Here is a 55,889-nt window from a genome sequence, read left to right on the forward strand (position 1 = left end):
AACGGCGGCGATAGAGAGGAAACGTGCGGTGTTGTTCATGNGTGAAACTCCAGTGAAATTCAAAAAAATGGGGTGAGGTACTTGGAATACGCAGAGGGAAAAGCCGTGGATTCAGAAAGAATCAACCGCCTTCAGCGGGGCCAACCCGGCCCGTGCGCATGGCTTGTGCAGCCGCTTCGGCACGCACTGCAGCGCGGTCGGCCGTGGACTTGTAGGTCACCACGCGGGAGCCAGCAGGCTCCTGGCTGCGCATCTGGACGGAGGATGCGGCTTCGGCAACCACTTCAGCACGGGTGCGGCTGGTGTCGAACTTGGTAGCGAACTGCGAAGCATCGGCTTCGTCGGCCTGGGCACCAAAAGAGGCGAAAGCGGCCACTGCGGCCAGGGAGAGGAAACGTGCGGTCTTGTTCATGATGAAAATCCTTGAAGTTAAAAAAGCGTCTCAAAAAAACCGGAGCAAAGAACAAAAATGAAAGCTGCTTCAAACCGGGTTCGGTGAGTCGCCTTGCGGGTTCGGCTCATCGATGGGATGAACTGTACGCCGCAGGGGGGTAAAGAAAAACCAGCTGGTCGCAAACTAACTGTTCCAGTTTTGGAAACAATCCAGGCGCCTGTTTCCTGCCCGTGGCCAAAGGCCCGCAGCCGGTCGCAAGCGATCGATCCGAGGCAAGAAGGGTGGGCGTTGATTCCTTTGGAAATGCGTTGGACATGGGCTGTATCGTGCCCGGCCACTGTCCCGGCGTCGTCTCGTCGCGGTTTCGGTTCTTTTCAGTTTGTTTCGCGTCCGGCCGAATGCAACAGAGCCGAAACATATGCATCGCCATTGCCACACCCGGCCCAAAAGCGTGACAAATCGGGCTTGCGCGGGTTGCGCCCGTTGGGCTTATGGGCTGAAATCTCTCTACGCCTGTTTCAGGTATACAGAGGGAGGTTCCCATGACCATCGTCGCCAAGATTCTTCAGTCCAAACCGGACGCCATCGTCCACACCATTGCCCCCGGCGCTTCGGTGTTTGAGGCGCTCAAGCTCATGGCCGACAAGGGCATCGGCGCGTTGCTGGCGGTGGAGGGCGAGTCCATCGCCGGCATCTTTACCGAGCGCGACTACGCGCGAAAGATTGCCCTCATGGGGCGCACTTCCGCGGTCACGCAGGTCCGTGACGTGATGACCACCTCCGTGCTGTTTGTGCGGCCCGACCAGACCAGCGAGCAGTGCATGCAGATCATGAGCAACAACCGCCTGCGCCACCTGCCGGTGGTCGAGGGTGGCAAGCTCGTGGGCATGATCTCCATTGGCGATCTGGTCAAGGACATCATTTCCGAGCAGAAATTCATCATCGAGCAGCTGGAGCACTACATCACTGGAACTCACTAAGGACAACCCCCTGAGGCGCTGCGCGCCTTCCCCCGTCTCTCGCGCTGCGCGCGGGAAGGGGGGACGCCCCCAGCCCGGCGGGGCGGCACTTGCGCTGGGACACTGGCTTGGGTTGTGCGCGTTCTGCGGGCGGCTTTTTTTGGCGCAACGCTGAAAAAAGGGCTCTGACCGATCTGGTCAGAGCCCTTTTGTTTTGGGTGTCCGGGTCGCGGCCGACCCGGCCGCTCAAGCGGCTTTTTCGACGTGCCCCTGGCGGGTGTAGAGGAAGTCGATCACTGCCTTGCGGTAGTGCACGTACTGCGGGTCTTCGGCCAGTTCCACACGGCGGCGGGGGCGGGGCAGGTTGACGGCCAGCACCTCGCCAATCGTGGCAGCGGGGCCGTTGGTCATCATCACGATCTTGTCGGACAGCAGCACGGCCTCGTCCACGTCGTGCGTCACCATCACCACGGTGCTCTGGGTGCGTGCCACGATCTCCAGCAGTTCATCTTGCAGCTTGGCGCGGGTCAATGCATCCAGCGCGCCAAAGGGCTCGTCCATCAGCAACACCTGGGGTTCCATGGAGAGCGCCCGGGCGATGCCCACGCGCTGCTTCATGCCGCCCGAGATCTCGCCAGGGCGCTTTTGCCCTGCCGGCGTGAGGCCCACCAGCGCCAGCGCGGCATCGGTGCGGGCCTTGAGCTGGGTCTTGGTTTCCTTGCCGCCAAACACGCGCTCCACGGCCAGGTAGATGTTGTCGAAGCAGGTGAGCCAGGGCAGCAGCGAGTGGTTCTGGAACACCACGGCGCGCTCCGGCCCCGGGCCCTTGATCTCCTTGTTGGCGCACAGCAGTGCACCGTTGGTGGGCGTGGTCAGGCCCGCGATCAGGTTCAGCAGGGTGGACTTGCCGCAGCCCGAGTGGCCAATCAGCGCCACGAATTCGCCCTTGGCAATCGTCAGGTTGATGTCGCGCAGCGCAGGGAACAGGCCCTTTGCCGTCTTGAAGGTCTGCTCGACGCCATGGATCTCGATGAACTTGGTGGTCATGGAGGGATGTGTGGATGCTGCGGTGGGGTTCATGCTTTCACCTCTTCAAACGTAAATGCGGTGGCCAGCTTGATGAGTGCAAACTCCAGCACCAGCCCGACAATGCCGATCACGAAGATCGCGATGATGATGTTCTTGACGTTCAGGTTGTTCCACTCGTCCCACACCCAGAAGCCAATGCCCACGCCGCCAGTCAGCATTTCGGCGGCCACGATCACGAGCCACGCCGTGCCCACGGCCAGTCGCACGCCGGTCAGCATGTAGGGCAGCACGGCGGGGAACAGGATCTTGGTGGCAATCTTCCACTCCGACAGGTTGAGCACGCGGGCCACGTTCATGTAGTCCTGTGGCACACGCTGCACGCCCACGGCGGTGTTGATGATCATGGGCCAGATGGAGCAGATGAAGATCGTCCAGATGGCGGCCGGGTTGGCACCTTTGAAGACCAGCAGGCCAATGGGCAGCCAAGCCAGGGGCGACACGGGGCGCAGCAGGCTGATCAGCGGGTTGAACATGCGCGACAGGAAGTTGAAGCGCCCGATCACGAAGCCGGCCGGAATGCCCACCAGCGCCGCCATGCCAAAGCCGACGGCCACGCGTTCGAGCGACATCAGCACGTTCCAGCCCACGCCCTGGTCATTGGGGCCGTTGCGGTAGAACGGGTTGCTGAAGATTTCCAGCGCCTGCTTCCAGGTTTCCACCGGGCCGGGAATGCTGTTGCCCGTGGTGGCTGACACCACGGCCCACAGACCCACCAGCAAGCCCAGGCCACACAGCGGCGGCAGCACTGCCATCCAGAAGCTGCGCGACAGCGCCGCCCAGTCGCGGCCGGCTGGGGCCGCGGCAGCAGCCACCGCTGGTGCGGGGGGCGCCAGCGGTGCGGGTTTTAGCTGTTTTTGGCTTCTGGCGCTTGCAGGTAAAGCGCTGGTAGCTACATTATTCATAGCATTCTGTGCAACCACGGGGGCTGCATCCAACGGGGAGTGAAAGACGGCACTGACCATGGTGTTCTCCTGTGCTGGGTGGACGGGGCAGGGCGCTTACGCCTTGATCTTGAAGCTGTCGGCGTACTTGGCGGGGTCTTTGCCGTCCCACACCACACCGTCCATGAACTTGCTGCTGCGCATCTCGGTCTTGGGCAACGGCGTCTTGGAGGCCGTGGCGGCCTGCTTGTAGACGTCGATGCGGTTCACGGCCTTGGCGACACCCAGGTAGTCGGGGTGGTCCTTCATCAGGCCCCAGCGCTTGTGCTGCGTGAGGAACCACATGCCGTCCGTGAGGTACGGGAAGTTCACCGTGCCTTCGTTGAAGAACTTCATGTGGTTGGGGTCGTCCCAGGTCTTGCCCATGCCGTCCTGGTAGCGGCCCAGGATGCGCTGGTTGATCGCATCGACACCCGTGTTCACGTAGGCCTTGCCGGCAATGGTCTCGGCCATCTTGTTCTTGTTGGCCAGGCCTTCGTCGATCCACTTGCTGGCCTCCAGGATGGCGGCTGTCACGGCGCGCGCCGTGTTGGGGTACTTCTGCACGAATTCGGACGTGGTGCCCAGCACCTTTTCGGGGTGGTCCTTCCAGATGTCCTGCGTGGTGGTGGCGGTCACTCCGATGCCGTCCATGATGGCGCGGTGGTTCCAGGGCTCGCCCACGCAGAAACCGTCCATGTTGCCCACGCGCATGTTGGCCACCATCTGTGGCGGCGGCACGGTGATGACCTTGGCGTCTTTCATCGGGTCGATGCCATGGGCCGCCAGCCAGTAGTACAGCCACATGGCGTGTGTGCCGGTGGGGAAGGTCTGCGCGAAGGTGTATTCGCGCTTCTCGCTGGCCATCAGCTTGGCCAGGCCCGCGCCGTTGACGGCGCCCTTGTCGGCGAGTTTCTTGGACAGCGTGATGGCCTGGCCGTTCTGGTTCAGGTTCATCAGCACGGCCATGTCCTTCTTGGGGCCAGCCAGGCCCAGGTGCACGCCGTAGACCAGGCCGTACAACACGTGGGCAAAGTCGAGTTCGCCATTCACCAGCTTGTCGCGCACACCGGCCCACGAGGCTTCCTTGGTGGGGATGATGGTCACGCCATATTTCTTGTCGATGCCCAGCACCGAGGCCATCACCACGCTGGCACAGTCGGTCAGTGGGATGAAGCCGATCTTGACTTCCTTCTTCTCGGGGGCGTCCGAGCCCTGGGCGTGGACCAGTGCACGCAGGGCGGGGCTCACGCCCACGGCGCCAACGGTAGCGGCCTGCAGCACGGTGCGGCGGTTGAGACTGGTTTTCAACAGATCGGTCATGGGGCATTTCCTCGCGTCGTTACAAAGCAAAAAAGGCGTCCTCCCCTGGGCTGGTTGCATTTGCAAACCGGCCGCGGAGAGGGACGCCTTTGTCCATGGCAAAGCCCATTTGGGGGCTTTGAGCCAGCACCGGCCCGCCATTGGGTCAGTGCTGTCAGTGGTGGGACCGTCATTGGTCTCGCCATGGGTTATGCAAGCAGCGTGCCAGCATGGATTGCGCCATCGTGGGGCGCGAAATGCTATGGATTAAATAGCTGAATATGCTTTATGAATAAGCGCTGGCGGTCTGTTGTTCGTCAAAACTGTCGCCATGCAGGTTGGTGAACAAGTTGCACTGCCTTTGTGCGGCGCACCATCCGGACCGGGTGCAGCCGGGGTGAAACAGGAGGGCGTGAAGGCGAGCTTGGGCGCGGGGCCTTGGAGGCTGCTGGGCAGTGCCGCACGGGCGGCAATGTGTGGCAAACCGGCCTCCGGCAGTCCCGGCTAGCATCCTGCGCCCGGGGTCTTGACCCCTGCAGGGCATCCGCAGAATTCGCCATCTACCGATGGTGCACCAACGCGGTTCCTTGGGAAATCGTGAACAGGTGCTCAGCCCAGCAAGTCCATCACATCGAGCATGCGCTGGGCCACGTCCACCAGCTTGAGGCCCTTGTCCATGGCGGTCTTGCGCAGCTTTTCGTAGGCGGCCTGTTCGCTGAGGCCCTGGCGCTGCATGAGCAGGCCCTTGGCGCGGTCGATGGTCTTGCGGTCCTTGAGCTCGGTCTTGGCATCGGCCAGCTCGGCGCGCAGGGCTTGTTCATGCTGAAAGCGCGCCATGGCCACGTCCAGGATGGGGCGGATGCGCTGGGGGGCCAGGCCCGCCACGATGTAGGCCGACACGCCCGCCGCCACCGCATCCTTGACGTGCGAGGTGTCTTCATCGTTGGTGAACATCACGATGGGGCGGCGTTCATTGCGCGTGGCCATCACGACGTGTTCGAGGGCGTCGCGGGCTTCGCTTTCGGCGTCCACGATGATGAGGTCGGGCTGCAGCTGGGCGATGCGCTCGCTCAGAAAAACGTCAGCGGGCAGCGTGGCCACCAGGTTGAAATTGTTCTCCAGCAGCCCGATGCGCAGCGCCCGCGACCGATCCGCCTGCAGCACGGCATGCTCGTCGGCGGGGTCGGCGACCGCCAGATCCGGGGCAACCACCACGATGCGCAAAGACTCGTTCATACCCTGGAGCATAAGCAATTTTTACGCCATAAATTGGTGCATCGAAGCGGTGCACGCCAAGGGTTCTTCGCCCAGGGCAGGCTTTTTCACCTTGCGGGGCCTGAAACTTGCTAATAGTTTGGCGATGGGCAGGGCATACCCGATAGCACCTCCCCGGCTGCGTCGCATATACATCTGCTCACATTGACCTATTCAAGAGGATTTGCATGAACAAGCACATTGACCGGCGGCATATCTCTGCCGGCTTGGCCCTGACCACCGTGGCGGTATCCGCGCTGCTGGTGTTGACAGGTTGCAGCAAGGTGCCCGACACCATCAAGATCGGTGTGGCCCAGCCGCTGAGCGGCCCGCTGGGCGCGCTGGGGCAGGATTTGCTCAACGGGGTGAACCTGGCCGTGGCAGAGCTCAACAAGGGCGGCTACAGCGTGGACGGCAAACGCGTGACGCTGGAGGTGGTGTCGGTGGATGACAAGGCCGATGCCGCCACCGGCAAGACCGTGGCACAGCAGCTGGTGGACTCCGGCGTGGTGGCCGTGATCGGGCATCTGAATTCAGGGGTGAGCATCGAGACCGCGCCGATCTATGCGGCCAAGGACATTCCCCAGATCGCCATCTCGACCAATCCCAAGTTCACCCAGATGGGTTTTCCCACCACGTTCCGCATGGTAGCCAACGACACCCTGCAGGCACGCGCCATCGGCTCGTTTGCTGCGACGCAGCTGGGCGCCGCCCGCTACGCCGCGCTGGACGATGGCACGCCCTATGGCAAGGGCCTGGCCGACGGGGCCGCTGCGCAGCTCAAGGCCGAGAAGAAAGAGGTGGTGGTGCGCAAGTCGTTTGACGACAAGACCACGGCATTCGACGAACTCGCGGGCGAACTGAAGGCCGCCAAGGTGGAGGTGATCGTCTCCACCCTCAACGACTTCCAGGCCCTGGCACTGCTGGAGTCGCTGCGCAAGGTGGGCCACACCAAGGTCAGCCTGCTGGGCGGCGACACCATCAAGACCACCGACATGGCCAAGGGCGCTGGCATTGTCGAGGGGCTGTATGCAACGTCGCCCGTGCTCGAAGCCAAAGAGTTCACCACCGGCAAGCCCTTCCTTGAAAAGTACATCGAGGCCTACAAGAAGCCGCCCGCCTATGGTGGCCACTACAGCTACGACAGCACCTACGTGCTGACCGCCGCCATCCAGAAGGCCAAGTCTGCCGACCCCAAAGAGATCACCAAGGCCATGCACGGCATCAACGGCTATGCCCCCGTGATCGGCACCATGAGCTGGGACGAAAAGGGCGAACAGCGCTACGGCGCCGTGGGCGTGTACGAACTGCGCAGCGGCAGCTGGGAGCTGCGCATGCGTTCGGACCGCTGGTAGCCGGCCGGTTCTTCAGGCGGCATGGCTTTGAACAACCCCTGCTGGCCAGCGCCAGCAGGGGTTTTTGCATCAGGCCCTGCGCGAGGCCGGGTTTTACACTCGGGGCATGAGCTTGCTGATACTCGGTATTGAATCTTCGTGCGACGAAACGGGCGTGGCACTGGTCCGTTCGACGGGCCATGCCGTGCCCACATTGCTGGCGCATGCGCTGCACAGCCAGATCGAGATGCACCAGGCCTACGGTGGCGTGGTGCCCGAGCTGGCCAGCCGCGACCACATCCGCCGCGTGCTGCCGCTGGCCACGCAGGTGCTCACCGAGTCCGGCCAGACGCTGGCGGATGTGGATGTCGTGGCCTACACGCGTGGCCCAGGCCTGGCCGGTGCGCTCCTGGTGGGCGCAGGGGTGGCCTGCGCACTGGGGGCGGCGCTGGACAAGCCGGTGCTGGGCGTGCACCACCTGGAGGGGCATTTGCTGTCGCCCTTCCTGAGCGCGGACCCGCCCGAGTTCCCCTTCGTGGCCCTGCTGGTCTCTGGCGGGCACACCCAGTTGATGCGGGTGGATGGGGTGGGCCGCTACGAGATCCTGGGCGAAACCATCGACGATGCCGCCGGTGAAGCGTTTGACAAGTCCGCCAAGCTCATGGGCCTGGGCTACCCCGGCGGGCCAGCGCTCTCACGCCTGGCCGAGCAGGGCGACCCGGCGGCCTTCAAGCTGCCGCGCCCGCTGCTGCACAGCGGCAACCTAGATTTCTCTTTTGCCGGGCTGAAGACGGCGGTGCTGACGCAGTCCAAAAAGCTGGGTGACGAGCTGCAAGTGCGCAAGGCCGACCTGGCGGCCAGCACCGAGGCGGCGATTGTGGATGTGCTGGTGAAGAAGACGCTGACGGCGTTGAAGCAGACGGGCTTGAAGCGCGTGGTGGTGGCGGGTGGCGTGGGGGCCAATAGGCACTTGCGGGCGCAGCTGAATGCCGCCTGTGCCGCCGCCAAGGTGCGGGTGCATTACCCGGAGCTGCACCTGTGCACGGACAACGGCGCGATGATTGCCATGGCGGCGGCAATGCGGTTGCAGGCGGGGCAGCAGGAGGCCCGGGCGGACTATGCGTTTGATGTGAAGCCACGGTGGCCGTTGGATGCGATTACGGTTGCTGGGTGACTGGATTGCGATTAAAAATGGCCTCCACCGATTGATGAATAAGCGCCAGAGCCCAAAAGAACTACCAAAAAATCAGAACGGATAGTGCCGCGCCGTCGTTTGCACCGTAATCCACCGCAGCTCCGTAAACTCCCGCACCCCCGCCATCCCCCCAAACCGCCCGTACCCCGAACTCTTCACCCCCCCGAACGGCATCTGCCCTTCGTCGTGCACCGTGGGGCCGTTGATGTGGCAAATCCCCGACTCAATGCGCGCCGCCACATTCCACGCCTTCGCCACATCGCGGCTGAACACGGCGGATGACAGACCGAACTCGTTGTCGTTGGCACAGGCGATCGCCTCCTCCACGCCGTTCACACGCACCACCGGCTTGACCGGGCCGAAAGACTCCTCGCGGTAGATGTCCATGTCGGCCGTCACGTGGTCGAGGATGGTGGCGGCCATCAGCGTGTTCTCGCTCTTGCCGCCGCACACCAGCGTGGCGCCCTTGGCCAGCGCATCGTCGATGAGCGCATTGCAGCGGTGCACCGTGGCCATGTCCACCACCGACCCCAGCACCACCGGGCCCTTGCGCGGGTCGCCCAGGGGCAGTGCCTTGGCGCGCTCGCCCAGCTTGGCCACGAACTCGTCGGCCACGGCGTTGTCCACGATGATGCGTTCGGTGGACATGCAGATCTGCCCCGAGTTGGCGAACGAGCCGAACACGGTACCCGCCACGGCGGCATCCACATCCGCATCGTCCAGCACCAGCAGCGGGGCCTTGCCGCCCAGTTCCAGCACCACGGGCTTGAGGTACTTGGCACACGTCTGCGCGATGATGCGGCCCACTTTGGTGGAGCCGGTGAAGTTCACGCGGCGCACGGCCGGGTGAGCCACGATGGCCTCGACCACGGCACCGGCGTCGGCGGGCGCGTTGGTCACGAAGTTCACCACGCCCAGGGGCAGGCCGGCTTCCTGCAGGGCCTCGATGATCAGACCGTGCGTGGCGGGGCTCAGCTCCGAGCCCTTGAGGATGACCGTGTTGCCGCAGGCCAGCGGCGTGGCGATGGCGCGCACCCCCAGGATGATGGGTGCATTCCACGGCGCGATGCCCAGCACCACGCCTGCGGCCTGGCGCACGCCCATGGCCAGGCTGCCGGGCACGTCCGACGGAATCACCTCGCCGGCGATCTGCGTGGTGAGGGCCGCGGCCTCCTGCAGCAGTCCTGCTGCCAGGTGCACGTTGAAACCGGCCCACAGGCCCGACGCGCCCGTCTCGGCGGCCATGGCGGCGGCAAAGGCTTCGCCCTTGGCTTCGAGCGCGTGTGCAGCCTTGAGCAACAGCGCACGGCGCGCATTGGGGCCCAGGGCCGACCAGGCCGGGAAGGCCTTGGCGGCGGCGTCTGCGGCGGCTTTGGCATCGGCCACGGTGGCGGCGGGGGCGGTGGTGGCCACGGAGCCGTCGAGCGGGTTGCGGCGCTCGAAAGTCGCGCCGCCGGTGGCTTGCACGCGCTCGCCGTGGATCAGCATGGAAATGGCAGTCATGGGAAAAGTCTCCTGGACAACAAGAACGAAGGAAGTTCGATCAAGAAAAAAATGAGGGGAATAGGGCAGCGGCTAGGCTACGCCGAGATACGCCTGCTGCACTGCATCCGATTGCAACAAGGTCGAGGCCTCTCCGGACGCCACGATGCGCCCGCGCTCCAGCACATAGCCGCGTTGCGCCACCTGCAGCGCCTTGCGCACGTTCTGCTCCACCATGAGCACGGTGACGCCCTGCGCCGCGATGCGCTGCACGATGGCCAGCAGCTCGTCCACCATGCGCGGTGCCAGGCCCAGCGAGGGCTCGTCCAGCATCAACAGGCGCGGTCCGCTCATCATGGCGCGGGCCACGGCCACCATCTGCTGCTCGCCACCGCTCATGGTGCCAGCCAGTTGCTGCGCTCGCTCCTTGAAGCGCGGAAAGTCCTCGAAGGCCTGGGCCAGGCGCTCGGCGCGCACGCGCGAGGGCACCAGCCAGCCGCCGAGCTCCAGGTTCTCGGTCACCGTCATCTGCGGGAACAGCTGGCGGCCCTCGGCCACCAGGGCCAGGCCGCGCTGCACGCAGGCGGTCGCATTGAGGGCCGGCACGGCCTGGCCGTCGAGCTGCACCGTGCCCTGGCGCGGCAGCAGGCCGGCCAGGGCCTTGAGCAGCGTGGTCTTGCCGGCGCCGTTGGGGCCGACGATCACCGTGATGCCGGGCTGGGCTTCGAGCGACAGGTCCTGCAGCACCTGAAAGCCGTTGTAGCCCGTGACCAGCCCTTGTACCGTGAGGTGTGCGCCGCTCATGCCGTGGCTCCTTCGGGCGTTGCCTGTGTGCCCATCTCATCGCCCAGGTAGGCCTCGATCACCTCCGGGTTGCGCACCACCTCGGCGGGCGTGCCATCGGCGATCTTGCGGCCCTGGTGCAGCACCAGCACGCGCTCCACGTACTTGAGCAGCGTGGTCACCGCATGCTCGATCCACACCACCGTGAGGCCCCAGTCATCTCGCAGGCGGCGGATGCGCTGGGCCATGGCATCGACCTCGGCCTCGGTCAGGCCGGCGGCCACCTCGTCGAGCAGCAAGAGGCGTGGTCGCGTGCCCAGTGCCATGCCGATCTCCAGCAGGCGCTGCTGCGACGGTGTCACGTCGGCGGCGGGCCGGTCGGCCAGGGCTGACAGGCCCAACATGGCCAGGATCTCGTCCTCATTGCGCAGGCCCACAGGCCCCTGGCGGTGGCGGCCCGCGAACTGCATGCCGAAGCGCACGTTGTCGCGCACCGTCATGTCCGGGAATACGCGCGGCGTCTGGAAGGTGCGCGCGATGCCGTGGGCCGCATAGTGGTGCGGGCCCTTGCCGGTGAGGTTGTCGGCAGCGCAGTGCAGCGTGCCCGAGGTGGGGGGCTGCACGCCCGAGATGGCGTTGAAGAAGGTGGTCTTGCCCGCGCCGTTGGGGCCGATGATGCCGATGAGCTCGCCGGCATGCAGCGTGGCGCTCACGCCGTCCACGGCGGTCAGCCCGCCAAAGCGCACGGTCACGCTGTCGATGGTCAGCAGGGCTTCAGACATGGCCGGCCTCCGTTGCAGGCGTGGCTGCCCGCTTGCGCTGCCACAGCGTGGCCAGCCCGTTGGGCAGGTACATCACACACAGGATCAGCAGCAGGCCCAGCACCATCATGTAGCCATAGGGCAGCTGCAGGCGCAGCGTCTCGGCCAGCAGGCTGAAGACGATGGCCGCGAGCACCGGCCCGCCGATGCTGGCCGCGCCGCCGATCAGCGCGATCAGCACCGTCTGGAAGCCGATGAAGGGGCTGAACACGGCGGCCGGCTCGATGTAGGTCCAGCGCACGGCCATGGCCGCGCCCACGGCGCCCGCAAACGCGGCCGTGATGCCGAAGCCCGCGATCTTGGCCAGGCGCGTGTCCACGCCCAGGGTCTGGGCGCGCTGCTCGTCGGCACCGATGCCCGAGAGCGCCAGGCCGAAGCGGCTGCGCTGGATGGCGATGGCCGTGGCAATGGCGGCCGCCGCGATCAGCAGCACCGTGAGGTACACCGTCTCGTTGCTGGGCACCACCGTGAGCACACGGCCTACCGTGCCCGAGACCTGCTTTTCGACAAAGGTCACCGCGTGGCGGATGAGCTCCGTCGTGCCGAAGGTCAGCACCGCGAAATAGGTGCCGCGCAGGTGCAGCACGGCGGCCCCCATGACCACGGCCACCACGGCGGCGATCAGCGCGCCGGCCACGATCACCAGCGGCCAGGGCAGCACTTCCAGCAATGTGGCGCTGGCATAGGCCCCGATGCCGAAGAAGGCCGAGGTGGCCAGCGAGAGGTAGCGCGTGGTGCCGCAGAACAGCGACCAGCTGGTGGCCAGCGCGATGTACATCAGGCAGCTGAGCAGCACCGAGGCCACGAACTCGGACACCAGCCAGGGCAGGGTGCCGACCACGGCCGTGCCCACGGCCAGCGCGAGCCAGGGCTTGTTGGAATGGAGAGATTTCATTTTTTGGAGAAGAGGCCGTTGGGGCGCCAGATCAGCACGCCGATGAACACCGCATAGCTCAGCAGCATCTTGAGAGAGGGGCTGCTGAAGTGCATGCCCAGGGCCTCGACCACACCCAGCAGCAGGCCGCCGGCCAGGCTGCCCGCCAGGCTGCCGAAGCCGCCCAGCGTGATCACGATCAGCGCCGTCACGGTATAGGGCTCGCCCATCGAGGGCGAGATCTCGTAGGTCATCGACAGAAGCGCCCCCGCCACGCCCGACAGGCCCAGGCCAATGCCGAACATCATCGGGTGCAGGCGCCGGGTGTTGATGCCCACCAGCTGTGCCCCCGTGGGCGACTGCATCAGCGCCCGCACGGCCTTGCCCAGCAGCGTGAGCTTGAGCAGCGCGATCAGCGCGGCCGACAGCGCCAGCGCCACGCCGAACAGCACCAGCTTGTTCTCGGTGAAGCGCATGCCCGCGATCTGCACCGGGTCGGCCAGGTATTCGTAGCCGCGCAGGTCGCCGCCCCAGATCAAGAGCGCGGTGTTCTGCACCAGGAACATCAGGCCGAAGCCCACCATCAGGCTGCGCGCCTCGAACACGTCCACGTTCGGCGCGCGCGCCGCCAGGCGCTTGAAGCACAGCGCATGCACCGCCACGCCCAGAACGAACAGCGCGATGAAGGCGATGGGCATCAGCAGCAAGGGCGACCAGCCCCAGGCAGTGTGCGCCCACCAGGTGATGAAGGCGCCGAGCATCACAAACTCGCCATGCGAGATGTTCATGATGCGCATCAGCCCGTACTGCAGGTTCAGGCCCATGGCCACCAGCGCGTAGATGCCGCCGGTAATGAGGCCACTGGCGACCAGTTCGGCCCAGGAGGTCAGGGACATTCCGTGTTACTTCCAGGCGGGCTTGTTGGTGTTCAGCTGCGCTGTGGCGCGGTCCTTGGGCCACACCACTTCGAAGTCGCTGCCCTGCCACTGGCTCACCGTGCCCGGGATGGAGGCGTTCTCGCTGCCCGCAAAGCGGATGCCGCCCAGGATGGTCTTGAACTCATTCTTGGCGATGTGCTCGCGCAGCGCCTTGCGGTCCAGCCCCACCTTCTCCACGGCCTGCTGCAGGATCTGCAGGCCCGCCCAGGCATGGCCACTGGCCCAGCGGTCGGGCTCCTTGTTGAACTTCTTCACGTGGGCGTCGAAGTAGGCCTTGGCCTCGGGGCTGGTCTTCACGCTCCACGATCCCATGCCGATCACACCCTCGGTGTTGGCCTGCATCACGTTCTTGTACAGCTGGAAGGCCGTGCCCACCGAGGCGTAGAAGAACTTGGGGTTCAGCCCCACCTCGCGCGCCTGGCGGCTGGCCAGGATGGTGTCGGGGGGGTAGGTGATGCCGATGAAGGCGTCGGGGTTCTGGTCCTTGATGCCGCGCAGCACGGGCGCCAGGTCCTTCACGCCCAGCGGGTAGCTCTTGCGTTCCACCACCTGGATGTTGGTCTTCTTGAGTGCGTTGTTCAGCGCCGCGAAGTTTTCGAGGCCGAACAGGTCGTCCATGTAGACGATGGCCACCGACTTCACGCCGTTGGCCACCAACATGTCCACCAGCGCGCCCATCATCTTGTCGGGCTGCTGCAAGAGCGAGAAGAAGTAGGGCAGGTTCATGTCGATCAGCTTGCGCGACAGGGCGGTGGGCGCCAGCAGCGGGTAGCCGAAGCGGTTGGCCAGCGGGGCGATGGCGAAGTTGGCGCCCGAGCCCCAGGGCGGCAGGATCAGGTCCACCTTGTCGCTGCCCATGAGTTTTTCAAACGTGCGCACGCAGGTCTCGGTCTCGCTGCGGTCGTCGTAGCCGATGAGTTCGATGGGGCGCTTGGCGCCCTTGATGCTCAGGCCGCCCGCCGCATTGACCTGTTCGGCCCACAGCAGGTAGTTGGGCTCCTGGCTGACCTGTGCGCCTGCGGCCCAGGGGCCCGTGCGGGCAATCGCGTAGCCGATGCGCACGGGGCCGCTGCCACTGCCTTGCGCGAGCAGCTGCGGCGCTACGGCCAGCGCGCCCACGGTGGCGGCGGCCCCCTTGATCCATTGGCGCTTGGAGGGTTGGGACGGTGAATGCGTTGTCATTGTGTGTCTCCTCGGATGGGAGGCCCGCGCAGTGCAGGCCGTACCCGGATCGTAGGAAGACGCTGCCCGGTGCGCTGGGCTGAGCGTGCACAAAAGCCTTGTCCCAGCGTGCACGGCGCAGGGGGTTTACCCGGATTTCCGTGCCCGCCGCAGGAATAGCGGCGCGGCCGATAATCCCGCTGAGACAGGCGGCACCGTCTGCATGACGACTGGAGACAACCATGGCCCACCCTCTGACCGAGGTATCGACCGACACCGTGCCACCGCGCGACCGCCTGCACCTGTGGGGCGATGCGGTGTGGCGCCTCATTGGCGGGCTGGAGTCCGATGCCTTCGGCGACGAGGCATTTGCGGGCCACATCACGTCGGGCCAGGCGGGCTACATCAACCTGTGCCAGCTGGACGTGAGCCGCCACCGCGTGGTGCGCACCCCCAGCCTCATCCGCAGCAGCGACCGGGCCTACATCAAGGTGGTGGCGCAGCTCGAAGGGCGCGCCTGCTTCGAGCAGAACGGCCGCCAGGTGTGGCTGTCGCCCGGCGAATGGAGCGTGTACGACACCACGCGTGCCTACGCTGTGAGCAACCCCGAGGCCGTGCGCCAGATGGTGCTGATGATCCCCAAGGAACAACTGCCCGAGCGCAAGCTCAAGCTCGACGACCTGATGGTGCAGCGGTTTTCAGGCACCACGGGCGTGTCGCGCCTGGCGTGGGACACCATGCGCGCGGCGTTTACCGAGCTGCCTAGCATGTCCGACGCCGCTGCCGACGGCGTGGCCGACGTGATCACGCACCTGGTGCAGCTGTCGCTGCTGGAGCGCAACGGCCAGCACAGCGCCGTGTCGCAGCGCGAGGCCCTGCGCGACCGCATCGGCCAGTACATCGACCGCCACCTCGCAGACCCGGACCTCACCATCGACCGCATTGCGCAGGCGCTCAACTGCAGCAAGCGGCACCTGTACAACGCGGTGGCCGACGAGGAGAACACGCTGGCCACCATGATCCAGCACCGAAGGCTGGAGGCTTGTCTGCAAGACCTGCGCAGCAGCGCGCAGGTGCAGCGTTCGGTCACGGACATCGCGCTGTCCTGGGGCTTTTCCAACAGCGCACATTTCAGCCGCGTGTTTCGCGCCCATGTGGGCTGCAGCCCCAGCGAATACCGCACGAGGGCCCGGGTGCCGGCTTTGGCGCACTGAGCACGCTCCCGGGCCGCATCGCACGCCTGTCGGCAGATCGTTTCACAAGAAAAACGCCCCTACCGCTTGCGGTAAGGGCGCTTCCAGCTATTGAATCAATAGCAGTCGTGCTTGGGGGCTGGTGGCCTGCCCTGGGCGGGCGGGCGACTGTGCAAGCACAGCCGTTTACTGAATGCTCAGCTGCGTGGCTTTGCTCACGGGCTCCAGGCGGGCCAGCGTCAGAGTCAGCACGCCGTTTTCGAGCTTGGCAGAGCTGTTGGCTGCGTCAATGTCGGTAGCCAGCTCCCAGGCGCGTTGCACTTGGCGGGGCGCGCCTTCTACGCTTTGCAGGCGAACCTGGTTGCCTTCGATGCTGATGGACAGCTGCTCGCGGGCGAGGCCGGGTACATCCAGCTGCAAGGTGGTGGTCTTTTCGTCCTGGGTCACGGTGCAGCCGGCAGAGGTGGCAGCGGCAGGTGCGGCCAGTGCGCCCATCAGAAAACGCTGCAGCGCGAGGTCTGCAGAACGGGGGGATTGGGCGTAAGCGGCACGGCGGATCACGGGGGCGAAGATCATGGGTAACTCCTATAAACTGCGCGGCTCTCGACGTGGTCGCCGCATGCCAAGGAGTTGTGTACGGCCGGGTTGCTTTTCAAGGGAAAAATGGCATGAATAAATTGCGTTCCGTGGGCTTGAAAACAGCCACAGCGGCATTACGTCAACCGGTTTTGGCGGCCGCCACAGCGCTGGTGTGCGCTCTGATGCCTTTGTCTGCCAGCCATGCCCAGGGCGCGCCAGGCGTCGCTGCAGGCACAGCCCAGACGCAGGCCAAACCGGTCAAGGTGGCCCTCATCGAAAGCCTGTCGGGGGCCTTTGCCAACACGGGCGAGGCGGTGTATCGCAACGTCTACTGGGCCATGGAACGCGTGAACGCGCGCGGCGGTGTGCAGCTGCCGGCCAGCGCGGGTGGGCCTCGCTTGCTGAGCCTGGAGCGCTACGACAGCAAGGGCCAGAACGAAGAGGCCTTGTCGGCATTGCGCGCGGCCATCGACGACGGCGCGCAGGTCATCCTGCAGGGCAATTCGTCGGCCACCGCGGCGGTGTTGATCGAGACCATCAACAAGCACAACGAGCGCGAGCCGAACAAGCGCGTGATCTTTTTGAACTACTCGGCGGTGGACCCCATCCTCACCAACGAGAAATGCAGCTTCTGGCACTTTCGCTTCGACGCCCATGCCGACATGCGCATGGCCGCGCTCATGGAAGTGATGCGCGAGGACAAGGCCTTGAAGAGCGTCTACCTCATCGGCCAGGACTACAGCTTCGGCCAGGCCGTGCTGCGCGAGGCGAAAAAGCAACTGGCCGCCCAGCGCCCCGATGTGGCCGTGGTGGGTGACGAGCTGCACCCCATCGGCCGCGTGAAGGACTTCGCGCCCTATGCGGTGAAGATCAAGACCAGCGGCGCGCAGGCCGTGGTCACCGGCAACTGGGGCAACGACCTCACGCTGCTGGTGAAGGCCGCGCGCGAAGTGGGCTACGAAGGCAGCTTCTACACCTTCTACGGCAACGCACTGGGTGCGCCCGCCGCCATCGGTGACGCGGGCATCGGCAAGGTGGTGGCCGTGGCCGACTGGCTGCCCAATGTGCCGGGCGCGCAGAGCGAGGCGTTCTACCAATCGTTCCGCACGCGCTTTCCCAAGCCGCAAGATGACTACGTGCACATGCGCATGCAGCTCATGGTCGAGGCGCTGGCCCAGTCGATCGAGCGCGCGGGCAGCACCGACGCCCTGGCTGTGGCGCGGCAGATGGAGAGCGCCAACGTGCAGCTCTCGGGCCAGGGGGGCAGCATGCGCGCGGCGGACCACCAGTTCCAGCAGGCGCTGGTGGTGGGCGTGATGGACAAGAAGGGCGCACCGGGCGTGAAGTTCGACGTGGAAGGCTCGGGCTACGGCTTTCGCGTGGTGCGGCAGATCGCCGCCGCCAAGGCGCAGCAGCCCCACAGCTGCACAATGCAGCGGCCCTGACCCACGGCGTGGGCGGTATGCGGCGCAGCGCGCGCCGCATATCGATATGAAAAGTTAGCGCAACCGGTGCAGGCCGTCGGGCCACAAAATTTGTCGCATTGATCACCCATGCGCGAATCGCTGCCTCCACCGTGTCCTACGCCCTTTCCCTGCTCGACAAAAGTCCCATCCCCGAAGGGGCCACGGCGGCCGAGGCGCTGCAGCGCACCGTAGCGCTGGCCCAGCGCGCCGAGCAACTGGGCTACCGCCGCTTCTGGGTGGCGGAGCACCATGGCAACCCGGGCCTGGCCGGCTCGGCGCCCGAGGTGCTGGTGGCGCACCTGCTAGCGCGCACCTCGCGCATCCGCATCGGCTCTGGCGGCGTGATGCTGCAGCACTACAGCCCGTTCAAGGTGGCCGAGGCGTTCAAGGTGCTCGCATCCCTGGCCCCCGGCCGCGTGGACCTGGGCGTGGGCAAGGCGCCCGGCGGCCTGCCGCTGTCCACGCGGGCGCTGCAGGCGCTGCACGATAAATCCAGTCCATCCGACTTCAGCGCGCGCTTTGCGGAGCTGGACGCCTTCCTGCACGGCACGCTGGACCCGGACCACGCGCTGGCGGGCGCTGTGGCCTACCCCGCACCACCCAGCCTGCCCGAGCGCCACCTGCTCGGCGGCAGCCCCGACAGCGCGGCGCTGGCGGCGCGGCATGGCTGGCACTTCACGTACGCGGGCCATTTCAACGGCGACCCGGTGAGCATCGAGCGCACGGTGCGCGTGTACCGCGAAGCCGCCGGCCGGGCCCCGTCGCTGGCGCTCTATGCACTGGTGGCCCCTACGCAAGCGCAGGCCGACAGCCTGGTGGGCGCATTGCGCGTCTTCAAGCTGCATTTGTCCACCGGGCAAAGCGTGAACCTGCCCAGCGCCCAGGCCGCCGCGGAGTTTGCGCGCCAGGCCGGCGTGGCGGACTACCGGCTCGAAGAAACCCGGCCCCATGTGATCGCCGGCTCGCCCGAGCATGTGCGCGGGCAACTCGATGCGCTCAGCGAGCGCTATGGCATCGAAGAGTTCGTGGTCGATACACCCGTCACGGGCTTTGCCGACCGCCTGGCCTCGGTGGAGCTGCTGGCGGGCGCCTATGCCACCGCCGAGGCCTGACCCGCTCGCTGCACCACTTTCCCCAGGAACAGACACCATGAGCAACAACCCACAACCCATCCGTTTCGGCGTCATGCTGCATGGCGCAGGCGGCCACATGAATTCGTGGAAGCACCCCGCAGGCCCCGCGGATGCAAGCGTCAACCTCGACTTCTACATCGAGACCACGAAGAAGGCCGAGGCCAACGGCATCGCCTTCGCCTTCGTGGCCGACGGGCTGTTCATCAACGCGAAGTCCATCCCGCATTTTCTGAACCGCTTCGAGCCGATCTCCATACTCTCTGCGCTGGCCGTGGCGACGTCGAAGATTGGCTTGGCGGGCACCATCTCCACCTCGTACAGCGAGCCATTCACGGTGGCGCGGCAGTTCGCGTCGCTGGACCTCATCAGCAAAGGCCGCGCCGGCTGGAACGTAGTGACCACGCCGCTGGAGGGCACGGCCAGCAACTACAGCCGCAACCACCCCGACCATGCGCTGCGCTACGAGATCGCCGACGAATACCTGCAGGTGACGCAAGGCCTGTGGGACAGCTGGGACGAAAACGCCGTGGTGCGCAACCGCGCCACGGGCCAGTTTTTCGACCCGGCCAAGCTGCACACGCTCAACCACAAGGGCCGCTTCTTCCAGGTGGCGGGGCCGCTCAACATCGGCCGGTCGCCGCAGGGGCAGCCGGTGATCTTCCAGGCGGGTTCTTCGGATGCGGGCATTGGCCTGGCCGGCAAGTACGCCGATGCGGTGTTCACCCATTCGCCGTCGGTGGAGGAGACGCGCAGCTTTCTGCGCAAGGTCAAGGCCAGTGCCGTGGTGCATGGCCGCCAGGCCGACGACGTGAAGATCTTCCCCGGCATCGGGCCCGTGGTGGGTGCCACGCAGGAAGAGGCGGACGCCAAGTACCAGGCCATCCGCGAGCTGCTCACGGTGGATGAAGCGCTGGCCTACCTGGGCCGCTACTTTGACCACCACGACTTCAGCCAGTACCCGCTGGACGCGCCCTTCCCGGAGCTGGGCGAGATCGGCCGCAACAGCTTTCGCTCCACCACCGACCGCATCAAGGCTGATGCAAAGGCGCGCGGCCTGACCCTGCGCCAGGTGGCGCTGGAGGCCGCCACGCCGCGCTCGCAGTTCGTGGGCACCGGCGAGCGTGTGGCCGACGAGATCATCCGCTGGGTGGACGAGGGTGCTGCCGATGGCTTCATCCTGGGCTTCCCCGTGCTGTCCCAGGGGCTTGATGATTTCATCACCCACGTGATCCCCGTGTTGGAGGCGCGAGGCCGCTACCAGCGCACGCTGCCGGGCCACACCCTGCGCGACCACCTGGGCCTGCCGCGCAAGGCCAGCCGGTATGCGCAGGCCGATGCGGATGCAGCCACGGCGCCAGAGAAGAAGGTCGCGTGATGGGGGCAGTATTGCCAGCAGCAGCTTCGGCGCATGACGTGCAGCGGGTGAAAAGTGTGGAAGAAGGCATTGCCGCCTTCATCCACGAGTTCCAGGCATTGCGCCGGGACCTGCACCAGCACCCCGAGCTGTCGTTCCAGGAGCACCGCACCTCGGCCATTGTGGCCGAGCGCCTGGCGTCCTGGGGCTACGAATTGACCACCGGCATCGCGGGCACCGGCCTGGTGGGCACGCTGCGCCGGGGGCAGGGCACCAAGACCCTGGGCATCCGAGCCGACATGGACGCACTGCCCATCACCGAGGCCACGGGCCTGCCGTATGCCAGCCAGAACGCTGGTGTGATGCACGCCTGCGGACACGATGGGCACACCACGGTGCTGCTGGCGGCCGCGCGCTTCCTGGCCGAGTCGGGCCGCTTCGACGGCACGCTGAACCTGATCTTTCAGCCCGCCGAGGAGAACGGCGGCGGTGCACAGCACATGATCGGCGAGGGCCTGTTCGAGCGCTTTCCGTGCGACGCGGTGTTCGGCCTGCACAACTGGCCCTGCGTGGGCGCGGGGCACTTCGGCTGCGTCACCGGGCCTGCCATGGCCTCGGTGGACCAGATCACCATCACCGTGCGCGGCAAGGGCGGCCACGGCGCCGCGCCGCACGAGACGGTGGACCCGGTGGTGGCCAGCGCACACATCATCACCGCGCTGCAGACGGTGGTCTCGCGCAATGTCGATCCGCTCGACATGGGCGTGGTCACGGTGGGCTCCATCCATGGCGGCAATGCGCCCAACGTGGTACCCGAGAGTGTGGAGCTCAAGCTCACCGCACGGGCCTTCAAACCCGAGGTGCGCGCGGTCTTGCAAGAGCGCATTCCGGCCATCGCCCGCGCGCAGGCCGAGAGCTTCGGCGCCACGGCCGATGTGTTGTACCGGCCCGGCTACCCGGCCGTGCTGAACCATGAGGCCGAGACGGAGCTGGCACGCAGTGTGGCCATCGACACCTTCGGTGCAGCGCGCGTGGACGCAGGCTTTCGCCCGCGCACGGCCAGCGAGGACTTCGCCTTCATGCTGCTCAAACGCCCTGGCAGCTACGTGTTCGTGGGCAATGGCGATGGCGCATCGCTGCACAGCCCGTACTACGACTTCAACGACGCCATCTTGGCGCCCTCGGCCACGTACTGGGTGCGGCTGGCCGAGCGGTTTCTGGCCTGAGACCCCTTTCACGAGAAAGCCCTCCCCATGAGTGACAGCTTCATCTACACCTCGCCTGCCGATCCCCTGGCCCGACCGCTTATCGACGAGCTGTCGCACGAGTACCAGTCGCGCTACGGCGAGTTCTACGACCGCGAAGGCGGGCAGCGCGAGATGGAGAAGTACCCGCCCGAGCTGTTCACGCCGGAGCACGGCGGCAGCTTTGTACTGCTGCTGCGCGGCGGGCAGGCCATTGGCGGCGGCGCCTTCAAGCGCCACAGCGACGCGCACACGGCGGAGCTCAAGCGCGTGTGGACGCACTCGGCCCACCGCCGCCAGGGCCTCGCCGCCAGGGTGTTGCTGGAGCTCGAAGCGCAGGCGCTGCGCCAGGGCTATGCGCGGCTGTACCTCACCACCGGCTTTCGCCAGCCCGAGGCCGTCGGGCTGTATCTGGGCCACGGGTACACGGCGCTGTTCGACACCACGCTGCCGCACGAGACGTACCGCCATCTGCCGTTCGAGAAGACTCTGCGCGCCGTGGACGGCCTGGAGTCCACCGCCACGTTGACGGCGCCCACCACACCGCACGCCCTGGGCGCGGGGCGCGCCGCGGTCGTGGCGCAAGCGGCCTGAAAGCCGCCACGGACACCGGCCCCGCCTGCCCCCGCTTTTTTCCACGAACCCCGACAGCCTGCGAGACCTCACCACCATGTCCACCTCCACCACCCTGGACGCCGCTGCCGGTCTGCCGCTAGGCTCCGGCCATGCCGCGCCGCCTGTGGCTAGCAGCCATGCGCCCAGCGCGCCGGCCGCCACCCCATCGCCTGCACCGGCGAAGGGCGACTATTCACACTACAAAGTCGTGCCCGCGCGCTACCGGGCACGGGCGGCCGGCACGGTGTTTGCCGCCGTAGTCATCGGGCTGGTGCTGTACTCGGTGTTCACCAACCCGCGCTGGGGCTGGAGCATCTTCGGCGAGTATTTCTTCTCGGAACCCGTGCTGGTGGGCCTGGGCCGCACGCTGCTGCTCACCGCACTGGGGGCGCTGTTCGGCTTCACGTTGGGCACGGCGCTGGCGCTGGCCCGCGTGTCGCGCTCGCCGCTGCTGGCGGGGCTGTCGTGGACCTTCATCTGGATCTTCCGGTCCATCCCGGTCATCGTGCTGCTGCTCATCATCAACAACCTGGGCTACCTGTACGAGACCGTGAGCCTGGGCGTGCCTTTCACCGGCTGGACGTTCTTCTCGTACCCCACCACGCAGCTCATCAGCCCCTTCGTGGCGGCGCTGATCGGCCTCACGCTGAACCAGGCAGCCTTTGCGTCGGAGATCGTGCGTGGCGGCATTTTGTCGGTGGACCAGGGGCAGCTGGAAGCCGCTGCCGCCCTGGGTCTGCCGCGCCGCCGCCAGGCGTTTCGCATCGTGCTGCCGCAGGCCATGCGGTCCATCCTGCCCGCGGGCTTCAACGACATCATCGGGCTGGCCAAAGGCACGTCCAATGTGTACATCCTGGCCCTGCCCGAGCTGTTCTACACCATCCAGATCATCTACCGCCGCAACCTGGAGGTGATCCCGCTGCTCATGGTGGCCACCGTGTGGTACCTGGTGATCCTGACGGTGCTGTCGCTGCTGCAGCACTACATCGAGCGCCATTTCTCCAAGGGCGCGCTGCGCAGCCTGCCGCCGTCGATCTTCAGCGGCATTGCGCAGCGCCTGTGGCCTGCGCGGCGTGTGGCCGTGCAAGGTGATACAGCGGTGACCGCACCGGCAGCAGCGCCCACGCCCGGCGTCGCCACCGTGCCGCGCTGGACGGGCGAGCGCAACCGCGGTGGTGAAGTCACCATTCACGGCGTGTCCAAGAGCTACGGCGCCCTGCGCGTGCTCAAGGACGTCACTTTGACGGTGCCACCCGGCAGCGTCACGGTGATCCTGGGGCAGTCGGGCTCGGGCAAGTCGACCTTGCTGCGCACCATCAACCACCTGGAGCGCGTGGACGATGGCTTTATCGCTATCGATGGCGAGCTGATCGGCTACCGCCAGGACGCCGACACCCTGTACGAGCTGAGCGAAAAGGACATCCTCCAACGCCGGGTGGACGTGGGCATGGTGTTCCAGAACTTCAACCTGTTCCCGCACCTCACAGTGCTGGAGAACATCGTCGAAGCCCCGGTCACCGTGCGCAAGCTGCCGCGTGCCGAGGCCGAAGCCCTGGCGCTGGAGCTGTTGGCGCGCGTGGGCCTGTCCGACAAGGCACACAGCTATCCACGGCAGCTCTCCGGCGGGCAGCAGCAGCGCGTGGCCGTTGCACGGGCCCTGGCGCTCAAGCCCAAGGTGCTGCTGTTCGACGAGCCCACCTCTGCGCTCGACCCCGAGCTGGTGGGCGAGGTGCTCGATGTGATCAAGGAGCTGGCGCGCACCGGCACCACGCTCATCATCGTGACGCACGAGATCGGCTTTGCCCGCGAGGTGGCCGACACGGTGGTCTTCATGGAGCAGGGCCGCGTGCTGGAGACCGGTATACCCGCCAAGGTGTTCGGCCAGCCTGACCACCCGCGCACGGCGGAGTTCCTGGCCAAGGTGCTCTGAGCCGCCGGCCACCTTACATCCGCAACCGTAGCGGCCTGTCTGGGCCAACCGGCCTGTAGCCCAGGCCGGGCTGCGGCATGGGCGCCGCTGTGATCTGTCCGATTTTTTGCTTCTTCCTTTGCCTGTTTTCCTGACCCATCCATTTCATCCCCGGAGCCGATCCATGACCCTTGTGAACCGAACCCTCGCAGCCTTGGCACTGGCCGCTGCGTCCATCGCCGCACTGGCGCCTATCCATGCTGCTGCGCAAGCCATCGACCTGAGTCCCGAGCAACCCACGCGCCCCCGCTCGCAGAAGGTGGACGAGGCGCTCAAGCTCGTCGGCAAGGACTTCAAGTTCGCCAAGGACGGCGTGCTCACCGTGGGCACCACCACCGGCCGCCTGCCATTCGGCGCCTACGCCACCGACAACAAGACGCCCGTGGGCAACGCGCCGGACATCGCGCAGCTGGTGGCCGACAGCCTGGGGCGCAAGCTGGAGTTGGTGTCGGTGGCCTGGGCCGACTGGCCGCTGGGCCTGCAGTCCGGCAAGTTCGATGTGGTGATCTCTAACGTCACTGTGACCGAGGAGCGCAAGGAGAAGTTCGACTTCTCGACCTACCGCAACGACCAGCTGGGCGTGTACGTGAAGGCCGGCAGCAAGATCACGTCGGTGAAGGAGCCCAAGGACGTGGCGGGCCTGAAAGTAGTGGTCGGCGCAAGCACCAACCAGGAGCAGATCCTGCTGCGCTGGAACCAGCAGAACGTTGCCGCAGGGCTCAAGCCGGTGGACATCCAGTACTACGACGACGATGTGGTGCTGTACCTGGCGCTGGCCTCCGGGCGTGCCGACGCCTACCTGGCCCCCAACGGCATCGCTGCGCACAACGCGCGCGACGGCAAGACCAAGTTGGTGGGCACCTTCTCGGGCGGCTGGCCCCAGGCGGCCGAGATCGCCGTGACCTCGCGCAAGGGCTCCGGCATTGCCGACGCGATCACGGTGGCGCTGAACGCGCAGATCAAGAACGGCAACTACGCCAAGGCGCTGGAGCGCTGGAATCTGCAGTCCGAGGCGATCCAGGTCGCGCGCACAAACCCACCCGGCCTGCCCAAGAAGTAAGCCTGCAGTGTTCAAGGACCTTCCATGACTCTCCATTCCCTATCGCGCCGCAGCCTCGTGGCCCTGGCCTCGGCGTGTGCTCTGTCCTGTGCATGGACCGTTGCCAGCGCTGCTGCCGCATTCGATTTCAGCCCCGAGCAGAAGGGCCGCGTCCGCGCCGAGAAGGACGCCGCTGCCGTCCAGGCGATCCCGAAGAACTTCAAGTTCGTGAAGGACGGCGTGTTCACCGTGGCCATCGCCCCCTTCGCGCCGCCCATCGCCACCTACGCGAGCGACGCCAAGACCGTGGTGGGCTTCGACCCCGACTACGCGCAGCTCATCGCCGACGCGCTGGGACTCAAACTCGAATTGCTACCGATTGCCTGGGCCGACTGGCCGCTGGGCCTCTCCTCTGGCAAGTACGACGCTGTGATCTCCAACGTGGGCGTGACGGAGCAGCGCAAGGAGAAGTACGACTTCTCCACCTACCGCCTGGGCCTGCACGGCTTTTACGTGCGCGCCGACAGCAAGATCACCTCCATCAAGGAGCCCAAGGACATTGCGGGGCTGAAGGTCATCACCGGCTCGGGCACCAATCAGGAGCGCATCCTGCTGGAGTGGAACAAGCAAAACGTTGCTGCGGGCCTCAAGCCCGTGGAGCCCGTGTACTTCGACGATGACGCCGCGCGGCTGCTGGGTGTGGTCTCGGGCCGGGCCGACGCCAACTTCAACCCCAACGCGCCGCAGGCCTACCACGCGGCCAAGGACGGCAAGATCAAGCTCGTGGGCACGGTGAACGCCGGCTGGCCGCTCAAGTCCGACGTGGCCATCACCACGCGCAAGGGATCGGGCCTGGCCGATGCGCTGACGCTGGCCACCAACGGGCTCATCAAGAACGGCAAGTACACACAGGCGCTGCAGCGCTGGAGTTTGCTGGAAGAGGCCTTGCCCAAGTCCGAGACCAACCCCCCTGGACTGCCCAAGTTCTGACCATGGCCATTGCGCACCTCGCATTTCTGACGCCCGGTAACTATGCCGAGGACAACCCCTTCCAGGGCCTGGAAGACACCTTGCGCCTGTTTGAGCAGGGGGAAGCCCTGGGCTACCAGGGCGCGTGGGTGCGCCAGCGGCATCTGGAGCGGGCCGTGTCGTCCGCCACCACGCTGCTGGCCGCCGCCACGCAGCGCACGCGCCGCATCGCGCTGGGCACGGCGGTGATCCAGATGGGGTATGAGAACCCTTTCCGGCTGGCGGAAGACCTGGCGACGGTGGATGTGCTTTCGCGCGGGCGGCTGCAGGTGGGGCTGAGTGCGGGCGCGCCGCCGTATGGACCGCTGTTGGGTGGGCACCTGTTCGATGGCGATGCGCAGGGCATCGACTTCTCGCATGCGCGCGTGGAGCGCCTGCGCAGCAACCTGTGGGGCGATTTTCTTGGTGATGACGATTTCTTCGTGGAGTCACCCGCAGGCCGCCAGCGCCCACGCGTGCAGCCCCATGCTGCGGGGCTGGTGGAGCGCCTGTGGTACGGCGGCGGCTCCCTCAAGTCGGCGCAGTGGGCGGGCGCGCAGGGCTACCACTTGCTGATCGGCAACCTCAACCGGGGCGAGCAGACCGACGACTTCTTTGCGGCGCAGCGCAGCCAGCTGGACCTGTTCCACGCGAGCTGGTCGGCGCCCCATGCCCCGCGCGTGGCGCTGGGGCGGGTCATCGTGCCGCTGGACAGTGCCGACGCCGCCACCCGTGCACGCTACCGCGCCTGGGCGGCACTCAGGGTGCCGCGCACGCTGAGGCCACAGGGCGATCGCCGCACGCTGTTCGCGCGCGACCTGGTGGGCACCTCCGACGAAATCCTGGAGAGCCTGCGCCAGGACCCCATCGTGCCGAGCGTGCAGGAACTGCGGCTGGAGCTGCCGTACGACTTCAGCGTCGAAGACTATGCGCAGATCCTGAGCGACACCGCGCGGTACATCGCACCGGAACTCGGCTGGTCACCGGCTGCTGCGGAGCCCGGGGCCCCCGGTGGTCACTGCCCGGCGCGCGCGGCGGACACTTCGCGGCCCAGCTCGATCACGGCCATCGCGTAGTAGCTCGACCAGTTGTAGCGCGTGATGGCGTAGAAGTTCTCGGTGCCTGCCACGTAGCTGGCGGCATCGCCGCCGTTTTGCAGTTCGATCAACGCCAGAGGGCCTGTGTGCTGCACGCCCGCGGCGTCCAGCACGGCGCCCTTGGCCTGCATGCTGGCCACGCTGAAGGTGGGCAGGATGTCAGGTGTCATCAGCTCATCGAGCTGCAGGCGCGCGGTGTCGAACTGCACGCCGAAGTGCGTGGGCATGCCCGGCGTCCAGCCGTGGCCGCGAAAGTAGTTGGCCACCGAGCCGATGGCGTCGGCCGGGCTCTTGAACAGGTCCACGCGGCCGTCGCCATCGAAGTCGATGGCATAGCGCACCCAGCTCGACGGCATGAACTGCCCCAGGCCCATGGCACCGGCGTAGCTGCCGCGGGGCTCGAACGGGTCGGTGTTGCTGCGGTTGGTGAGGCTCAGGAACTGCTCCAGCTCGCGGCGGAAAAATTCGGTGCGCTCTTTGGCGCGCGGATGGGCTGACGGGAAATCAAACGCCAGCGTGGCCAGCGCGTCCATCACACGGAAGGTGCCCATCTGCTGCCCGTAGATGGTCTCTACACCGATGATGCCGACGATGATCTCGGCGGGCACGCCGTACTCGCGCTCGGCCCGCTCCAGCGTCGCCTGGTTCTCCTGCCAGAACCGCTGGCCGGCGCGGATGCGGATGGGGTCGATGAAGCGGCTGCGGTACACCCGCCAGTTCTTGGCGGTGCCTTTGGGCGGCGGCAGCATGAGCCGTGGGACCTGTGGCAGGAAGTGCGCCTGTCCAATGGCCTGGCGCACCCACTCGCGGTCCAGGTCGCGGCGTGCGGCCAGATCGTCGGCAAACTGCAGCGCCTCGGTGCGCGATGCGTAGAGCACCGCTGGTTTTTGCTTTGTGGTGGCGGTTTTAGAGGGTTTTTGGGGGCTTGCGCTTACTGGTATTGTGCAAAATGCTATTAAAAATATAGCAACCGTGGTCCATGGAGCTGTCTTCGTCATTTCGGGTGTTCGTTACTTTGTTGTGTCCCTGCGCCTCGAAACCGGCGCGACCCAGGCCAGGGCCGCCGCGCAAGGGCAGCCCCGCCGCGCCAGCGGCGTCCCCCTTCCCGGCGAAGCCGCCCAGGGGGATGATTCATCTCTTTGGCCAGGGCAAGGTGCGGAACTCGCGCCGCAGGGCACCCAGTTCGGAGTCGGGGTGGGGGGCGTAGCGCAGTCGCTCCAGCCGCAGCAGCCAGTCTGCCACTTCAGCGGCCGGCGCCCCGAATTGTGCACGCACCCGTTCTGCCATTGCGCGTGGGGGCAGGGTTTCTGGCAGTGGCAGCCCGGCGCGCGCCAGGCGTTGGCGCGTGCGGGCCAGCAGCCGCAGCCAGGGGTCGTGCTGGCTGCGCTCCCACAGGCTCCAGCCCATGCCGCCCAGTGCAGCCGCGATGACCAGGGTGCCCAGCACGGTGGTGAGGTCCTGCCAGCTGGGAGATTCAAACCCCAGCGCTTTGAGCAGGTCCATCTGGCGGCTCTGGGTGTAATTGAGCACCCACTGGTTCCAGCCATTGTTGACGGCTTCCCACACGGCCCGCAGGTTCTGCACCATGCCGGGGCTGAGGGTGCCCAGGGCGCTGGCGAACGCGCCTTGGGGTGCACGCAGGCGCTGGAACTGGCCCACGCGCCCCGGCGAGACGGCGCCTGTAGGGTCCACGCGCACCCAGCCGCGCTCTTCCATCCAGACTTCGGCCCAGGCATGGGCATCGGCATTGCGCACGGTCCAATAGCCATCCACCGGGTTGCGCTCACCCCCCTGGTAGCCCGTGACGATGCGTGCGGGCACATCCATGGCGCGCATCAGCACCACGAAGGCCGAGGCAATGTGCTCGCAGAAGCCCTCCTTGCGGTCAAACCAGAATTCGTCGGCGGTGTGTTCGCCAAAAACGCCGGGATCCAGGGAGTAGTTGTAGCCGCCCGTGCGCAGGCGCTCCAGCACCGCATTGACGAGCGTGCCGGTGCTGGCATTGGCCAGTGCGGGGTCGGCACGCATCTGCGCGGCCAGCGCCAGGGTGCGGGGGTTGAAGCCGGGCGGCAGCTCGGTGTACACGCGCAACTGGCGCACGGACTGCTGGGGACCATGGCGGTACTCGGGGTAGCTCACGGCCTGGTAGCGCAGTACATCGGTGATGGGGCGTGTGGTCATCCACTGCAGGTCCTGGGTCATGTAGGCCTGCATTTGATTGGGCAGCTGTGGCGCCTCGGGCGTCGCCTCCAGCACCATCAGCCAGGGTTGTCGCTGGGGTTCGAGCGTCACTTCGTAGCGCACGGCCGGGCCGCTCACCTGCAGGTTGGCGGGCAGGGCTGCGCGCGCGGCCCAGGCGCTGTCTTCCCGAAACGGCTCGGCCTGCCATTGACGGCCATCGAATGCCGTCATGACGGGGCCGCGAAAGTACAGCGTGGACTGCGGGGGCACGTCGGTGGGCGCCCCCTCGAAGCGCAGGCGGATGGCCACGCGCTCATCGAGCGCGATCTCGGCCATCTCGCCGATCTTCATCGTGCCCGACAGGCCGCTGCGCCCGGTGAGGTTTTCGCCAGGCATGCCCCACAGCGGCGACATGCGTGGAAACAGCATGAACAGCGCCACCATGATGGGCGCCCCCAGCAGCGCCATGGTGCCCGCCATGCGGAAGGTCTGCGCCAGGGGCGGGCGCCCCACTGGCATGTGGGCATTGACCAGCGCCATGAGCAGGCCCAGCAGCGCCACCAGCATGGCGGCGGCGGTCAGCAGCGACTGCGAGAAGAAGAAATTGCTGAGCATCGTGAAGAAGCCCAGGAAAAACACCACCATCGCGTCGCGGCGCGCGCGCAGCTCCAGCATCTTGAGCGCGAGCAGCATGACGACCAGGGTAACGCCCGCATCACGCCCGAGGATGGTGCGGTGCGTGAACAGCGTGCCCGCTACCGCCACCATCAGCAGGGCGGCCACGGTCCAGCGGCTGGGCAGTGGGCGCCCCACCCAGGCCAGCCAGCCGCGCCACAGCAGCAGGCCGCTGGCCAGCAGGCTGGTCCACACCGGCAGGTTGGACATCTGCGGCGCGATGACCCACACGATCACGAACAGCAGAAAGAGCGTGTCGCGGGCGTCGCGCGGCAGGGAAACAAGGGTCTGGCGCAGGTTCATGGCAAAGGTTCACGCCCGGCTGGTGGGGATTGGTGTGCTATTGAAAATATAGCTATTGACGCATTGCTGGTAAACGCTAGGTGCCAATTTGATGCGAATTTTGACGAGAGGATCAGCACAGTGCCAGCGCTTCCAGGCAATTTCTTCGGTGTGCGGCCCCCGTGTCCGGGGCGATCTCCACACCCGGCAGGCGCAGGCCATAGTCCAGCCCCAGCCGGTCGGCCTGCAGCACCCAGGCGGTCAGGCGCGAGATGCGGGCTTCATGGTCGGGCAGCGCCGCGCGGGCGAGGTCCAGCCACAGCTCGTGCCGCTGGGCCTGCTGGGCGTCGCGGCTCACCAGGTCGTCCGTGCCGGTGCCCAGCGATTTGGCGGCCTTCTTCCAGACCACCAGCTTGAGCGGATCACCCCGGCGGTAGGCGCGCACGCCGTCGAATTCGCCAATGCCCTGGGATTGCGCGTTGCCCGTGCCGCCCGCGCGGGGTTCGCCAGGAGGCAGGGACGGTGCGGGGGTCTCGGGCGCAGGGTAGACCAGCACCTGGGCGGCGGGGCGCCAGTAGGTCCAGACGCGGAAAGTTCCGAGCGGAAAGCGCGTCTCGGCGGTCAATGTGGGCACGCGGTGCAGGCCCCGGCGCGGTGGTTTGAAGGCCACCTGCACATTGGACTGCCCCTGCGCAGGCACGTCGGTCCAGGCCCAGTGGTGCGCCTCCTTGCCCGTGCCGTGCACCGACAGCGCAATGCCGTACCGCGGGGTCTTGCGTTCGCTGGACAGCTGGATGTCAAACGCCGTGCTGGTGCCCATGAAGTGCGGCTCGGGGGACTTCAGATGCAGCGTGAGGCCACGCAGGTTGGCGTGGCAGATGTGCATGCCCACCACGGCGCTGCCCGCCAGCAAAAAGGTCAGCAGGTAGCCCAGGTTGAGCTGGTAGTTGATGGATGCAACCAGCAAGACGATGAGCGTCAATGCCAGCATCCAGCCCGAGCCTGTGGGCAGGATGTAGACATTGCGCTGGGTGAGCGCGAGCGTGTCGCTCAGCGGCAACCGCGCCTGCCACCAGCGCTGGAAGCGGCGGCGCAGTGGCGCAAAGGGATTCAGCCGGGCAGCCAGGCTGCGCCAGCGGGCAGTGGGTGACAGGGAGAGCGGGGCAGCGGATTCCATGGATCAGGGCAAGGGCACCGCTTCGACCATCGCTCGGACTTGCTCCACCGCGCCGCGCCCGGCGTCGCCCACGGGCACCAGGCGGTGGGCGATGGTCTGGGGCAGCACGGCCTGCACGTCGTCGGGGGCCACATAGTCGCGCCCGCTGATGAGGGCCTGCGCCTTGGCCGCACGCACCAGCGCAATGCCCGCGCGGGGCGACAGGCCCTGCAAAAACCACCGGCCCGAGCGCGTGGCGGCAATCAGGTCCTGCACATAGTTGAGCAGCGGGTCGGCCGTGTGGATGGCCTGCACCTGGCGCTGCAACTCGGCCAGCTCCTCGTCGGACAACAAGGGCAGCATGGTGTCCACCATGTCCCGCCGGTCGGCGCCCGCCAGCAGCACGCGTTCGGCCGCGCGGTCGGGGTAGCCGATGGAGATGCGCATCAAAAAACGGTCCAGCTGCGATTCGGGCAGCGCAAAGGTGCCCAGCTGGTCGTGGGGGTTCTGGGTGGCAATCACGAAGAACGGGTGGGGCAGGGCGCGTGTTTCGCCTTCCACCGATACCTGTTTTTCTTCCATGGCTTCCAGCAGCGCACTCTGCGTCTTGGGGCTGGCGCGGTTGATTTCATCGGCCAGCAACACCTGGGCGAACACCGGGCCGGGGTGGAACACGAAGGCCTCCTTGCCGCGTTCGTACACCGATACGCCGGTCAGGTCGCTGGGCATCAGGTCGGCGGTGAACTGCACGCGCGAGAACTGCAGGCCAAACGTGCGCGAAAGGGCATGGGCCAGGGTGGTCTTGCCCACCCCCGGCACGTCTTCGATCAGCAGGTGCCCACCCGCCAGCAGGCAGGCCACGCAGTCCTGGACCTGGGCCTGTTTGCCCACGATCACCGTGTTAAGCTGATCCAGAAGTGATTTGATTTTGTGCTGTGCGTTCATGGCACGACGTTATCCGAAAAACCGAGAAAAATGCGACACGCGGGGACAAGACTGTGAGCAAGACGGGCTATTTCACCCATCGGGATTGTTGGAAGCACGAGATGGGCCCGGGTCACCCCGAATGCCCCGAACGGCTGGATGCGATTGAAGACCGCTTGCTGATCACCGGAGTGGGCGATGCCTTGGAGCGCTATGACGCCCCCGAGGCCTCGCTGGCCGATATTGAATTGGCCCACGGCCGCATGCACATCGCGGCACTGCGCGGCATGTCCGACCGGCTCAATGAAGAGCTGATGGCCGGTGGCCCCAATTACGCGCAGATCGACACCGACACCTCCATCAATGCCCACACCTGGAAGGCGTCGCTGCGCGCCGCCGGGGCAGCGCTGGCCGCCACCGACGCGGTGATGGCGGGCGAGGTGGAAAACGCGTTCTGCTCGGTGCGCCCCCCCGGCCACCATGCCTGCCGCGACAAGGCCATGGGGTTCTGCTTCTTCAACAACGTCGCCGTGGCGGCCAAGTACGCGCTGCAGCGCTACAACCTGCAGCGCGTGGCGGTGGTGGACTTTGATGTGCACCACGGCAATGGCACCGAGGACATCCTGGCCAACGACCCGCGGGCGCTGATGGTCAGCATCTTCCAGCACCCGTTCTACCCCTACAGCGGCGACCACGATCCCGCGCCCAACATGGTCAACGTGCCCGTGCCTGCCTACACACGGGGCATGGACATCCGCGAAATCATCGAGATGATGTGGATGCCCCGGCTGGAGGCCTTCAAGCCCGAGATGATTTTTGTGAGTGCGGGCTTTGATGGCCACCGCGAGGACGACATGGGCCAGCTGGGCCTGACCGAGCAGGACTATGCCTGGATCACCCAGCGCGTGAAGGATGTGGCGCGCCGCTATTCCCAAGGCCGCATCGTGTCGTGCTTGGAGGGCGGCTATGTGATGGGACCGCTGGCACGCAGTGTGGAGGCGCATTTGCGGGTCCTGGCTGATCTTTGACTCCCCCTGAGCCGCCTGCGGCGTCTTCCCCCTGAAGGGGACGCCACCCGTGGCCTAGCGGAGCCAGCTCCACGGTGGCACTGGCCTCATGCGCGCCTGTTTCAAACGCCCCTCGCATTGCTGTGCAGGAGAAACAACATGACGATTCCAAATTCTGACGAGCTGCTGCTGATCACCCGTGATACGCGCGGTGTGGTCACCCTCACTTTGAACGACCCTGCACGCTTCAATGCGTTGGGCTCTGAAATGCTGACAGCCTTGCAACAGGCGCTGGACGACACGGGCCGCGACGAATCTGTGCGCGTGGTGGTGCTGGCCGCAGCGGGCAAGGCCTTCTGTGCGGGGCACAACCTCAAGGACATGGCGGCGAACCCGGAGCTGGCGTACTACCAAAAGCTGTTTGCGCAATGCAGCCGCATGATGCTGACCATCCACAAGTTGCCCGTGCCCGTGATCGCGCGCGTGCAAGGCATGGCGACGGCGGCGGGCTGCCAGCTGGTGGCGCAGTGCGACCTGGCCGTGGCGGCCGACAGCGCGAGTTTTGCCACCAGTGGCATCCACTACGGCCTGTTCTGCGCAACGCCGAGCGTGCCGCTCGTGCGCAATGTGCCCGCCAAGCGGGCTATGGAAATGTTGCTCACCGGCGATTTCATCGATGCGCCCACCGCGCTGGCGCAGGGCCTGGTGAACCGTGTGGTGCCCGCCGACGCGCTGGATGCCGAGGTCGAAAAGCTGGTGGAGTCCATCCTGCAAAAGCCCCGTGTGGCCGTGGCCATGGGCAAGGCGCTGGTGTACCAGCAGCGTGAGCTGGGCATGGACGCGGCCTACCAGTTGGCAGGCCAGGCCATGGCCACCAACATGATGGACGACGCCGCGCAGGAAGGCGCGCGTGCCTTCGCCGAAAAGCGCCAGCCCACCTGGAAGCGCTGAGAGCCATGGCGACGACAGAAATTTCCATGCTCGAAGATGTGGGCCGCTGGGCCGAAGCGTTCCTTCGGCCCACGGTGCTGGTGGAATTGGCCGCCCTGGCCGCCTGCCTGGGGCTGGCCTGGTTGCTGGTGTCGCTGCTGCAGCGTGGACTGCACCGGGGTGACCCGCGCTCCATCCTGTTCGGCGCGCGGATTGTCGATGGCGCACTGTTTCCACTCGCGCTGCTGAGCCTCGCCTATGTGGCGCGAACCGTGCTGCTGCAATGGATTCCGCTGGCCGTGTTCAAGGTTGCCGTGCCGGTGCTGGTGTCCCTGGTGGTCATCCGCATCGGGGTGAAGGTGTTGCAGGTGGCATACCCGGAGGCTGCCTGGGTGCGGCCCATCGAGCGCTCTATCTCCTGGCTGGCCTGGCTGGGCATGGTGCTTTGGGTCACGGGGTTGTTGCCGCTGGTGCTCGATGAGCTGGACCAGATCCACTGGAAGGTAGGGGGTGCCACCCTGTCGGTGCGCACCATGATCGAAGGGGCACTGACGGCTGCTGCCGTGTTGCTGATCGCGCTGTGGATTTCTGCAGCCATCGAGTCGCGCCTGCTGCGCTCTGCCACCGGGGCCGAGCTTTCACTGCGCAAGGCGGTGAGCAATGCCGTGCGGGCGCTGCTGATTTTTGTCGGGCTTATCATGGCCCTGTCGGCTGTGGGCATTGACCTGACCGCGCTGTCGGTGCTGGGTGGTGCCGTGGGCGTGGGCATTGGCTTTGGCCTGCAGAAGCTGGCGTCCAACTACGTGAGCGGCTTTGTGATTCTGGCCGAGCGCAGCATGCGCATTGGCGACAACGTGCGGGTGGACAACTTCGAGGGGCGCATCACCGACATCAACGCGCGCTACACCGTGGTGCGCTCGTCCACGGGGCGCGAGTCCATCGTGCCCAACGAGATGCTGATCATCCAGCGGGTGGAGAACCTGTCGCTGGCAGACCCCCGGGTGTGGCTGTCCACCGTGGTGAGCGTGGGCTATGAAAGTGATGTGGACCTGGTCATCCGCCTGCTGGGTGAGGCAGCCCTTGCCAGCAGCCGCGTGCTGCGCGATCCGGCCCCCAGTGTGGCCTTGTCGGCGTTTGGTGCCGACGGGCTGGAGTTCACCGTGGGTTTCTGGATTGCCGATCCCGAGAACGGCTCGCTGGGCCTGCGTTCGGAGATCAACCGTGCCATCCTGAGTGCGCTGCGCACCCACAAGATCGATATCCCGTACCCGCAGCGGGTCATGCATGTGCAGGTCGAAGGGCCGCTTCCCGCCTCGATGCAGGGCGCGGCTTTGGGCCGGGCGGCATCCGGCACAGAGTAAGCCGTATCGCCCCTTGCCATGCTCCCGCCGGGTGCCCCAGGCGACAGCAAACTCTAGACAGATGCGGTGCTCACTCGCCTATAATCCACAAAAAGCACGATCGTTCGTTTTTTCGATTGTGTGGTCTGTGTCCTGGCCCCGTAGCGCTTTCGTTGCAGTGCGGCATAGAATGTTCTAGTTTACGTAAACGTCAATTCAACCAACTCTAGGAGCCGCAGCAATGAAGGTCTTGGTCCCTGTCAAGCGCGTGGTGGACTACAACGTGAAAGTCCGAGTCAAGTCGGACAACACGGGTGTGGACATCGCCAACGTGAAGATGAGCATGAACCCCTTTGACGAAATCGCCGTCGAAGAGGCCGTGCGCCTGAAAGAAAAAGGCCTGGTGACCGAAGTCATCGCTGTCTCGTGTGGCGTGGCCCAGTGCCAGGAAACCCTGCGCACCGCCATGGCCATTGGCGCCGACCGCGCCATCCTGGTGGAAACCGACGTCGAGTTGCAGCCTCTCGCCGTGGCCAAGATCCTGAAGGCCTTGGTGGACAAGGAGCAGCCCGGCCTTGTGATCCTGGGCAAGCAAGCCATTGATGACGACGCCAACCAGACTGGCCAGATGCTGGCGGCCCTGGCCGACCTGCCCCAGGCCACGTTTGCCAACAAGGTGGAACTGTCGGCCGACAAGGTCAACGTGACCCGCGAAGTGGACGGCGGCCTGGAAACCCTGGCCTTGACCCTGCCTGCGGTCATTACCACCGACTTGCGCTTGAACGAGCCCCGCTACGTCACCTTGCCCAACATCATGAAGGCCAAGAAGAAGCAGCTGGACACCTTCAAGCCCGAAGACCTCGGTGTGGATGTGGCTCCCCGCCTCAAGACCCTCAAAGTCACCGAGCCCGCCAAGCGCGGCGCGGGCGTCAAGGTGGCCGACGTGGCCGCCCTGGTCGAGAAACTCAAGAACGAAGCGAAGGTGATCTAAATGTCGGTACTCGTTATTGCTGAACACGACAACGCCTCCATCAAGGGCGCAACCCTCAACACCGTGACGGCTGCCGTGGCCTGTGGTGGCGACGTGCATGTGCTGGTGGCCGGCCACAACGCGGGCGCTGCCGCAGCCGCCGCGGGCCAGATCGCTGGCGTTGCCAAGGTCATCCATGCAGACGCGCCTGGCCTCGAACACGGCCTGGCCGAAAACGTGGCGGCACAAGTGCTGGCCATTGCTTCCAGCTACAGCCACATCCTCTTTCCTGCCACGGCCAGCGGCAAGAACATCGCCCCCCGCGTGGCGGCCAAGCTCGACGTGGCCCAGATCAGCGACATCACCAAGGTGATTGCTGCCGACACCTTCGAGCGCCCCATCTACGCTGGCAATGCCATCGCCACCGTGCAAAGCGCGGACAGCGTGAAGATCATCACCGTGCGCACCACCGGCTTTGACGCCGCAGCCGCCACCGGTGGCTCTGCCGCCGTCGAAACCGCTGCCGCTACCGCTGATGCAGGCAAGAGCACCTTCGTGGGCAGCGAAATCGCCAAGAGCGACCGCCCCGAACTGACCGCCGCCAAGATCATCGTCTCTGGGGGCCGGGCGCTGGGCAGCAAGGAAAAGTTCGACGAAATCATGACTCCGCTGGCCGACAAGCTGGGTGCCGCCCTGGGCGCCAGCCGCGCAGCAGTGGACGCCGGCTACGCCCCCAACGACTGGCAAGTGGGCCAGACCGGCAAGATCGTGGCGCCCCAGCTGTACATCGCAGCGGGTATCTCGGGCGCGATCCAGCATTTGGCCGGCATGAAGGACTCCAAGGTGATCGTGGCGATCAACAAGGATCCCGAAGCCCCGATCTTCAGCGTGGCCGACTATGGCCTGGAAGCCGACCTGTTCACGGCCGTGCCAGAGCTGGTCAAGGCCCTGTAAGAACGCCCCTGTGCATACAAAGGCATCGCTTGCGATGCCTTTTTTTTGACGAAATTTCCCGGAGACATCCATGAGTTACACCGCACCCCTCAAGGACATGCTGTTCGCCATCGAGCACCTGGCCAACATTGAACAGATCGCCCAAATCCCCGGCTTTGAAGACGCAGGGCTGGACACGGCTGCCGCCGTGCTGGAAGAGTGCGCCAAGTTCAATGAAGGGGTGCTGTCTCCGCTCAACTTCGAGGGTGACAAGAACCCATCGAGCTGGAAAGACGGTGTCGTCACCACCACCCCCGGCTTCAAGGAAGCCTTCCGCCAGTACGGCGAAGGCGGTTGGCAGGGGTTGCAGCACCCGGCCGACTTTGGCGGCCAAGGCTTGCCCAAGACCATCGGCGCGGCCTGCATCGAGATGACAAACAGCGCCAACATGAGCTTCGCGCTGTGCCCGCTGTTGACCGACGGCGCCATCGAGGCGCTGCTCACGGCCGGTAGCGATGAGCTCAAGGCCACTTACCTGGAGAAGCTGGTCACCGGCGAATGGACCGGCACCATGAACCTGACCGAGCCCCAGGCGGGCTCGGACCTGGCCCTGGTGCGCACACGCGCCGAGCCCCTGGCCGACGGCAGCTACAAAATCTTCGGCACCAAGATCTTCATCACCTACGGTGAACACGACATGGCCGAGAACATCGTCCACCTGGTGCTGGCCCGTGTGGCGGGCGCGCCTGAAGGCGTGAAGGGCATCAGCCTGTTCGTGGTGCCCAAGTTCATGGTCAACCAGGACGGCACGCTGGGCGCGCGCAACGACGCGCACTGCGTGAGCATCGAGCACAAGCTGGGCATCAAGGCATCGCCGACGGCGGTGCTGCAGTTCGGCGACCACGGCGGTGCGGTGGGCTATCTGGTCGGCGAGGAAAACCGCGGCCTCGAATACATGTTCATCATGATGAACGCCGCGCGCTACGCCGTGGGCATGCAGGGCATCGCGATCTCCGAGCGCGCCTACCAGAAGGCCGTGCAGTACGCCAAGGACCGCGTGCAGAGCCGCCCGGTGGACGGCTCCATTGCCGCCAGCGCTGCCATCATTCACCACCCCGATGTGAAGCGCATGCTCATGACCATGCGCGCCACGGTGGAAGGCTGCCGCGCCATGGCCACCGTGGCAGCTGCCGCGTTCGACGCCGCGCACCACCACCCGGATGCCGACACGCGCAAGCAGAACCAGGCGTTCTATGAATTCATGGTGCCGCTGGTCAAGGGCTACAGCACCGAGACCAGCCTGGAAGTGACCAGCCTGGGCGTGCAGGTGCACGGCGGCATGGGCTTCATTGAAGAAACCGGCGCCGCGCAGTACTACCGCGATGCCAAGATCTTGACCATCTACGAAGGCACCACCGCCATCCAGGCCAACGACCTGGTGGGCCGCAAGACGGCACGCGATGGCGGCCAGGTGGCCAAGGGCATTGCCGCGCAGATCGAGAAGACTGAAAGCGAACTGCTGGCCAGCGGCACCCCAGCCGCCCTGGCCGTGGCCAAGCGCCTGACTGCCGCACGCAAGGCGCTGCTCGACGTGATCGACTTTGTGGCCGGTGGCACCAAAGCCCAGCCCAACGCCGTGTTCGCGGGCAGCGTGCCTTACCTGATGCTGGCAGGCAATGTGGTCGCGGGCTGGCAACTGGCGCGCAGCCTGCTGGTGGCGCAGGAACTGTTGCAAAAGGGACAGGACGCAGCCTTCATGCGCGCAAAAATCACCACGGCCCAGTTTTATGCCGACCACATCCTGGTGAAGGCCCCCGGTCTGCGCGACAGCATTGTGGAAGGGGCCGCCAGTGTGACCGAGCTGGCGCTGGAAGCGTTCTGAGGGCCGCAGCCGCCAGCCGTTGAGGAGTGAGGCAAGGCCTGTACAGGGTACAGGCTTTTGCTATAAAAATTATAGCTACTTGCGCTTTTTGAATAAGCGCTAGAGGCTTATTTCAATCAAAAACCTGTTCCTGGAAGTTGTTGCCATGTCCAAACTGCCTCCCGTTTTGCAGAACCTCTCGCTCCCCGTCATCGGGTCGCCGCTGTTCATCATCAGCAACCCCAAGCTCGTGATCGAGCAGTGCAAGGCCGGCGTGGTGGGTTCCATGCCCGCGCTCAATGCCCGCCCAGCCGAGTTGCTCGACGAATGGCTGGCCGAGATCACCGAGACGCTGGCCGCCTACAACAAGGCGAATCCGGACAAGCCCGCCGCGCCCTTCGCCATCAACCAGATCGTGCACAAGAGCAATGACCGCCTCGAGCACGACATGCAGGTCTGCGCCAAGTACAAGGTGCCGATCATCATCACCAGCCTGGGCGCGCGCGAGGACGTGAACCAGGCCGTGCATGCCTGGGGCGGCGTGGTGCTGCACGACATCATCAACAACAAGTTCGCCCACAAGGCCATCGAGAAGGGCGCCGACGGCCTGATCGCCGTGGCCGCCGGTGCCGGTGGCCATGCGGGCGTAAAGAGCCCGTTCGCGCTGATCCAGGAGATCCGCCAGTGGTTCGACGGCCCCATCGCGCTCAGTGGCTCCATCGCCAGCGGTGATGCGGTGCTGGCGGCACAGGCCATGGGCGCAGATTTTGGCTACATCGGCTCGGCCTTCATCGCCACACACGAAGCGCGTGCCAGCGATGATTACAAGCAGGCCATCGTTGCGGGCAGCTCGGACGATATCGTCTACAGCAACCTGTTCACCGGCGTGCACGGCAACTACCTGGCCCCATCGATCCGCGCGGCTGGCATGGACCCCGACAACCTGCCCGAATCGGACCCGAGCAAGATGAATTTTGGCGGCGACGCCAAGAAAGCCTGGAAGGACATCTGGGGCTGCGGCCAGGGCATTGGCGCCGTCAATGCCGTCACCAGCACGGCCGAGCTGGTCGCCAAGTTGCGCACCGAATACGAGGCGGCCCGGGCACGGCTGAAGCTCTGACCCACGGCTCGTTGCGTTTCCCCCCTCATCGCCCGCATCGCACCTTCATGTGCGTGTTGCGGGCGAAGCCATTTGTAGGCTGAGCGCGACAGGGCAAACCCCCAATAGACGGTTTGGTTGCGGATGATGATGATGGTTTATAACCAGAAATCCACTCCGGGCTGTGCCGATCGGTGGGGCGCTGGGCAACTTTTTGAAAGCTGGGGGCCTGTGATGTTTCGTCCGTTTTTGGTGCTGTTGTTGGCCCTTGGCGCCAGTGGGCTGGTGCAGGCCCGCAACGAGGGCGTGACTGCCGATGAAATCCGTCTCGGAGCATCGGCTGTGCTGTCGGGCCCGCTGGGGCCCCAGACTGCCCAATACGGCGAAGGTTCGCGGCTCATGTTCGACGCGGTGAACGCTCAGGGCGGCGTGCATGGCCGCATGATCCGCTACACCACACTCGACGATGGCTTCGACCCACAAAAAGCGGTGGAGAACACGCGCCAGCTGGTGGAAGCCGACAAGGTTTTCATGATCTACAACAGCACCGGCACGGCGCAGACGGCGGCCATCCTGCCGCTGATCAAGGAGCACCGCACGTTGCTGTTTGGTCCGGTCACCGGGGCCTCGGTGTTTCGCGAAACCCTCAACCCCTATGTCTTTCACGTGCGTGCAGGTTATGCGAGCGAGGCAGGAAAAATCGTCTCGCAGCTGCGCCAGCAGGGCATGAGCCGCGTGGCCGTGTTCTACCAGGATGACGGGCTGGGCAAGACCTTGCTGGCAGAGCTCAAGAAAGCCTCCGACGAGGAAAAACTGGCCTTCGTGGCAGAAATCAAGGTAGACCCCAAGCAGCCCGACTTTGCCGCCGCGGCCCGGGCCACCGAAGCTGCCCAGCCCCAGGCAGTGATCGTGGCGACCGCAGGAACCACGTTCACCAGCTACATCAAGGCTGTGCAATCGACAGCGGCGCGGCCTGCGTACTACGGATTTTCCGTGGCCAGCATGGACGTGATCCACCGCGAACTCAAGGACAAGGCGCGCGGCATCATCCTGGCGCAGATCATGCCGTCGCTGCGCAGCACCACGGTGCCTGTGGTGGCCGAATACCTGGCCCTTCTGCGCGCCAAGTCACCAAGCGCCCAGCCTTCGGCCTCGCAGTTCGAGGGATTCGTGCATGCCCGGCTGCTGGTGGAGGGATTGCGCCGCACCGGGCGCAACCTGACCACGGAGTCCTTTATCAAGACGATGGAAGATGCCGGTGAAATATCCTTTGGGCGCTTTAACGTCAAATACTCGCCCAAGAGCCACAACGGCTCCACCTATGTGGAGCTGGCGATCGTGGATGCCGAAGGTAGCTTGAGATATTGAGCCCCCTTGGCGCCTGTTCACGATCTCGCAAGGGATTTCGTTCCAACCCTCCGGGCAGCGCTCGTCACACAGGCTGAAGCGGGATGTGGCACCGTGTCAGCCAGATTGCGCGCCGCTCACAACCCATATGTCAGCTCCCGCGCCTTGCCCCAGAACACCCGGTACATGAAGATGGTGTAGAGAATGATCGCGGGCAGCGTGATGGCCATGCCGATGCCGATCACCACCAGCGATTCGGTGGCGCTGGCGGCTTGCCAAACGGTCAGGCGGTCGATCACAATGTAGGGATAGATGCTGTAGGCTAGGCCCAGGAACGCCAGCACAAAGATCAATACGGTGGCCCCGAACACGATCCAGCCGTAGCCCGCCTGTACTACCCGTGGTGTGCCCAGTACGTGGCGGATGGCAAAGAAGGCCGCCACGCAGGCCAGCGGGATGGGTAGCAGCGCAAACAGCTCGGGCAGCACAAACCACTTGGCGAACACGGTAGGGCTGACCAGCGGTGTGGCCAGTGAGATGCCCATGAGCGCAAACCCCATGGGCCACAGTGCCCCCTGTCCCCACCGGACAGCCTTGCGCTGCAGATCGCCATCGGTCTTCATGAGGAGCCAGCCCGCGCCGAGCATGGCATAGGCCGCAGGCAGGGTGATGGCAATGCCAGCTGAAAACAGCAGGCCCCAGGTGTCATTCTGAAAACCGGTGATGTACGCCCCCAGCATCCAACCCTGGGCCAGAGTGGTCGCCAGCGAGCCTGCCGCAAACAGGCGGTTCCAGGTGGTCTTGTGCGTGTCGCGGGCTTTCACGCGAAAGTCGAACGCCACACCGCGCAGTATCAGGCCCACCAGCATGACCGCCACGGGCAGGTACAGCGCCGACAGCACCACGCCGTGCGCTGTCGGGAAACAGATCAGCAGCACGCCCACGCCCAGCACCAGCCAGGTCTCGTTGGCGTCCCAGAAGGGGCCGATGCTGGACACCATCACGTCCTTCTCGGTGTCGCTGGCGAAAGGCAGCAGGATACCCACGCCCAGGTCGTAGCCGTCGAGGATCACATAGGCCAGCAGGGCCAGGCCCATCACGGCCATGAAGATCAGGGGCAGGGCGGTGGCCCAGTTCAGTGCATCCATGGGGACCTTCCTTAAGCGGTGCGAGGGGCCGGCGCGGGGTGGGGCACTGCAGGCGTGGGCATGGCCGGGTGTTCGGCCATGTACTTGATCACGCCCACATAGGCGACCAGCAGCAGCCCATAGACGATGAGGTAGGCGGCCAGCGTGCTGGCGACCAAGGCGGGCGCATGTGGGGCCACGGCGTCGGCGGTCTTGAACAGGCCATAGACCAGATAGGGCTGGCGGCCGATTTCGGTCACGTACCACCCGGCCAGCGTGGCCACCCAGCCCGAAAATGCCATACCCACCAGCGTGACGAGCAGGGGCCGGGGCAGGGTGGCCAGGTCTTGCTTTCGGCGGCGATACAGCACAAAAGCACCCACCCAGGCCACGGCAAGCATCAGCATGCCCACGCCCACCATCACGCGGAACCCCCAGAACACGGGCGCCACCGGCGGATGGGCGCCGGGGAACTCGTTCAACCCTTTCAGCTCCGCGTCGATGTCATGCGCCAGGATCAGGCTGGCAGCCTTGGGGATCTGCAGGGCGTAGTCCGTGCGGCTTTCCTTTTCGTTGGGCAGGCCGAACAGCGTCAGGGGCGCGCCCTTCTCGGTATGCCAGATGCCTTCGATGGCGGCGATCTTGGCCGGCTGGTGTTCCAGCGTGTTCAGGCCGTGCAGGTCGCCCATGAAGATCTGCAGCGGGATCACCATGGCCACTGCGGTGATGGCCGTGCGCAGTGCCTTGCGCGTGCCTTCGTTGGCCACGCCCTTGATGAGCTGCCAGGCACTCACCCCGGCGATCAGAAATCCTGCGGTGAGGGCCGATGCCAGCAGCTTGTGGCCCAGCCGGTAGGGAAAGGACGGGTTGAACACAATCGCCAACCAGTCCACGGCGTGGAACTTGCCATCGATGATTTGGTAGCCCACGGGCGTTTGCATCCATGAGTTCAGGCTCAGGATCCAGAAGGCTGACAGCGTGGTGCCAAAGGCCACCATCAGCGTGGCAATCAGGTGCACTCGCTCGGACACGCGCCCCCGGCCAAACAGCATGATGCCCAGGAACGTGGCTTCCAGGAAGAAGGCCGTGAGCACCTCATAGCCCAGCAGCGGTCCGGCAATATTGCCCACATGCTCCATGAAGCCCGGCCAGTTGGTACCGAACTGAAAGCTCATCGTGATGCCCGACACGACACCCATGGCAAAGGTCAGCGCAAACACCTTGGTCCAGAAGTAGTAAGCCTGCTCCCAGCCCTGTGCGGCCGGTGTGCCCCGTGTGGCCGTGTGGCGCAGCCGAAAGAACACCAGAAACCAGCACAGCGCGATCGTGACGGTGGGGAACAGGATGTGAAAGCTGATGTTGGCCGCGAACTGGATGCGCGACAGTGTGAATGCATCCATGCTCAGCCGCCCTTGCCGGTGAGCCGGTCCTTGAACTCGAGCACGCGGGTCACGGCTGTGCCCATGCCCATGAGCTGCATCGCCGTCTCGGGCGCCAGGCGCTGTACATCGTCAAACCAGGTCATGAGCCGGTCGATGAGTTCGTGCATCTCGCGCATACGCTCCTGGGCGTGGCGTTCCTCATCGGAGGAGGGTTCTTCGAGCAGCGCCATGCGCAGCATCGACAAGGTGGGTTCGATCTCGCGGCGGCGGCGTTCTTCAGCCAGCACGCGGAAGATCTCCCACACATCCTTGGGAGCCTCGAAATATTCGCGCCGGTCACCCGGCTGGTGGCTCAGTTTTACCAACCGCCAGGCCTGTAGCTCCTTGAGCCCCATGCTCACGTTGGAGCGCGAGAACTCCAGCGTTTCGGCAATCTCGTCCGCATTGAGCGGGCGCGGCGACAGGAAGATGAGGGCGTACATCTGCCCCACGGTGCGGTTGATTCCCCAGCGGCTGCCCATTTCGCCGAAGTGGGCCACGAACTGGCGGTTCAGGGGGGGAAGGGTTTTGACATAGGTCATGGAGGCGTATTGTGCGCCAATTTACTGAATTTTCAGTATTTACTGAAAATTCAGCAAATTATGGAGTGCATCGCATTGACAAGGCGGAGACACGAAGGGCATGCAAAAAAACCCCTGACAGAGGACAATACCGGGTTTGCCCCAGGGCCATGCCGCGCCCTGGCTGGTTGAGTCCATCCACAACAACATGTCTTCCCCCACCTCCCGCACACCGCTGATCGACATGATCAAAGGCATGGCGTGCGCCACCATCGTCTGGCACCACCTGGCCTTTTACGGCCCGATGTCAGACATCGCCCATCCGCTGGCGCCCACATTGATGGCCTGGCTGTATGACTACGGTCGCATGGCCGTGCAGGTGTTTCTGGTGCTGGGCGGCTACCTGGCCGCCGCCAGCCTGGCGCCACAGGGTGTGGCACGTTTTGACCATGCGGGCAATGCCATTGCCAAACGGTTTGTCCGGCTGGTGGTGCCTTATGCCGTGGCATTGCTCCTGTCGGTGGTGGTGTCCGCGCTGGTCCGGCACTGGATGGAGCACCCTTCGGTGCCTGAGCAGCCCACGCTGTCCCAATTGCTGGCGAACGCCTTGCTGCTGCAGGACATTGTGGGTGAAGACGCGTTGTCCGCAGGGGTCTGGTACGTGGCCATCGACTTCCAGTTGTTTGCGTTGACCGTGCTGCTGCTTGCGGGCGTCAAGGCGCTGCCAGGGGCCTGGGCGCGGCGGCATGCGGCTGCCCTGGCCCAGGTGCTTGTGGTGGCGGGCACGGCGGCTTCGTTGTGGGTGTTCAACCGCATGGGGGCGCTCGACATGTGGGCGCTGTATTTTTTTGGAGCCTACGGGCTGGGCATGCTGGCGTATTGGGCCGTGCGGGCGCCCCATGGGCACCAGGCGCAGGGCTGGCTGGCGGCCATGGTGCTGCTGGGTGGTGCCGCGCTGGCGATGGATTTCCGGGGCCGCATTGCTGTGGCCGTTGTCACGGCGCTCTGCCTGGTCGCCGCCATGCGCTCCGAGCGTGTGCGGTCATGGACAGGGATTGCGCCACTGGTGCAATTGGGACAGATGTCCTACTCGGTCTTCCTGGTGCATTTCTCGGTGTGCCTGCTGGTCAACGCAGTCGTCAGCCAGCTGTGGCCGGACTCGCCGGTGCTCAATGCGCTGGGCATGCTGCTGGCCTTTGCACTTTCGCTCGCAGCGGGGCGACTCTTGTACCTGCGGGTGGAGCGGCATGTGCCGTCGTGGGCCACGGCCCTGCGCTGGCAGGCGGGACTGGTGGGCACGGGTTTGTTGGTGGCGGTCTCGAACAACTGGGCCTAGCATTCGGACCATTCCCCGGAGGCGCTGCGCACCGTCTCCCTTCTCCCGAATGGCTCCGACATTGGGGAAGGAGGGCGCAGCCAGTGCGGCGAGGCGGCCCTTGGACGTGTTCACACCGTGTGGGCAGCAAGGGGGCGGTAAAACCGGAGTACGCGTCAGATAGGCGGCAAGCGCTCGCGGCGTTTGCGTTGCTGGTCCAGAAACCATGCCATGAAGGGTAGTAGCAGCATCGATCCTGGAATCACCCAGATGAACAGGTAGGGGCTGACGGAAGACGCTGACCGCATCACATCGCGCAAATGGGCGCGTTCCGTGGCGTCCCAGTTGCCTTGGCGCCGCTGCTGCACGAGCCACACCACAGAACCTTTCATTGTCGCCATTTCGCGTTTGAGACGGCTTTTCTCGCGGCTGTTGCCGGCGAGGAAGGAGCAGAACCACTCGGGGGCCCGTTCCATCCGCCGCTGGAATGCGAGGGTGGAATCCGGATCGAACGTTTCAGGCAGCGCGGTGGGATCTGGAGGGGGCGGCGTGGTCATGGCGGGTGCCATTGTCGCGGCACATGGCACTGCGCGCTACCCCCTACCTGCGAAACCGGCGCTTTCCAGGCCAGGGTCGCCGAGCAAGGGCTGCCCCGCGGCGAGGGCGGCGTATCCCTGCGCTCAGCGTAGCGATGCGGGAGCGAGGGGAGGGCCCGTAGGGCCTCAGGGGACAAATTCAGCGGTGCAGCTCGCCCGCACTTTCAGGCTGGTACAAGATGTCTTTCACCCGCACCGTCATCGACTTGCCGCCAGGCCCGGGCCAGGCCAGTTCATCGCCCACCGCCAGGCCCAGCAAGGCGCTGCCCACGGGCGCAAAGATCGAGAGCCTGTCCGTGCTGCCATCCATGTCGCGCGGGTAGACCAGGGTCAGGCAGAACTCCTTGCCAGTCTCCAGAATCGAGAACTGCACGGTGGAGTTCATCGTGACCACATGGGGCGAAATTTCTTCGGGCGCCACCACGTCTGCCCGGTCCAGCTCTGCCTGCAACTCGGCCTTTCCCGGAAAGACGCTGGCCGGGATCGCGGCCAGCAGGGCCTCGATGCGGTCAACGTCGAGCGACGACAGGATGATCTGGGGCTTGCGCGCCATGGCGGTACCTCGGTAGGTGGTTGCAAAGCGCGGGACTGTAGACCATCGCGAATCTCGCACTGCCGTGCGCGGTCAATCTCCCTGGATGTTGCGCGCCTTGATCAGTGCGCCAAACCGCGCGCTGTCGATGGAGGCCCGTGCGTTGAAGTCGGCGGGCGACATGGGGGCGGGTACCCCGCCCAGCGCCGCGATGCGGTCCTTGACGGCCTGCGTGCCCAGCACCTTGTTGATCTCCCGGTTCAGGCGTGTGACCACGTCGGGCGGAGTGCCCGCGGGTGCATAAAAGCCAAACCAGGTGTCTGCGTCAAAGCCCTTTAGGCCCACTTCGTCGAGTGTGGGAACGTCGGGGAACAGGGGCGAGCGCCTGGCGCTGCCCACGGCCAGCAGCCGGAGCTTGCCCGCCTTCACGTGCTGCAGGCCGATGCCGGGGTCGAACATGAAGTCCAGCTGACCCCCCAGCAGGTCCTGCATGGCGGGTGCCGCGCCCCGGTAAGGCACATGAACCGCAAACAGATTGGCCTGGGCCTTGAGCATCTCTGCCGCCAGGTGGGGCGAGCTGCCATTGCCCGGAGTGCCAAAGCTCAGCCTGCCAGGGTTGGCCTTCAAATGGGCCAGAAACTCCTGGATGGTGTTGACCGGCAGCGAGGGCCTCACCTCCAGAAACACCAGCACCCGCGCTGCGGCGGCCACGGGTGTCAGGTCCTTGACCGGATCAAACGGCATCTTGGGATACAGATGCGGGTTGACCGACACCATGCCGCCCGAGCTCATGAGCAAGGTATAGCCATCGGCCGGGGACTTGGCCACGGCCTCCCCGCCGATGTTGCCGCCCGCACCGCCACGGTTTTCCACCACCACCGGTTGGCCCAGTGCGGCCTGCAGGGGCTGGGTGACGGCGCGCGCAATCTGGTCGGCTGCGCCTCCGGCGGGGAAATTGACGATGACCTTGATCGGTTTGCTGGGCCAGGTGTCTGCCATGGCTGCGGTGGTGAGCAGCAGGCTGGCGGCGGCGCACGCCAGCGCGCTCAGCAGGTGGCGGGTGGTTGGGGCGGGCGGGTTGTGTACGGTTTGCATGTTTGTCTCCGGTCAAGGTGAGTGCCCGGTTGTGCCGGGTCTGGTGTGTCGGGGTGATGCGGTGAGCAGGGAGGGCCGGGTCGTGTGGGGGCTTTCAGGCCACATCTACCTCGACCAGGATGGCGTGCTGGCTGGCCAGTGCGTCGCGCAGCACCTGGTGCAGCAAGGCGGGGTCGCTCACGCGCACGGCCTCGCAGCCCTGGCCACGGGCGAGCGCAAGGAAGTCGAGGTCTGGCAGGTCTGTGCCTTCGAGCTTGTCGCCTTCGTGGAATCCGAAGGTGGGCGCGAACTCCTGCAGCGCCGCGTAGCGCCGGTTCTTGAGGATGATGAAGGTGATGGGTAGCTTGAGCTGCGCCGCACTCCACAGGGCCTGGATGGAGTACATCGCCGAACCGTCGCCCAGCAGCCCGATCACCTTTTTGTCCGGTTTGGCCAGTGCCACACCCACGGCGGCGGGCATGCCATAGCCCAGGCCACCGCTGCACATCGTGTAGAAGGTTTCGCTCTGCACAATGGGCAGGTAGGCCTGCATGGCCGCGCGCGAGCTGGGGGCTTCTTCCACCACGATGGACGCCGCGTCGCGCACCTCGGCCAGTGACTGCATCACATACGGAACGCTCATCAGCGGCCCCGAGGGTTCCATACGCGGTCGCGCCGGGCGGGGTGGGGGCAGGGCGCGCGGCGGTGGTGCCGGGCGTGCCAGCAGGTCCAGCACCCCCAGGCGGATGCCGCCCACGGCCGAGGTGCCTTCGGGCGTCCAGGCGGCGGTGCCGGGGTCTTCGATAAGTTGCACAAGTTGTGCACCGGGTGGCACATGGGGGCCAAACCCCTCCACGTGGTATGTGAAGGCAGCGGCACCCAGCGCAAACACGAGGTCATGGCCCGCGAGCAACGACACGATCTTCTCGCGCATGGGGGGCAGCACCCCGGCGAACAGACGGTGGTCCTGCGGAAAACCACATCGGCCCGCCATGGGGGCAATCCACACGGCTGCGTGGTGCCGCTCGGCCAACTGCACCACGGCATCCCACGCGTGATCTCGGTCCACCGCCGCACCCACCACCAGCACGGGGCGCTGTGCGGTGTCCAGCGCGTTGCCAATGGCGTCCAGCACGCGGGGCTCGGGCCGCGTTTCGGTGCTGACCGTGCGGGCCTTCAGCGGCTCGCAAGGCTTGTCCCAGTCGTCGGCAGGGATGGAGACAAGCACCGGCCCGCGCGGCTGCTGCATGGCGATGTAGTAGGCCCGGGCAATGGCCAGCGGCACGTCTTCGGCGCGGGCGGGCTCCACGCTCCACTTCACGTAGGGCTTGGGCAACTCGGTGGCCTGGCCCGAGAACAGGAATGGGTCGAACGGCAGGATGGAACGGGCCTGCTGGCCTGCAGTGATCACCATGGGCGTGCGGTTCTTGTGCGCCGTGAAGATGTTGCCCATGGCATGCCCCACGCCGGCCGCCGAATGCAGGTTCACAAACGCGGCGTTGTGGGTGGCCTGCGCATAGCCATCGGCCATGCCCACCACCACCGATTCCTGCAGGCCCAGGATGTAGCGGAAGTCGCTGGGGAAATCGAGGAACAGCGGCAACTCGGTGGAGCCCGGGTTGCCAAAGATGGTGTTGATCTGGAATCCACGCAGCAGGTCGAGCACCACCTCGCGTACCGAAGGGCGGACGGATGCTGGGCGCGTGGCGGTTGCGGCTTTTTGAGGAGAGGCCTGGTGCATGGCGGGGGTGTTGCGTGATGAAGGCCTTGATCTTCGGCTTGCATGCTCTATCCATCAATACAATGAAATGACTAAGCAGTATTCAATCAATGCATATCAAGGACATCGACCTCAACCTGCTGCGGCTGTTCGATGCGGTCTACCGCACGCGCAACGTGAGCCGGGCCGCCGAAATGCTGGACCTGACCCAGCCGGCCGCCAGCCAGGCGCTGACGCGGCTGCGGTTGCTGATCAAAGACCCGCTCTTTGTGCGCGCGGGCGGCGGCGTGCAGCCCACCCCCAAGGCCGACCGGCTGGCTGACGCCGTGCGCAGCGCGCTCGGTTTGCTGGAAGAGGCCCTCAACGAGTCGGCCCTGTTCGACCCCCTGCAGTCGCGCAAGGTGTTCCGCATCCACATGAGCGATATCGGCGAGGGGCGATTTCTGCCTGCCCTGATGGCCGCCCTGCAGGCCCAGGCGCCTGGTGTGCGGCTGGAGACGCAGCCCGCGCCGCGCAGTGACATTGCGCCCCTGCTCGACAGCGGCCGCATCGACTTTGCGTTCGGTTTTCTGCCCACCGTGAAAGACACCCAGCGCGTGGAGCTGCTCCGGGACCGCTACATCGTGCTTCTGCGCGCGGGCCATCCGTTCACCCAGCGCCGGCGCAGCGGGCCCGCCTTGCTCCAGGATCTGCGGCAACTGGAGTTTGTGGCGGTGCGCACCCACTCGGACACCCTGCGCATCCTGGAGATGCAACAGCTGCAAGACCGCCTGCGCCTGACCACCGAGCATTTCATGGCGCTGCCCTCCATTGTGCGCGGCACGGACCTGGCCGTGGTCATGCCCCGCAACATCGCCCAGACCTTTGCCGCCGACGCGGGCTACACCATCATCGAGCCCGCGCTGCCGCTGCGTGACTTCACGGTGTCGCTGCACTGGAGCCGCCGTTTTGAAAGCGACCCCGGCAACCAGTGGATGCGCGGGTTGATCGAAAAACTCTTCAGGGAGTAGGGCTGCGGCCGTTCCTGGCTCGGCGCGTGCATGGCGAGTTAAATAACTGTATATTTATACAGTTATGAGGCACAACTCCGCCACCGATCCTGACCTGCCAGAAGGGCCGGTGGAAATACGCATACCGGTCCAGGCCATCCGTGGCAGGGGTGCTGCCACAGCCATGCCGCACCGGTTCACGCGCGATGTGCGGGAGGTGGTGGACGATGGCTGGGGGCGCGTTGGCCAGGACGCTGGCGGGCAGGGAAATGGTGATGATGATGAGGACTGCGCGCCGACGCCCGCTACCACGGTGCACCTGGAGACCGCGCGCAGTGCCATCTGCGCCAACGATTCGCCCGATATCTTTTTCGAGCTGTCCGTCAATCCTTACCGGGGCTGCGAGCACGGCTGCATTTACTGCTACGCACGGCCTACGCACAGTTACCTCAACTTCTCGCCGGGGCTCGACTTTGAAACGCAGATCGTGGCCAAACACAACATTGCCGAGGTGCTGCGTAGTGAGCTGAGCGCACCGCGCTACGTGCCCCGGCTGATCAATATCGGCTCGGCCACTGATTGCTACCAGCCTGTGGAGCGCGAACTGAAGCTCACCCGCAGCCTCATCGAGGTGATGCGCGACGCACGCCACCCGTTTTCGCTCATCACCAAATCCAGCGGCGTGGAGCGCGACCTGGATTTGCTCGCCCCCTTGGCCGCGCAGCGCCTGGCGGCGGTGTACGTCACCATCACCACGCTCGATGCCGCCCTGGCCCGCCGCATGGAGCCGCGCGCCGCAGCGCCCCACCGGCGCCTGCGCACCATCCGTGCGCTGGCCGAGGCGGGTGTGCCCGTGGGCGTGAGTGTGGCGCCGCAAATCCCCTTCATCACCGAAGACATGGAACAGGTGCTGGAGGCCGCTCGCGATGCGGGAGCGCGCACCGCCTTCTACACCGTGCTGCGCCTGCCGTGGGAGCTGGACACCCTGTTTCGCGAATGGCTCACGGTGCACTACCCGCAGCGCGCCGCCCGCGTGATGGCGCGCGTGCAAGACCTGCACAACCTCACGGACGCGCAGCGTGGTGCAGGCAAGGCCTACAACAGCGACTTTGCCTCCCGCATGAAAGGCAGCGGCCTGTGGGCCGATCTGGTGCGCCAGCGTTTTGCCACCACCTGCCGCCGCCTGGGCCTGAACCGCGAGCGCGAAGGCCTGGACCTGGGCCAGTTCAGGCCCGGGCTGCTGCGAGGGCAGGGCAGCCTTTTTTAGAAGCCTGCTTCCCCTGCACCACCAAGGTGACGCCACGCCTTGCCCTGGTGCCCTTCTCACAATCTGCGCAGCAGGCCCCCAAAAACGCAATTCGCTGCTGCGGCACCCCGCTGGTTCAGTGCCCGCTGGCGGGCACCCGCTCCTAAGCTTCTTACACCCCGATGTGGCGCTGGCCGCGTCGACAAAAGTTTGCTTATTTGAGGAGTACCCATGGCCTTGCGTGATTTCAAAGTGCTGACCTTTGATGTGGTTGGCACCCTGATCGACTTTGAAGGTGGCATGCTGGCCTACCTGCGCCAGGCGGTGCCCGCCAGCCCTGTGACCGATGAGCAGTTTTTGGCCGCCTACCGCGCCGCCCGCAAAAGCCCCGACACCGACTGGTACCCCAACGACCTGGTGCGCTGCTGGCACGCCATCGCCCCGCAGTTGGGCCTGCCCGACAGCAACGCGCTGGCCGAAGGCTTTCGCGACTCGGTCGCGCAGTGGCCCGCGTTCCCCGATTCCATCGAAGCCCTGGCCCGCCTGCACAAGCGCTTCAAACTTGTGACCATGACCAACGCGCAAACCTGGGCGTTGCAGCACTTCCAGAAAACACTGGGCTCGCCGTTTGACCTGCTGCTCAGCTGCGACGACGCCCTGTGCGAAAAACCCGATGCCCGCTACTTTGCCTACGCCCGGGGCCGCTACGAAGGCGCCTGGGGCTACAACCAGGCCGACAATTTGCACGTGGCGCAAAGCCAGTACCACGACATCGGCATCTCCAAGAAGCTCGGTATCACCACCTGCTGGATCGAACGCCGCCACGGCCTGGCCAGTTCCGGCGGCACCATCGAATCAGAGCACACCGTGCCCGACTACCACTTCCACACCCTGGCCCAACTGGCGGACGCCGTGGAAGCGGGCCAATGACCCAGGCGCTGGATGTGGCCGCACTGGCCGAGCCTGTGGCAGACCTGCTGCCCGATCTGGTCGCCCTGCGGCAAGACCTGCACGCTCACCCCGAGCTGGCCTACGAAGAGCGCCGCACCGCAGGCATCGTGGCGCAATCGCTGCGCCTGCTGGGCCTGCAGGTGGCCGAAGGCGTGGGCGGCACCGGCGTCGTGGGCACGCTGCATTGCGGCGGTGCCGGTGCGGGCCCCAGCGTAGGTTTGCGGGCCGACATGGACGCCCTGCCCATGGTGGAACTGGGCCAGCACGCCTACACCAGTCGCCACCCTGGCACACACCACGGCTGCGGGCACGATGGCCACACCAGCATGCTCATCGGTGCGGCGCGCCAGCTGGCCCGCACCCACCAGGCGCTGGGCTTGTATGGCACGGTGCAGTTCATCTTCCAGCCTGCCGAAGAGGGCAAGGCGGGGGCCGCCCGCATGATCGAAGACGGCCTGTTCGATCGCTTTGCGTGCGACAGCGTCTATGCCTTGCACAACTGGCCCGATCTGCCCCTGGGCCACGCGCAAACGCGCCCCGGCCCCATCATGGCGGCGGCCGACCGGTTTGACATCACCGTGCGGGGCAAGGGCGGCCATGCGGCCCAGCCCCACCACACCCCCGACGCCATCCTGGCCGCCAGCCAATTGGTGGCGCAGCTCAACACCATCGTGGCCCGGCGCATCGATCCCAGCGAATCGGCCGTGCTGTCCGTCACGCGCATCGAAGGCGGTCACAGCCACAACGTGCTGCCCGCCGAGGTGCAGATCACCGGCACCGTGCGCAGCTTTGATGCCGCTGCGCAAGACCGCATCGAAGCCGCCCTGCGCGCCACCGCCCAGGGCGTGGCCCTGGCCAGCGGCACCGAGGTGCAGGTCAGCTACCAGCGCTACTACCCCGCCACCATCAACACTGCCGCCGAGGCTGCGCTGGCGCTGCAGGCTGCCCAGGCCGTGGGCCTGCAGGCGGAGGTGGCGCCCCGCGCTGCCTTCACATCGGAGGACTTCGCCTTCATGCTGCAGCGCAAGCCCGGTGCCTACCTGTGGCTGGGCCAGGGCCGCGCGAGCCCCGGTCCCGAGGGCGAACGCTCCCTGCACCACCCCTGCTACGACTTCAACGACGACGCGCTGCCCCTGGGGGTGCGCTGGTTTTGCGAAATCGCCGCCCGCGCCCTGGCGGCGCAGCCCACATCCCGCTAACCCTGCTTTGCACGGTTTGCCAGCCTCAGTTTTTTCAGACACCCGCCATGAGCATCACCATTCTTCAAAACACCGCCACCGTCAACGGCCTGCAAACGCAGGGTGGCCCTGCACGCCCCATCACCCAGCCACCGTGCGCCTTCAGCGGCCTCGACATCGACCTGCCCGGTGTGGGCGCCCACCAAACCGGCATCTGGGAATGCACCCCTGGCCGGTTCGAACGCCAGTTGCCCAACGCCGAAGTCATGCACATCGTCAGCGGTGCCTGCACCTTCACCCCCACCGGCGGCGAGCCGCAGCACATCCAGGCGGGCGACACGCTGTTCTTCCCCGCCCACACCACGGGCGAATGGCACATCACCCAAACCCTGCGCAAGGTGTTCTTCATCGTGGCGCAGTAGGCTACCTACGGGGTATCGAAATTCAAGGAAAATTGGCTTCCAGCGCTTATTGGTAAAGCGTTAATTGCTATAAAAATAATATTAAATGAGCGTGGCACCACAAAGCCTGCGCTACCCCACCCACAGCCGCTGCACCATCTGCGTGTACAGCGGAATGCCCAGCACGATGTTGAGCGGAAACGTCACCCCCAGCGACAGGCTCACATACAGCGACGGGTCCGCCTCCGGGATGGCATAGCGCACCACCGCAGGCACGGCGATATACGACGCGCTGGCCGCCAGCACCATCAGCAGCACTGCGTCACCTGCGGGCACATTTGCCAGCCACGCCAGCCCCAGAGCCAGCGCCGCATGCATGATGGGGGCCAGCACCGCGTACGCCAGCAGCCAAGGCGACTGTTGCCGCACCGCAGGCAGGTTCCGCGCGGTCGACAGACCCATGTCCAGCAAGAACAGGCACAGCATGCCCTTGAACAGGTCGCCCGAAAACGGCTGCATGGCCACCTTGCCCGCGTCGCCCGTCAGCAGGCCGATCACCATCGCGCCCAGCAGCAGCAACTGCGTGCCATCGGTAAACGACTCGTGCAGGATCTTGCCCACAGACAGGCTGGGGCCCACCTTGGCAGGGCTGTGGCAGCCCAATGCGGCTGCACCCGCAACCGCCATTGCTACCACCTGCGGAGCGCTAGCGGCTACCGTCTGCTTTTGCCGCATGGCATTGGCCAGCAGCACCGCCAGGATGATGGCGGGCGACTCCATCAGCGCCATCGCCGCCGCCATGTAGCCACCGTAGGCAATGTGTTGCGACTCCAGGTACTGCGTGGCCGTCACAAACGTCACCGCGCTGACTGACCCATACGTGGCCGCCACCGCCGCCGCGTTGAAACCC

The 55,889-nt window shown here is 65.7% G+C and carries 51 protein-coding genes (1 of these 51 cut by a window edge); 27 read left to right on the forward strand and 24 right to left on the reverse strand.

Translation table 11 applies throughout. From position 1 onward, the window contains the following. Window positions 1-121: 121 nt before the first annotated feature. Complete coding sequence (locus ASE52_RS00240) at window positions 122-412, reverse strand: DUF4148 domain-containing protein (RefSeq protein WP_057222925.1); 291 nt, start codon at window positions 410-412, stop codon at window positions 122-124. 524 nt (window positions 413-936) lie between these two features. Between ASE52_RS00240 and ASE52_RS00245 the strand changes: the two genes are divergently transcribed. Then, entirely contained in the window at window positions 937-1,374 is a 438-nt protein-coding gene (locus ASE52_RS00245; protein ID WP_010460036.1) for a CBS domain-containing protein, read from the forward strand. A 225-nt stretch (window positions 1,375-1,599) separates the two neighbouring features. On the opposite strand, the gene ASE52_RS00250 is transcribed toward ASE52_RS00245, so the two are convergent. The 4 genes from ASE52_RS00250 to ASE52_RS00265 all read right to left on the reverse strand — a co-directional run bounded on the left by ASE52_RS00250 (window position 1,600) and on the right by ASE52_RS00265 (window position 5,900). Then, entirely contained in the window at window positions 1,600-2,433 is an 834-nt protein-coding gene (locus ASE52_RS00250; RefSeq protein WP_057222926.1) for an ABC transporter ATP-binding protein, read from the reverse strand. Beyond that, the gene (ntrB, locus tag ASE52_RS00255) at window positions 2,430-3,404 is read right to left on the reverse strand and encodes a nitrate ABC transporter permease (RefSeq protein ID WP_057222927.1); all 975 of its coding nucleotides are present in this window, start codon (window positions 3,402-3,404) and stop codon (window positions 2,430-2,432) included. The genes ASE52_RS00250 and ntrB overlap by 4 nt, the downstream gene beginning before the upstream one ends. A gap of 36 nt (window positions 3,405-3,440) precedes the next feature. Next, window positions 3,441-4,685, reverse strand: coding sequence for a CmpA/NrtA family ABC transporter substrate-binding protein (locus ASE52_RS00260; RefSeq protein ID WP_010460041.1), 1,245 nt, complete (start codon window positions 4,683-4,685; stop codon window positions 3,441-3,443). 588 nt (window positions 4,686-5,273) lie between these two features. Next, window positions 5,274-5,900 (reverse strand): ANTAR domain-containing protein, encoded by a 627-nt coding sequence (locus tag ASE52_RS00265; protein WP_029413446.1) that lies wholly within the window; start codon window positions 5,898-5,900, stop codon window positions 5,274-5,276. A 206-nt stretch (window positions 5,901-6,106) separates the two neighbouring features. Between ASE52_RS00265 and ASE52_RS00270 the strand changes: the two genes are divergently transcribed. Then, a complete protein-coding gene (locus ASE52_RS00270) occupies window positions 6,107-7,273 on the forward strand; it encodes a branched-chain amino acid ABC transporter substrate-binding protein (RefSeq protein WP_010460044.1) in 1,167 nt (388 codons plus the stop codon). Between the two features lie 106 nt (window positions 7,274-7,379). Then, the gene (gene tsaD, locus ASE52_RS00275; RefSeq protein ID WP_057222928.1) at window positions 7,380-8,426 is read left to right on the forward strand and encodes a tRNA (adenosine(37)-N6)-threonylcarbamoyltransferase complex transferase subunit TsaD; all 1,047 of its coding nucleotides are present in this window, start codon (window positions 7,380-7,382) and stop codon (window positions 8,424-8,426) included. Window positions 8,427-8,498: 72 nt separating this feature from the next. Here tsaD and ASE52_RS00280 read toward each other — a convergent pair whose 3' ends face one another. From ASE52_RS00280 to ASE52_RS00305, 6 genes are all read right to left on the reverse strand, one after another. Beyond that, window positions 8,499-9,950, reverse strand: a complete 1,452-nt coding sequence (locus ASE52_RS00280) for an aldehyde dehydrogenase (RefSeq protein ID WP_057222929.1) — start codon at window positions 9,948-9,950, stop codon at window positions 8,499-8,501. A gap of 72 nt (window positions 9,951-10,022) precedes the next feature. Further along, complete coding sequence (locus ASE52_RS00285) at window positions 10,023-10,733, reverse strand: ABC transporter ATP-binding protein (protein WP_057222930.1); 711 nt, start codon at window positions 10,731-10,733, stop codon at window positions 10,023-10,025. Further along, entirely contained in the window at window positions 10,730-11,494 is a 765-nt protein-coding gene (locus tag ASE52_RS00290) for an ABC transporter ATP-binding protein (RefSeq protein WP_057222931.1), read from the reverse strand. Before ASE52_RS00290 ends, ASE52_RS00285 begins: the two co-directional genes overlap by 4 nt. Next, on the reverse strand, window positions 11,487-12,428 hold the full coding sequence (locus ASE52_RS00295) for a branched-chain amino acid ABC transporter permease (protein ID WP_057222933.1): 942 nt from the start codon (window positions 12,426-12,428) through the stop codon (window positions 11,487-11,489). Before ASE52_RS00295 ends, ASE52_RS00290 begins: the two co-directional genes overlap by 8 nt. Next, window positions 12,425-13,303, reverse strand: coding sequence for a branched-chain amino acid ABC transporter permease (locus ASE52_RS00300; RefSeq protein ID WP_057222934.1), 879 nt, complete (start codon window positions 13,301-13,303; stop codon window positions 12,425-12,427). The genes ASE52_RS00295 and ASE52_RS00300 overlap by 4 nt, the downstream gene beginning before the upstream one ends. A gap of 6 nt (window positions 13,304-13,309) precedes the next feature. Beyond that, on the reverse strand, window positions 13,310-14,527 hold the full coding sequence (locus ASE52_RS00305; RefSeq protein ID WP_057222935.1) for an amino acid ABC transporter substrate-binding protein: 1,218 nt from the start codon (window positions 14,525-14,527) through the stop codon (window positions 13,310-13,312). A gap of 221 nt (window positions 14,528-14,748) precedes the next feature. Between ASE52_RS00305 and ASE52_RS00310 the strand changes: the two genes are divergently transcribed. Then, entirely contained in the window at window positions 14,749-15,720 is a 972-nt protein-coding gene (locus tag ASE52_RS00310; RefSeq protein WP_057222937.1) for a helix-turn-helix domain-containing protein, read from the forward strand. A 165-nt stretch (window positions 15,721-15,885) separates the two neighbouring features. Here ASE52_RS00310 and ASE52_RS00315 read toward each other — a convergent pair whose 3' ends face one another. Next, window positions 15,886-16,275 (reverse strand): Hsp20/alpha crystallin family protein, encoded by a 390-nt coding sequence (locus ASE52_RS00315; RefSeq protein WP_057222938.1) that lies wholly within the window; start codon window positions 16,273-16,275, stop codon window positions 15,886-15,888. Between the two features lie 92 nt (window positions 16,276-16,367). On the opposite strand from ASE52_RS00315, the gene ASE52_RS00320 reads away from it, so the two are divergent. From ASE52_RS00320 to ASE52_RS00365, 9 genes are all read left to right on the forward strand, one after another. Beyond that, window positions 16,368-17,723 (forward strand): branched-chain amino acid ABC transporter substrate-binding protein, encoded by a 1,356-nt coding sequence (locus ASE52_RS00320; protein WP_057222939.1) that lies wholly within the window; start codon window positions 16,368-16,370, stop codon window positions 17,721-17,723. A gap of 131 nt (window positions 17,724-17,854) precedes the next feature. Further along, the gene (locus ASE52_RS00325; RefSeq protein WP_057225028.1) at window positions 17,855-18,856 is read left to right on the forward strand and encodes an LLM class flavin-dependent oxidoreductase; all 1,002 of its coding nucleotides are present in this window, start codon (window positions 17,855-17,857) and stop codon (window positions 18,854-18,856) included. Window positions 18,857-18,893: 37 nt separating this feature from the next. Then, window positions 18,894-20,252, forward strand: coding sequence for an LLM class flavin-dependent oxidoreductase (locus ASE52_RS00330; protein WP_057222940.1), 1,359 nt, complete (start codon window positions 18,894-18,896; stop codon window positions 20,250-20,252). Further along, complete coding sequence (locus tag ASE52_RS00335) at window positions 20,252-21,457, forward strand: M20 aminoacylase family protein (protein WP_057222941.1); 1,206 nt, start codon at window positions 20,252-20,254, stop codon at window positions 21,455-21,457. Before ASE52_RS00330 ends, ASE52_RS00335 begins: the two co-directional genes overlap by 1 nt. Window positions 21,458-21,484: 27 nt before the next feature. Further along, window positions 21,485-22,069, forward strand: coding sequence for a GNAT family N-acetyltransferase (locus ASE52_RS00340; RefSeq protein ID WP_057222943.1), 585 nt, complete (start codon window positions 21,485-21,487; stop codon window positions 22,067-22,069). A 76-nt stretch (window positions 22,070-22,145) separates the two neighbouring features. After that, window positions 22,146-24,020: an amino acid ABC transporter permease/ATP-binding protein gene (locus tag ASE52_RS26385; protein ID WP_082606715.1), complete on the forward strand. Its 1,875-nt coding sequence runs from the start codon at window positions 22,146-22,148 to the stop codon at window positions 24,018-24,020. 163 nt (window positions 24,021-24,183) lie between these two features. Beyond that, window positions 24,184-25,119, forward strand: a complete 936-nt coding sequence (locus tag ASE52_RS00355) for an ABC transporter substrate-binding protein (RefSeq protein WP_057222944.1) — start codon at window positions 24,184-24,186, stop codon at window positions 25,117-25,119. Window positions 25,120-25,143: 24 nt separating this feature from the next. After that, complete coding sequence (locus tag ASE52_RS00360) at window positions 25,144-26,088, forward strand: ABC transporter substrate-binding protein (RefSeq protein ID WP_140426106.1); 945 nt, start codon at window positions 25,144-25,146, stop codon at window positions 26,086-26,088. A gap of 2 nt (window positions 26,089-26,090) precedes the next feature. Continuing rightward, complete coding sequence (locus ASE52_RS00365; protein ID WP_082606716.1) at window positions 26,091-27,182, forward strand: LLM class flavin-dependent oxidoreductase; 1,092 nt, start codon at window positions 26,091-26,093, stop codon at window positions 27,180-27,182. Here ASE52_RS00365 and mltB read toward each other — a convergent pair. From mltB to ASE52_RS00385, 4 genes are all read right to left on the reverse strand, one after another. Further along, window positions 27,122-28,201, reverse strand: coding sequence for a lytic murein transglycosylase B (gene mltB / locus ASE52_RS00370; protein ID WP_057222946.1), 1,080 nt, complete (start codon window positions 28,199-28,201; stop codon window positions 27,122-27,124). The two genes, ASE52_RS00365 and mltB, sit on opposite strands and share 61 nt — an antisense overlap. Window positions 28,202-28,334: 133 nt before the next feature. After that, complete coding sequence (locus ASE52_RS00375) at window positions 28,335-30,362, reverse strand: DUF3488 and transglutaminase-like domain-containing protein (RefSeq protein WP_057222947.1); 2,028 nt, start codon at window positions 30,360-30,362, stop codon at window positions 28,335-28,337. 112 nt (window positions 30,363-30,474) lie between these two features. Next, window positions 30,475-31,518: a DUF58 domain-containing protein gene (locus ASE52_RS00380; RefSeq protein ID WP_057222948.1), complete on the reverse strand. Its 1,044-nt coding sequence runs from the start codon at window positions 31,516-31,518 to the stop codon at window positions 30,475-30,477. A gap of 3 nt (window positions 31,519-31,521) precedes the next feature. Continuing rightward, a complete protein-coding gene (locus ASE52_RS00385; RefSeq protein ID WP_010460095.1) occupies window positions 31,522-32,442 on the reverse strand; it encodes a MoxR family ATPase in 921 nt (306 codons plus the stop codon). Window positions 32,443-32,543: 101 nt separating this feature from the next. Here ASE52_RS00385 and ASE52_RS00390 point away from each other — a divergent pair, with 101 nt between their 5' ends. From ASE52_RS00390 to ASE52_RS00425, 8 genes are all read left to right on the forward strand, one after another. Continuing rightward, window positions 32,544-33,449, forward strand: a complete 906-nt coding sequence (locus tag ASE52_RS00390) for a histone deacetylase family protein (RefSeq protein ID WP_057222950.1) — start codon at window positions 32,544-32,546, stop codon at window positions 33,447-33,449. A 138-nt stretch (window positions 33,450-33,587) separates the two neighbouring features. After that, window positions 33,588-34,379 (forward strand): enoyl-CoA hydratase, encoded by a 792-nt coding sequence (locus ASE52_RS00395; RefSeq protein WP_057222952.1) that lies wholly within the window; start codon window positions 33,588-33,590, stop codon window positions 34,377-34,379. A gap of 5 nt (window positions 34,380-34,384) precedes the next feature. Beyond that, the gene (locus tag ASE52_RS00400; protein ID WP_057222953.1) at window positions 34,385-35,719 is read left to right on the forward strand and encodes a mechanosensitive ion channel domain-containing protein; all 1,335 of its coding nucleotides are present in this window, start codon (window positions 34,385-34,387) and stop codon (window positions 35,717-35,719) included. A gap of 220 nt (window positions 35,720-35,939) precedes the next feature. Beyond that, window positions 35,940-36,689, forward strand: coding sequence for an electron transfer flavoprotein subunit beta/FixA family protein (locus ASE52_RS00405; RefSeq protein WP_010460101.1), 750 nt, complete (start codon window positions 35,940-35,942; stop codon window positions 36,687-36,689). Next, window positions 36,690-37,622, forward strand: coding sequence for an FAD-binding protein (locus ASE52_RS00410; RefSeq protein ID WP_010460103.1), 933 nt, complete (start codon window positions 36,690-36,692; stop codon window positions 37,620-37,622). Window positions 37,623-37,692: 70 nt separating this feature from the next. Beyond that, on the forward strand, window positions 37,693-39,483 hold the full coding sequence (locus ASE52_RS00415; RefSeq protein ID WP_057222956.1) for an acyl-CoA dehydrogenase: 1,791 nt from the start codon (window positions 37,693-37,695) through the stop codon (window positions 39,481-39,483). 145 nt (window positions 39,484-39,628) lie between these two features. Beyond that, entirely contained in the window at window positions 39,629-40,582 is a 954-nt protein-coding gene (locus ASE52_RS00420; protein ID WP_010460107.1) for a nitronate monooxygenase family protein, read from the forward strand. Window positions 40,583-40,795: 213 nt separating this feature from the next. After that, on the forward strand, window positions 40,796-41,929 hold the full coding sequence (locus ASE52_RS00425; RefSeq protein WP_057222957.1) for an ABC transporter substrate-binding protein: 1,134 nt from the start codon (window positions 40,796-40,798) through the stop codon (window positions 41,927-41,929). A 116-nt stretch (window positions 41,930-42,045) separates the two neighbouring features. On the opposite strand, the gene ASE52_RS00430 is transcribed toward ASE52_RS00425, so the two are convergent. From ASE52_RS00430 to ASE52_RS00440, 3 genes are read right to left on the reverse strand one after another with little or no spacing between them, the layout of a single operon-like run. Further along, window positions 42,046-43,056: a cytochrome d ubiquinol oxidase subunit II gene (locus ASE52_RS00430; protein WP_057222959.1), complete on the reverse strand. Its 1,011-nt coding sequence runs from the start codon at window positions 43,054-43,056 to the stop codon at window positions 42,046-42,048. Window positions 43,057-43,067: 11 nt separating this feature from the next. Beyond that, window positions 43,068-44,435, reverse strand: coding sequence for a cytochrome ubiquinol oxidase subunit I (locus ASE52_RS00435; protein WP_057222962.1), 1,368 nt, complete (start codon window positions 44,433-44,435; stop codon window positions 43,068-43,070). 2 nt (window positions 44,436-44,437) lie between these two features. Next, window positions 44,438-44,998, reverse strand: coding sequence for a GbsR/MarR family transcriptional regulator (locus ASE52_RS00440; protein WP_057222964.1), 561 nt, complete (start codon window positions 44,996-44,998; stop codon window positions 44,438-44,440). A 187-nt stretch (window positions 44,999-45,185) separates the two neighbouring features. Here ASE52_RS00440 and ASE52_RS00445 point away from each other — a divergent pair, with 187 nt between their 5' ends. Then, the gene (locus ASE52_RS00445) at window positions 45,186-46,313 is read left to right on the forward strand and encodes an acyltransferase (protein WP_057225032.1); all 1,128 of its coding nucleotides are present in this window, start codon (window positions 45,186-45,188) and stop codon (window positions 46,311-46,313) included. A 155-nt stretch (window positions 46,314-46,468) separates the two neighbouring features. Here ASE52_RS00445 and ASE52_RS00450 read toward each other — a convergent pair whose 3' ends face one another. From ASE52_RS00450 to mdlC, 4 genes are all read right to left on the reverse strand, one after another. Continuing rightward, a complete protein-coding gene (locus tag ASE52_RS00450) occupies window positions 46,469-46,849 on the reverse strand; it encodes a hypothetical protein (protein WP_057225034.1) in 381 nt (126 codons plus the stop codon). A gap of 178 nt (window positions 46,850-47,027) precedes the next feature. Next, entirely contained in the window at window positions 47,028-47,441 is a 414-nt protein-coding gene (gene rnk, locus ASE52_RS00455) for a nucleoside diphosphate kinase regulator (protein ID WP_057222965.1), read from the reverse strand. A 72-nt stretch (window positions 47,442-47,513) separates the two neighbouring features. Then, on the reverse strand, window positions 47,514-48,515 hold the full coding sequence (locus tag ASE52_RS00460) for a tripartite tricarboxylate transporter substrate binding protein (protein ID WP_057222967.1): 1,002 nt from the start codon (window positions 48,513-48,515) through the stop codon (window positions 47,514-47,516). Window positions 48,516-48,609: 94 nt separating this feature from the next. Beyond that, window positions 48,610-50,235, reverse strand: coding sequence for a benzoylformate decarboxylase (gene mdlC, locus ASE52_RS00465; RefSeq protein ID WP_057222968.1), 1,626 nt, complete (start codon window positions 50,233-50,235; stop codon window positions 48,610-48,612). An 89-nt stretch (window positions 50,236-50,324) separates the two neighbouring features. Between mdlC and ASE52_RS00470 the strand changes: the two genes are divergently transcribed. The 5 genes from ASE52_RS00470 (at window position 50,325) to ASE52_RS00490 (ending at window position 55,000) form a co-directional block, all read left to right on the forward strand. Further along, entirely contained in the window at window positions 50,325-51,224 is a 900-nt protein-coding gene (locus ASE52_RS00470; protein WP_198928044.1) for a LysR family transcriptional regulator, read from the forward strand. A 64-nt stretch (window positions 51,225-51,288) separates the two neighbouring features. Continuing rightward, a complete protein-coding gene (locus ASE52_RS00475) occupies window positions 51,289-52,470 on the forward strand; it encodes a PA0069 family radical SAM protein (protein ID WP_057222972.1) in 1,182 nt (393 codons plus the stop codon). 210 nt (window positions 52,471-52,680) lie between these two features. Then, a complete protein-coding gene (locus ASE52_RS00480) occupies window positions 52,681-53,379 on the forward strand; it encodes an HAD-IA family hydrolase (RefSeq protein WP_057222973.1) in 699 nt (232 codons plus the stop codon). 8 nt (window positions 53,380-53,387) lie between these two features. Next, complete coding sequence (locus ASE52_RS00485; RefSeq protein ID WP_140426163.1) at window positions 53,388-54,599, forward strand: amidohydrolase; 1,212 nt, start codon at window positions 53,388-53,390, stop codon at window positions 54,597-54,599. Between the two features lie 47 nt (window positions 54,600-54,646). Continuing rightward, the gene (locus ASE52_RS00490; RefSeq protein WP_010460134.1) at window positions 54,647-55,000 is read left to right on the forward strand and encodes a cupin domain-containing protein; all 354 of its coding nucleotides are present in this window, start codon (window positions 54,647-54,649) and stop codon (window positions 54,998-55,000) included. Between the two features lie 111 nt (window positions 55,001-55,111). Here the strand turns inward: ASE52_RS00490 and ASE52_RS00495 are convergent, their stop codons facing one another. Continuing rightward, window positions 55,112-55,889: the 3' portion of a sodium-dependent bicarbonate transport family permease gene (locus tag ASE52_RS00495; protein WP_057225036.1), read on the reverse strand. The gene runs 260 nt beyond the window's last position; 778 of the gene's 1,038 nt are visible here — the last part of the coding sequence; the start codon falls outside the window, past its right edge — the gene reads right to left on this strand; its stop codon occupies window positions 55,112-55,114.

The sequence above is a fragment of the Acidovorax sp. Root275 genome (genome assembly GCF_001428965.1).
GTDB classification, from domain to species: Bacteria; Pseudomonadota; Gammaproteobacteria; order Burkholderiales; family Burkholderiaceae_C; genus Acidovorax; species Acidovorax radicis.

Excerpts from the sequence above, each read along its gene's own strand:
- ASE52_RS00240 (WP_057222925.1), bottom strand. The coding sequence starts at position 412 with ATGAACAAGACCGCACGTTTCCTCTCCCTGGCCGCAGTGGCCGCTTTC.
- ASE52_RS00245 (WP_010460036.1), top strand. The coding sequence starts at position 937 with ATGACCATCGTCGCCAAGATTCTTCAGTCCAAACCGGACGCCATCGTC.
- ASE52_RS00250 (WP_057222926.1), bottom strand. The coding sequence starts at position 2,433 with ATGAACCCCACCGCAGCATCCACACATCCCTCCATGACCACCAAGTTC.
- ntrB (WP_057222927.1), bottom strand. The coding sequence starts at position 3,404 with ATGGTCAGTGCCGTCTTTCACTCCCCGTTGGATGCAGCCCCCGTGGTT.
- ASE52_RS00260 (WP_010460041.1), bottom strand. The coding sequence starts at position 4,685 with ATGACCGATCTGTTGAAAACCAGTCTCAACCGCCGCACCGTGCTGCAG.
- ASE52_RS00265 (WP_029413446.1), bottom strand. The coding sequence starts at position 5,900 with ATGAACGAGTCTTTGCGCATCGTGGTGGTTGCCCCGGATCTGGCGGTC.
- ASE52_RS00270 (WP_010460044.1), top strand. The coding sequence starts at position 6,107 with ATGAACAAGCACATTGACCGGCGGCATATCTCTGCCGGCTTGGCCCTG.
- tsaD (WP_057222928.1), top strand. The coding sequence starts at position 7,380 with ATGAGCTTGCTGATACTCGGTATTGAATCTTCGTGCGACGAAACGGGC.
- ASE52_RS00280 (WP_057222929.1), bottom strand. The coding sequence starts at position 9,950 with ATGACTGCCATTTCCATGCTGATCCACGGCGAGCGCGTGCAAGCCACC.
- ASE52_RS00285 (WP_057222930.1), bottom strand. The coding sequence starts at position 10,733 with ATGAGCGGCGCACACCTCACGGTACAAGGGCTGGTCACGGGCTACAAC.
- ASE52_RS00290 (WP_057222931.1), bottom strand. The coding sequence starts at position 11,494 with ATGTCTGAAGCCCTGCTGACCATCGACAGCGTGACCGTGCGCTTTGGC.
- ASE52_RS00295 (WP_057222933.1), bottom strand. The coding sequence starts at position 12,428 with ATGAAATCTCTCCATTCCAACAAGCCCTGGCTCGCGCTGGCCGTGGGC.
- ASE52_RS00300 (WP_057222934.1), bottom strand. The coding sequence starts at position 13,303 with ATGTCCCTGACCTCCTGGGCCGAACTGGTCGCCAGTGGCCTCATTACC.
- ASE52_RS00305 (WP_057222935.1), bottom strand. The coding sequence starts at position 14,527 with ATGACAACGCATTCACCGTCCCAACCCTCCAAGCGCCAATGGATCAAG.
- ASE52_RS00310 (WP_057222937.1), top strand. The coding sequence starts at position 14,749 with ATGGCCCACCCTCTGACCGAGGTATCGACCGACACCGTGCCACCGCGC.
- ASE52_RS00315 (WP_057222938.1), bottom strand. The coding sequence starts at position 16,275 with ATGATCTTCGCCCCCGTGATCCGCCGTGCCGCTTACGCCCAATCCCCC.
- ASE52_RS00320 (WP_057222939.1), top strand. The coding sequence starts at position 16,368 with ATGAATAAATTGCGTTCCGTGGGCTTGAAAACAGCCACAGCGGCATTA.
- ASE52_RS00330 (WP_057222940.1), top strand. The coding sequence starts at position 18,894 with ATGAGCAACAACCCACAACCCATCCGTTTCGGCGTCATGCTGCATGGC.
- ASE52_RS00335 (WP_057222941.1), top strand. The coding sequence starts at position 20,252 with ATGGGGGCAGTATTGCCAGCAGCAGCTTCGGCGCATGACGTGCAGCGG.
- ASE52_RS00340 (WP_057222943.1), top strand. The coding sequence starts at position 21,485 with ATGAGTGACAGCTTCATCTACACCTCGCCTGCCGATCCCCTGGCCCGA.
- ASE52_RS26385 (WP_082606715.1), top strand. The coding sequence starts at position 22,146 with ATGTCCACCTCCACCACCCTGGACGCCGCTGCCGGTCTGCCGCTAGGC.
- ASE52_RS00355 (WP_057222944.1), top strand. The coding sequence starts at position 24,184 with ATGACCCTTGTGAACCGAACCCTCGCAGCCTTGGCACTGGCCGCTGCG.
- ASE52_RS00360 (WP_140426106.1), top strand. The coding sequence starts at position 25,144 with ATGACTCTCCATTCCCTATCGCGCCGCAGCCTCGTGGCCCTGGCCTCG.
- ASE52_RS00365 (WP_082606716.1), top strand. The coding sequence starts at position 26,091 with ATGGCCATTGCGCACCTCGCATTTCTGACGCCCGGTAACTATGCCGAG.
- mltB (WP_057222946.1), bottom strand. The coding sequence starts at position 28,201 with ATGACGAAGACAGCTCCATGGACCACGGTTGCTATATTTTTAATAGCA.
- ASE52_RS00375 (WP_057222947.1), bottom strand. The coding sequence starts at position 30,362 with ATGAACCTGCGCCAGACCCTTGTTTCCCTGCCGCGCGACGCCCGCGAC.
- ASE52_RS00380 (WP_057222948.1), bottom strand. The coding sequence starts at position 31,518 with ATGGAATCCGCTGCCCCGCTCTCCCTGTCACCCACTGCCCGCTGGCGC.
- ASE52_RS00385 (WP_010460095.1), bottom strand. The coding sequence starts at position 32,442 with ATGAACGCACAGCACAAAATCAAATCACTTCTGGATCAGCTTAACACG.
- ASE52_RS00390 (WP_057222950.1), top strand. The coding sequence starts at position 32,544 with ATGGGCCCGGGTCACCCCGAATGCCCCGAACGGCTGGATGCGATTGAA.
- ASE52_RS00395 (WP_057222952.1), top strand. The coding sequence starts at position 33,588 with ATGACGATTCCAAATTCTGACGAGCTGCTGCTGATCACCCGTGATACG.
- ASE52_RS00400 (WP_057222953.1), top strand. The coding sequence starts at position 34,385 with ATGGCGACGACAGAAATTTCCATGCTCGAAGATGTGGGCCGCTGGGCC.
- ASE52_RS00405 (WP_010460101.1), top strand. The coding sequence starts at position 35,940 with ATGAAGGTCTTGGTCCCTGTCAAGCGCGTGGTGGACTACAACGTGAAA.
- ASE52_RS00410 (WP_010460103.1), top strand. The coding sequence starts at position 36,690 with ATGTCGGTACTCGTTATTGCTGAACACGACAACGCCTCCATCAAGGGC.
- ASE52_RS00415 (WP_057222956.1), top strand. The coding sequence starts at position 37,693 with ATGAGTTACACCGCACCCCTCAAGGACATGCTGTTCGCCATCGAGCAC.
- ASE52_RS00420 (WP_010460107.1), top strand. The coding sequence starts at position 39,629 with ATGTCCAAACTGCCTCCCGTTTTGCAGAACCTCTCGCTCCCCGTCATC.
- ASE52_RS00425 (WP_057222957.1), top strand. The coding sequence starts at position 40,796 with ATGTTTCGTCCGTTTTTGGTGCTGTTGTTGGCCCTTGGCGCCAGTGGG.
- ASE52_RS00430 (WP_057222959.1), bottom strand. The coding sequence starts at position 43,056 with ATGGATGCACTGAACTGGGCCACCGCCCTGCCCCTGATCTTCATGGCC.
- ASE52_RS00435 (WP_057222962.1), bottom strand. The coding sequence starts at position 44,435 with ATGGATGCATTCACACTGTCGCGCATCCAGTTCGCGGCCAACATCAGC.
- ASE52_RS00440 (WP_057222964.1), bottom strand. The coding sequence starts at position 44,998 with ATGACCTATGTCAAAACCCTTCCCCCCCTGAACCGCCAGTTCGTGGCC.
- ASE52_RS00445 (WP_057225032.1), top strand. The coding sequence starts at position 45,186 with ATGTCTTCCCCCACCTCCCGCACACCGCTGATCGACATGATCAAAGGC.
- ASE52_RS00450 (WP_057225034.1), bottom strand. The coding sequence starts at position 46,849 with ATGACCACGCCGCCCCCTCCAGATCCCACCGCGCTGCCTGAAACGTTC.
- rnk (WP_057222965.1), bottom strand. The coding sequence starts at position 47,441 with ATGGCGCGCAAGCCCCAGATCATCCTGTCGTCGCTCGACGTTGACCGC.
- ASE52_RS00460 (WP_057222967.1), bottom strand. The coding sequence starts at position 48,515 with ATGCAAACCGTACACAACCCGCCCGCCCCAACCACCCGCCACCTGCTG.
- mdlC (WP_057222968.1), bottom strand. The coding sequence starts at position 50,235 with ATGCACCAGGCCTCTCCTCAAAAAGCCGCAACCGCCACGCGCCCAGCA.
- ASE52_RS00470 (WP_198928044.1), top strand. The coding sequence starts at position 50,325 with ATGCATATCAAGGACATCGACCTCAACCTGCTGCGGCTGTTCGATGCG.
- ASE52_RS00475 (WP_057222972.1), top strand. The coding sequence starts at position 51,289 with ATGAGGCACAACTCCGCCACCGATCCTGACCTGCCAGAAGGGCCGGTG.
- ASE52_RS00480 (WP_057222973.1), top strand. The coding sequence starts at position 52,681 with ATGGCCTTGCGTGATTTCAAAGTGCTGACCTTTGATGTGGTTGGCACC.
- ASE52_RS00490 (WP_010460134.1), top strand. The coding sequence starts at position 54,647 with ATGAGCATCACCATTCTTCAAAACACCGCCACCGTCAACGGCCTGCAA.